Below are 56,816 nucleotides of genomic sequence, written 5' to 3'. Positions count from 1 at the left end.
GATCGACTGCGTCCTCCTCGAACGCGCCTCCCGCACCCACGTCCAGACCCGGGCCCGCGCCGGGTTCCTCGCCCCGAACACCGTACGGATCCTGGACCGCCACGGTCTCTCCGACGGCCTGCACCGTGACGGCCGCCGCCACGGCACGTGCGAGTTCCGTACGCAGGACGGCCGGTTCCGGCTCGACTACGGCGCCCTCGGCCAGGGCGGGCAGCACCACGTCTACCCGCAGCAGAACCTGGTCACGGACCTCCTGACGCACTACCTCGACCGCGGCGGACGCATCCGCTTCCACACCGAGGCGCTCGACGTGCGCGATGCCGACGCCACCGACGCCACCGACGGCACCCGGCCGTACGTCACGACGCGCGAGCCCGACGGCCGTCCCACGCGGTGGAGTGCCCGCTACGTCGCCGGCTGCGACGGGCGGCACGGGGCGGCCCGCCGCTCCCTGCCGCCGGGCGCCGTCCGCCGCCACCACCACGACCACGGCGTGACCTGGCTCGGCCTGCTCGCCGAGGCCCCGCCGAGCCTCGACGCCGTCGGTTACGCCGTCCACGACCGGGGCTTCGCCGGACACATGGCCCGCACCCCGGATGTCACCCGCTACTACCTCCAGTGGCAGCGCGGCACCCCCGCCGACGCCTGGCCCGAGCAGCGGATCTGGGACGAGCTGGACCTCCGGATGCGCGCCGCGGACCACGGGCCGCTCCACCGGGGCACGCTCCTGGAACGCGGGATCTTCGACCTGACCTGCGACGTGATCGAACCGCTGCGCCACGGCTCGCTGTTCCTGGCGGGCGACGCCGCGAGCCTGCTCGCCCCGGCCGCCGCGAAGGGCGCGAACCTCGCGGTCCTGGAGGCCGAGATCCTGGCCGCAGCCCTGACCGACGCCTTGACCCGGGGCGACACCGCGGGACTCGACGGGTACTCGGACCGGTGCCTGGCGCACATCTGGCGGGCGCAGGAGTTCACCGGGTGGATGACCCGGCTGCTGCACGCGGCTCCCGAAGGTGACCACCGGAGTGCCGGTTCGTTCTTCCACGCCGCCCTGCGGCGCTCCCGGCTCGATTCGCTGCGCACCTCGCGCACCCACCAGGACTGGTTCGCCGAGAACTACGTAGGCGTGTGACCGCCGCCCCACGCCACCCTGCTCCGCCATGCCCTGCCCTGCCCAGCCCAGCCCCGTACCGGCCCGAGGACACCCCCACGATGACGACGACGCTCCCCGACGAAACGATGCTGCTCCTGGACGACACGGCCCGCCTGCGCGCGGCGGCCGAGTTCGTCCGCGAGCACGACAGCGCCGCCCTGTTGCCCCTCCTCCTGCCCGGCCTCGACGGACCGGACCTGCGGGCGCTGGCCGGGCACTGCCGGTTCGCCCACGCGGGGCTGCTGCTCTTCCCGCCGGACGCGGACGGCCTGCGGGCCCAGCTCGCCGCATGCGGGCTGGCCGTGGACACCCCCTCCCACCCCAGCGTGGTGGTCCGCGAACGCCTCGCCCGGCGCCACCGGCGCGATCCGGCCGAGCTCGACGTCCGCATCCTGCGCCCGCACGTGCACGGCTGCGCCGGAGAGCGCCGCGCGGTCGAGGTGTTCGCCCTGACCGTGCCCCCGCACTCCGGCCTGGAGCGGATCGCCGCGTACGAACGCACCCGCCGGCACGAGGCGCACCTCGCCTTCGAGATCGAGCACTCGGACCCGCTCGCGCTGCGCGGCCTGTGCGCGATCCTCGTCCGCCACGGTGCACGCCCCGACGGCGGCGGCTACAACCCGCACGAGGACGGCACGGTCCTGTACTTCACCACCCCCGCCGATCCGGCCTGCGGCTACCGGCGGCTGGAACTCTACGTACGCGGCGACCACCGCGCCGCCCTCGCCGCCCACCTGGACCACTCCGACGAGCACCACCGCCCCCGCTACCCCCACTACCCCCACCACCCCCACGGCACCGCGCTGCAGCCCGCCGAAACGCTCCTTCACCTCCTCACCGGGGCCTGGACCACACAGGCACTCGCCGCCTTCGCCCGGCTGCGCCTGCCCGACGCCATGGACACCCGCACCGCGCACCGCACCGAGGACCTCGCCCGGCTGACCGCCACCCACCCCCGGAGCCTCGCCACGCTCCTGCGCTACCTGGCCATGCTCGGCGCGGTCGCCCAGGACCACGAGGAGGACGGCTTCCGCCTGACCGAACTCGGCGCCCTGCTGCGCTCGGAGACGCCCGGGTCGATGCGAGCGCTGGCCCTGATGTACGGCGGCCCGTTCTACCGCTCCTTCGGCGACCTCGACCACGCCGTGCGGACCGGACAGCCGGCCTTCGACCGCCTCTTCGGCGAGAACCACTTCGACCACTTCGCCCGCGACCCCGAGCTCGCCGCCCTCTTCGACCGGTCCATGGCCGCGAGTTCAAGGATGTTCGAGCCGCTCCCCGACCACCCGGTCATCACCGCCGCGGCCCGCAAGCCCGCGTCCGAGTCCGTGTCCGCGCCCGAGTCCGTGTCCGCGACCGTCGTCGACATCGCCGGCGGGAACGGGGAGCTCCTCGGCCGCATCCTCACCGCGCACCCGCGCCTGCACGGCGTCCTCCTCGAACGCCCGCACGCCGTCGAGGCCGCCCGCCGCCTGCTCGACGCCGCGGGCTGCGGCGCGCGCTGCGACTACCGCGCCGGCGACTTCGCCGACGTACCGCCCGGCGGCGACGTCTACGTCCTCTCCCGCGTCCTGCACGACTGGGACGACGACCGCTGCCGGGAGATCCTGCGCCACTGCGCCCGCGCCATGCCCGCCCACGCGGACCTGCTCGTCGTGGAACGGCTCCTGCCCGCCGACGGTTTCCCCTCGCTGGCCACCGCCTGGGACCTGCACATGCTGTGCAACGTGGGAGGCCGCGAACGCCGCGCCGACCACTACGCACGCCTGCTCGCCGACGCCGGCCTCCAGCTCGTCGGCCACAGCCCCCTGCCCCTGGACGCGCACGTACTGCACGCCCGCAGGGCGGCCGTCCCGGACCCCACCGCCCGGCGGAGCTGAGCCGGGACGACCCCTCGTACCCCGCGAACGACGGGACCCTGCCGTCTACGCCCGATCGTCCCGGCTGCGGCCCGACTCGGAGAATTCCGCCTCCCCGGGGAGAAGGGCGGCCGCCGCGGCCGCCGCGACCATCACGGCCGCGCCCACGTAGAACGCGGCCGACACGGCGGTGGTGACCGAAGCCTTGAGAGCCGGGATCAGGTCGGCGGGGATCCCGGCGGGCAACGGCGCCCCCTGCTGTATCGCCGCCACCGCCTTCCCGATGGATCGCTCGACCTCGTCGAAGCGGTCCGACGGGATACGGCCGTCCCGTACGAGGATCCGGCCCAGGTGCGCGCCCTCACGATGCGCCACGATCGCCCCCATGACCGCCAGACCCAGCGCCGCGCTGATCTCCCGGGCGGTCTGCAACAGCCCCGCCGCGCCACCGCGCATCCCCCTGGAGGTGGCGTTGAGCGCGGTGACCCAGGCCGGGCTGACGCAGAGCCCCATGCCGATGCCCATCACGCAGTAGAAGGGCACCAGCCAGCCGTAGTTCTGCCGGTGCAGCTCCACCGCCGAACAGAACAGAGCCCCCACGCACAGCACCATGCCGATTCCCAGGGGAACGCGCGGCCCCAGGCGGTCGTAGAGCCTTCCACCGAGCGGCGCGAACACCACCGTGGGGAGAGTGAGCGGCAGTACGGCGAGACCCGCCTCGAAGGGAGACATTCCCACGACGTCCTGAAGCCAGATGACTCCGAACACCGCGAATCCCACGAACGCGAAACGAACCGTCGAGATGACCGCCGCCCCCACCGTGAATTCCCTGTTCGCGAACAACCCGAAGGGCATGAGCGGATCCGAATGCCGCCGCTCGCGCACCACCAGGAGCGTCATCAGTACGGCTCCGGTGGCGAGCAAGGAGATGACGGCGGCCGAGGACCACCCCCAGTGGCGCGCCTGCATGAGCGGGAGAACCACGCACACCAGACCGCCCATCAACAGGGGTGCGCTCGACCAGTCGACGTGTTCGCGCCGCGGTGGCCTGCTCGTGAGCAGAAGATGCGCAAGGACCAGTGCGGCGATGCCCAGGGGCGGGTTGACGAAGAAGATCGCACGCCAGGAGAACGCCGTCGTCAACAGGCCCCCGATCAGCGGAGCCGTGCCGTACAGCACGGTGGAGACGCTGGACGAGATGCCCATCGCCCGGCCCCGCTCCCGGCGTCCGAATTCCTCGATGATGAGCACCTGGCAGGCGGGCCGGAGGATCGCCGCACCGGCTCCCTGGGCCGCGCGCGCGGCGATGAGCCAGGCCTCGGACTGGGCCAGGCCCGCCGCGGTCGAGGCCACGACGAACACGAGGGTTCCGAAGCGGAAGGCGCGTTCGTACCCGAAGACGTCACCGATGCGCCCGCCGAGCGGGCTCATACAGGCGAAACTGAGCAGATACGCATTGATGATCCACTGCACTCCGGTGGTCGAAGCGCCCAGACTCCGCTGGATGGTGGGAAGGGCGACCAAAACCACCAGGGCATCGATGGCGATCATCGACGAGGCGCAGGTCATCACGGACAGGACCCACCATCGGTGACGCTCGCCCGTAAACCGCTGTCGCCGCGTCACGAATTACTTCTTACACGGTTTTGCCGCCGCTCTTCCGTATTCGTGCAGGACACCCCGCAACGTGGTGCCGCAACGGACACGACGGCCGAGGAGTGGGCACGGGCACGGACCCGGCACGGGTGAGCGCGGCGCGACGAGCGGGACTGCGCCACCATGGACCGGCCGCTGGCGGGCGACCGGCCAGACCTCGGCACCCTCAAGGTGAGTTACGCGGTCGTACGCCACCGCGCCCCGGCCCGGCCCGGCGCCCGGCCAAGCGCACGGTCGCCGTCAACCCGGGCGGCCCCGGTCGATGGCGCTGTCGGGCGCCTACCCGCGGCGGCCAGCCCGCGCCGGCTGCGCTTCACAGAGGGCGAGCTCGCCAACCTCGCCGGCTTCCCCGTACGTGCCGCTATTGCGGCTTCGGGCCCTTCATCAGCTTGCTGAGCTGTTCCAGCTGGCCTTCCTTCATACCCCGGACGTAGTCCCAGCCGTTGTGGTCGCCGCCCTGGATCTCGTGGATCGAGACCTTGATCGGGCCCTTGCCGAACTGCTGCTGGAACTTCTCCATCCGGTCGCGGCCGCCCTCCTTGGTGCCGTACTGGAAGAGGACGTCCACCTCGGGGCCCTTGTTGTTGATCAGCTTCGGGGCGAGCTTCTCGGGGTTGTTCGCGTCCATTTCCGCCTGGTGGCCCTTCCAGAGCGGGGAGTCCGGGACGATCTCGCCGCCGTTGGCGATGACGGCCCGGAAGCGGTCCGGCTTCTGCAGGAGCTGCTTGAGGCCGACGAAGGCGCCGGAGGAGTTGCCCATGAAGGCCCATCCGTCGCGGGACTTGTAGGTACGGAAGTTGGCCTTCGCGAGATCGGGTACGTCCTCTCCGATCCAGGTGCCCATCTTGGCCTGGCCGGGGATGTCGGAGCCGTCGTAGTAGTACTTGTTGTCCGGGTTGAGGATCGGCATCACCAGGATGAACGGGAGGCTCTTGCCGGCCGCGGCGCCCTCGGCGACGGCCTTCTGGAGGCCCAGCTGCGGCATGGTCGCCCAGTAGTTGTCGGCGTTCCCGTTGCCCCCGGGCAGCGCGATCATGACCGGGAAGGCGCTCTTCGCGTACTCCGGGCGGTCGTACTCCTTGGGCGTCCACACCCAGACGCTGCCCTCGAAACCGGACTTGGCGCCCTTCACCCGGGCCTTGGATATGCGGGTGCCGTCGTCCAGCTTGACCGTCTGCTTGAAGTCGGTGAACGGACCGGCGGGCAGGGACACGTCCGGGTCCGCGCTCGGCGCCGAGGACTGCTTCCCGCCGCCGGCCCCCGCGTCCTTGCCGTTGTCCGCTCCGGCGGGGGGCTTCGCGTAGCTGACGGCCTCCCCGTTCCCGTCGAACCAGTCCGTCTTCCAGTAGATCAACCCGGCGCCCGCGCCGGCGAGCAGGGCCACCGCCACCGCGGAGCCGATCCACGCCTTCTTACGGGATCGCCTGGGCTGCTGCGGCTGCGGGTACTCGTGCACGAACTTCGCTCCGAACAGTGCGGCTGCCCTTGGCCGGGCAGAACGGGTGGGTCCTCCTTTTGGGATGCGTTCTCGACCGCCAAGGTTGCAAAAATATGCGAGAAATGTCGTTTAGGCTTCAAATAGGTGCGTCCGTACCGCTGTCCAGTGCGACGGGTCCGAGCGGGCGGCCGTGAACTCCTGACGCACTCAGAGGCGGACCGAGCGGTTCCGGACAGGTTTTGTGCACCGTGCGTGATGTTCCGGCCGACGATCGGAGTGTGCCGGGAGGTGTCACGGCCGGGTGTTGGCGGAATGCGGTCCACGGGATGCCTGGCTGGTAATCGCCCTATCTGCACCCTTCACGTCCTTTGCGGGAGGTGTGGACCGATCCCTACGCTACGGTAACTTCGCTGTCTGTAACGGGGATGTCCCATGGAGAACGTGAAGTAATGAGCACCAGCACCAGCATCAGCACACTGAATCGCCACAGCCGGTTAGAGGCCCTGGGGGCCCACGTCCCCGAGACCGTGATGACCACCCGGGAGCTGACCGAGGGGATAGCCGCCGTCCGTGACGCGGACCTCCAGCGGATCACCGGAGTCGCCGAGCGCCGGGTGTACGACCCCGATCCGGCAGCCGCCGAGAACTCCTTCTCGATGGCCCTGTCCGCCGCCCGGGACTGCCTGAACGCCTCCCGCTACGAGGCCGCCGACCTCGACGTCGTCATATCGGCCTCGATCACCCGGTTCACGGACGGCGGCCGCTTCACCTTCGAACCGTCCTTCGCCTCGCGGCTCGCCCGCGAGCTGGGTGCGCGACCGGCCGTCCAGTTCGACGTGTCCAACGCCTGCGCCGGCATGATGACCGGCGTGTACCTGCTCGACCGCCTGATCCGCTCCGGCGCGGTACGCAACGGCCTGGTCGTCAGCGGCGAGCAGGCCACCGCGGTCGCCGAGACGGCGGCCCGCGAGGTCACCGACTCCTACGACCCGCAGTTCGCCTCGCTCTCCGTCGGCGACTCGGCGGCCGCCGTCGTCCTGGACGCCTCCACCGACGAGGCCGACCGGATCCACTACGTGGAGCTGATGACCTGCTCGGAGTACTCGCACCTGTGCATGGGCATGCCGAGCGACCGAAGCCAGGGCATCGCCCTCTACACGGACAACAAGAAGATGCACAACCGCGACCGGCTCAAACTGTGGCCGCGGTTCCATCGGGACATCCTGGCCAAGCAGGGCCGGGAGTTCGCCGACGAGGAATTCGACTACGTCATCCAGCACCAGGTCGGCACCCGTTTCATCGACTACGTGAACCAGACGGCCGAGGCCGAGTTCGGGGCCCCCATGCCCACCTCCCTCGCGGTCGTCGAGCAGTACGGCAACACCGCCACCACCTCCCACTTCCTGACGCTGCGTGAGCACATGCGGGCCGGCACCGCCCGCCCAGGATCCCGGTTCCTCATGGTCCCCGCCGCCTCCGGCGTGGTGACCGGCGCCCTGTCGGCCACGATCACGAACATGGGGGTCTGAGCCATGGGAATGGTCATCGCCGCAGCCCACACCGCCGCACACAGCGGTACCGCACCGGCCTCCGCCGTCGAACTCGCGAGCCGCGCCGCCCGCGCCTGCCTGTCGCAGGCGCAGGTCTCCCCGTCGTCCGTCGGGGTCCTCATCAACGTCGGCGTCTACCGGGAGTCCAACACCTTCGAACCCGCCCTCGCGGCCCTGGTCCAGAAGGAGGTCGGCATCAACCTGGACTACATCGCCGACCCGGCCCCCGCCGCCGGCTTCTCCTTCGACCTCATGAACGGTGCCTGCGGTGTCCTCAACGCCGTACAGCTCGCCCAGAGCCTCCTCGACACCGGCAGCACCGAACGCGTCCTGATCACCGCCGCCGACGTGCACCCCGGCGGCGACGCCCGCCGCGACCCCGACTACCCGTACGCGGACCTGGCCGGCGCCTTCCTCCTCCAGCGCAGCGCCGACCCCGACGTCGGGTTCGGCCCCGTGTCCGTGTACCCGGGCGACGGGCCCACCGACACCGAGGGGTACCTCGACACCGCGGCCATGGGCAGCGACGGCCGCTCCCGGATCACGGTCCGCCGTACGGAGGGACACGCGGCGCGGCGCAGCGCACTCGCCGCCGCCTGCACCGTCCGGTACGCCCGCGAGCACGGCATCGACCTGGACCGCACCCTCGTCGTCGGCCCGCATGCCGGTGAGGACACGCGCGCCGGTGAGGACACGACTACCGGGGATGCCCCGAGCGCCGGGGATGCCCCGAGCGCCGGTGAGGACACGCGCGCCGGCGAGCCGCACACCGCCGCACCGATCCTCGGCTACCTCCAGGCCCTGGCCGCCCCGCGCCCCGAGGACTGCGACCGGCTCCTCGTGGTCGCCGCCGGCGCCGGCCCCAGCGCAGCCTGCGCCACCTACCGGCCCGAAGGCTGGTGAACGCGAAGCCATGACCATGACCACCGTTCCCCATTCCGCGACCGCCGCCGGCCTGGCCGACTGCCTGGAGCGCAACGCCGCCGCCTTCCCGCACAAGCCGGCCGTCATCCACCCCGACGGCCGCGAGCCCGGCGGCGGCCCGCGCTACCGCGAAGTCACCTACGGGGAGTTGCAGGACACGGTCGAGGAGATCGCCCACGGACTCGCCCGCGCCGGTATCACCCGCGGGACCAAGACCGTACTGATGGCACCGCCCGGCCCGGAACTCTTCGCCCTCGCCTTCGCGCTCTTCCGGCTCGGCGCCGTCCCCGTCGTCGTCGACCCGGGCATGGGCGTGCGCCGGATGCTCCACTGCTACCGCACCGTCGGCGCCGAGGCGTTCATCGGTCCACCGCTCGCCCACCTCGTACGGGTCCTGGGCCGGCGCACCTTCGGCCGCGTACGCATCCCCGTCACCCTGGGCCGCCACCGGCTGTGGGGCGGCCACACCCTCGCCGCGCTGCGGACCGCCGCGGGCCCGCGGACCCCCGCCGCCCCCGCCGCCGACGTCGGCGGCGACGACCTCCTGATGATCGGGTTCACCACCGGAAGCACCGGCCCCGCCAAGGGAGTCGAGTACACCCACCGCATGGCGCTCTCCATCGCCCGCCAGATCGAGGCCGCCCACGGGCGTACCCGCGACGACACCTCACTGGTGACCCTGCCCTTCTACGGCATCCTCGACCTCGTCTACGGCTCCACCACCGTCCTCGCCCCCCTCGCACCGGCCAAGGTCGCCCAGGCCGACCCCGCCCTGCTCGTGGACGCGCTGGAACGATTCGGCGCGACCACCATGTTCGCCTCGCCCGCCCTGCTGCGGAACCTCGCCGACCACCTCACCACCCTGGGCCGCCCCCCGCGGGACCTGCGCTGCGTCGTCTCCGGCGGCGCGCCCGTCCCCGACTCCGTCGTCGCCGCCCTGCGCACCGTCCTCGACGAGAAGGCGTCCGTCCACGTCACGTACGGGGCCACCGAGGTCCTGCCGATCACCTCGATCGAATCCGAGGAGATCCTCGGCGAGACCTCCGCCGGCAGCGCCGGCGGAGCCGGCACCTGCATCGGCCGCCCCGTCCCCGGCACCCGGGTCCGCATCATCCCCGTCACCGACGGCCCGCGCCCCCGCCTGTACCCGGGGACCGCCCTGCCCGCCGGCAGCGTCGGCGAGATACTCGTCGAGGGCGAGTCCGTCAGCCCCCGCTACCACGACGCGCCCCACTCCGACGCCCTGCACAAGGTGCACGAGACCCGGCCCGACGCCGCCGAACTCACCTGGCACCGCACCGGCGACCTCGGCTACCTCGACGACCTCGGCCGGCTCTGGTTCTGCGGCCGCACCTCCCAACGGGTGCGCGCCGCCGGCCGGGACCTGCACACCGTGCGCTGCGAGGGCGTCTTCAACGCCCACCCCCTGGTGCGCCGCAGCGCCCTGGTCGGCATCGGCCCGGCCGGCGCCCAGCGCCCCGTCGTCTGCGTGGAGACCGCCGTCCCGGCCGGCAGTCCCGCCTGGCGGGACCTGGTCGCCGACCTGCGCGCCCTCGCCGCCGAACACACCCCCACCCGGGGGCTGGAGGAGTTCCTGCACCACCCCGCCTTCCCGGTCGACATCCGCCACAACGCCAAGATCGGCCGCGAGCAGCTGGCCCGATGGGCGCAGCGGCGCCTAGCCCCGCCCCCGCCCCTCTTCTCCCGGACCCGCGCGGCCCGCCTCGTACCGCTCGCCGGCTGGGCGTACCTCCTCGGCGGCGCGATCTGGGCGGCCGTCGCGGACGTCCCCGACGTGCCCCTGCTGCGCGCGCTCTGGTGGGCCGACGCCTTCCTCAGCATCCCGGTGCACGCCGCGCAGATCCCCCTCGCACTGCCACGGGGCAGGGCCGCGGGCCACGGCCGTGCGGCCACCGCGGCACTGACCATGCTCTACGGCGCGACCTGGTGGCGGACCCTTTGAACATCCTGATCACCGGGGCCACCGGCTTCCTCGGCGGCCACCTCGCCGACGCCTGCCTGCGCGACGGCCACCGGGTCCGCGCCCTGGTCCGGCCGGGCAGCGACACCGCCCGCCTGAGCGCCCTCGGTCCCGGACTCGACCTCGTACCCGGCGACCTCGCCGACACCGCCTCGCTGGCCCGCGCGGCCATCGGCTGCGACACCGTGCTGCACAGCGCCGCCCGCGTCGTCGACCACGGCAGCCGCGCCCAGTTCGAGGAGGCCAACGTCACCGGGACGCAGCGGCTGCTGACGGCGGCCCGCGCGGCGGGCGCCACCCGCTTCGTCTTCGTCAGCAGCCCTAGCGCGCTGATGCACCTGCGCGAGGGAGACCGGCTCCGGATCGACGAGAGCACTCCGTACCCCACCCGGTTCTTCAACCACTACTGCGCGACGAAGGCCGCCGCCGAACAGTACGTACTGGCCGCGAACACACCGGACTTCACCACCTGCGCGCTGCGCCCGCGCGGCATCTGGGGCCCGCGCGACCACGCGGGCTTCCTGCCCCGCATGATCACCTCGATGCGGGCGGGCCGGCTGCCCGACCTGTCCGGCGGCAAACGGGTACGGGTCTCGCTGTGCCACGTCGACAACGCCGTGGACGCCTGCCTGCGCGCGAGCGCCGTCCCCGCCGAACGCGTGGGCGGCAAGGCGTACTTCGTGGCCGACCGCGAGGAGACCGACCTGTGGGCCTTCCTCACCCGCGTCGGCGCCCTCCTCGACTGCCCTCCGCCGCACCCCCGCGTCCCCGTAGCGGCCACCCGCATCCTCGCCGGGGCCGTCGAGGCGGCCTGGCGCCTGCGCCCGTCGGCCGGTACGGGCCCACCGCTGAGCCGCTACATGACGGCCCTTCTCACCCGCTCCACCACGTACGACACGGGCGCCGCCCGCCGCGACCTCGGCTACGACCCGCCGCGCGCGCAGGAGGACGGCGTGAGCGGGCTGCTCCGCTGGATCCACGGCATCGGCGGCATCGACGCCTGGGCACACCCGCACGCGTCCACGCGTACCGACGAAGGAACCACCCCGCGATGACACCGCCTCGGACTCCCGCCCCCACCTACCGGCGGGCGGTATCGCCCACCGAACACCTCTACCTGGCCGCCGGGCACGCGCGCGGCGCCATGGCCCTGCGGATCGTCGTCGAAGGGCACACCGCCCCCGAACCGGCGGCCCTCCGGGCGGCGGTCGCCCGGGCCGCCGAGACCTGCCCCGGCTCCCGCCTGGTACGACGCGGGCCGCTCTGGACCGCCGAGGGCCCGCTGCCCACGATCCGGTACGCCGCTCCCGCCGCCGGCGCCATCGACGTGTCGGACCCGGCCACGGCGGCGCTCCTCACCGGCCGCTCGCGCCGCGGCGACCCGCCGGGGTGCGAGGTCCTGGTGATCCCCGGTGGCACCCCCACGGGCGCCGCCACGCTCGTGTTCAGCGCCTCGCACGCCCTGATGGACGGTCACGGCGCGCTGATCTGGGTGCGCGAGGTCTTCCGCGCCCTGCGCGGGGAGCCCGGCCGCCCCGCCCTCGCCCCGGACACCGACCGCGGCCTGCTGCGCCGCCTCGGCGCCACCGCCCGCCGCCCGGCACTCGCCCCCGCCCACCCGTCCCCCCTGGGCCGCCCGGACTCGGGCCCGGAGCGGACCCTGTGGCTCCGCCGCACCCTCCCCGGCCACCATCCGGCCCTCACGGCCAGGCTGGCCCAGGCCCTGACGGACGGCGCCCCGACGGGCGGCACCCGGGTCATGATCCCGGTCGACCTGCGGCGCCACCGCCCCGGCATCGCCTCGACCGGCAACCTCACCCTGCCGGTGTTCCTGGACCTGAGTCCCGGCCAGGAGTGGACGGGGGCACAGGTCACCCTGCTCCGGGCCCTCGCCGAGAACCAGGAGCTCGCCGAGGGCTTCGAGTCGGCCCTCCTGCCACTGCCGCCGGCGGCCACTCGCCTCCTGCTGCGGGCCGCCCAGGCAGGCACCGTACGGACCGACCGCCACCTCGCCTCGGCCGTCGTCTCCCACCTGGGGCGTCTGGACCCGGCCGCGTTCTCCGGCGGGGGCTTCACCGCGACGACCCTGTACGCACTGCCCGTCCACGCCCCCCTGGTCCCCGTCTCGGTGGCCGCCACCGAGACGGACACCGCCACGGAGCTCACGATGGGCGTCCGCGGCGGCCCGGGTCTGGCCGGACGCGCCACCCGTCTCCTGGACGAAGTCCTGACCCACCTGCCGACTTCCGCCGCACCGGCGGCGGCACCGGCGGCGGCACCGGCACCGATGGCGGCACCGGCACCGGCACCCGCACCGGCACCGGCACCCGTATCCGTATCCGCACCCGCACCCGGGTCCGTACCGCCCCCCGCCACCGTCGTGGAACTCTTCCGCGCACAGGCCGCCCGTACCCCCGCCGCTCCCGCGCTCGACGGCCCCGACGGCGTGGTCACGTACGCGGAACTCGACCGCCGCTCCGACGCCGTGGCCGCGGAACTGCTCCACCGCGGCATCGGCCGCGAAGACCTCGTCGGTCTGGTCGTCGACCGCACCCCGGCCGGGGTCTGCGCCCTGTGGGGGATCCTCAAGGCGGGCGCCGCCTACGTGCCGCTGGACCCCGCCCATCCCGCCGCGCGGACCGCGGAGATCCTCCGCGCCTGCGGCGCCCGGCTCTGCCTGACCCAGCGTCACCTCGCCGAACCCCTCGGCGGGCTCGTCCCCTGCCCGCTCCTCCTCGCGGAGGACCTCCTCACCGGCCCGCCGCCCCACCCCGTACCCCCGGTCCCGGCCCCCGCGCCCGAGGACCTCGCGTACGTCATCCACACCTCCGGCTCCACCGGCCGCCCCAAGGGCGTGCAGATCGAACACCGCAGCCTCGCGGGCTTCGTCCGCTGGATGACGCAGGTCTGCCGCGTGGACGCCCGGACCCGCTTCGGCTTCATGTCCTCCTACGGCTTCGACATCTCCTGCTTCCCCCTCTTCCTGCCCCTCCTGGCAGGCGGCACGGTCGTCCTCGCGCCCGACGCGCCCTCGCGCGCCACCCTGCGCCGGCTCGTCACCGACCACCGGGCCGACACCCTCGCCCTCACCCCCTCCCACGTCGCCCTGCTGCCCGACCAGGGAGACGTACGCACCCTGCTGCTCGGCGGCGAACCGCTTAGCCCGGCCGCCGTACGCACCGCCCGTACCGCCTTCGGCCGCGACTGCCGCATCATCAACGGCTACGGCCCCACCGAGACGACCGTCGTCTGCCTCGCCCACGTGGTGGACGACGCGCGGCACACGACCGCCGCCACCCTTCCCATCGGCACCCCCGGCCCCTACGCCCACATCCACCTCGTCACCGAGGACGGCGACCGCATCGGCACCGGCCCCCAGGACACCGGCCGTACAGGGGAGATCGTCGTCAGCGGCCCCCAGGTGGCCCGCGGCTACCTCGGCCCGACGGACGGCCGGACCTCCCCGTTCACCGAGCACGAGGACGGCACCCGCACCTACCGCACGGGCGACCTCGGCCGGCGACTGCCCGGCGGGGCGGTCGAGTTCGCCGGGCGCATCGACGGCCAGCTCAAGATCGCCGGGCACCGCATCGAGCCCGCGGAGATCGTCGCCGCGCTCGAAGCCCGGCCCGAGGTGAGCCGCGCCGTCGTGGCCGTCCGGCGCCGCCCGCACACCACGACGCCGGTCCTGTGCGCGTACGTGGTCCCGCACGGTCCGGACCACCTCCCCGCCACCACCACCCTGCGCTCCGCGCTCACCGCCCTGCTGCCCGCCGCCATGGTCCCGGCCCACATCATCACGGTGGACGCCATCCCCAGCACGGTCGCCGGCAAGACCGACCTGGACGCCCTGCCCGACCCCTTCGCCGCCTCCGACGGCCCTCCAGCCCCCGCCCACGACACGGCGGAGCCGCCCACCACCCTCCAGGCACGGGTGGCCGCCCACTGGTCCGCGATCCTCGCCGTGGACTCCACACGACTGACCGCGGAATCCGACTTCCAGACCCTGGGCGGAGACTCCCTCGCCCTGGTGGAAATGCTCACCGCCGTCTCCGAAGACCTGCTGGCACCCGCCCAGGCCCGCCGCTTCATGGCCGGCCTCGACTGCCTGGTACGGAACCTGACGCTCGCTCAGGTCTGCGCCCACCTCACCGCCGCCCGAGAGGAGCTCCCCGCATGATCTTCGTCGGAGACGGCGCACTGCTGCGCCGGGCCGTCGCACACGCCGCCGCGCAGGGCCACCCCGTGGACCTCGTCTGCTCGGAGGACCCGCAGGACGCGCCGGGCGGCGGCGCCCCACACCTCCACCTCCCCACCCCCGCCGACATCAACACCCACGCAGACGCCCTCGCGCACGCCTGCACCGACGGCGTCGTCTGGTCCCTCAACAACCGCCGGATCTTCCGCGCACCACTCCTCTCCCGGGGCCTGCGCATCCTCAACATCCACAACGGCCTGCTGCCCCGCCACCGCGGACTGCCCTCCGTGGCCGTCCTCTTCGCCCTGCTGAACGGCGAGCACGAGTACGGCGCCACCCTCCACGAGGTCGACGCGGGCATCGACACCGGCCGCGTCCTGGCCGTACGCCGCTTCCCGATCGCCCCCGACGCCCGCCACTTCCAGGTCATGCTCCGCGGCGTGCGCGCCTGCCAGAGCCTGTTCGAGGAAACCCTGCCGGCGATCGCCGCGGGCGCCCCCCTCCCGCCCCCGCCCACCCCCGCGGGCCCGTCGGCGTACTACGGAACCCGCGCCCTGGCCCGCCTGTCGGCCCACCGCAACCACCCGGCCTACCCCCGCGCCACGGACCTGGGCCCCTTCGCCCCCCACGCCCCCGAACTCGCCGCGGCGATAGTCCGACCGGGCGCGCTCACGCCCGCGGTGGACCTACGCCCACTGCGCCGACCGGAGGCCCGCCTCGGAGCCTCGGACGCTGATCCCCTGTAGAGGCCGCGGCCGAGGAGGCCGCCGCGCCCGGGCGTCCGTCAGCCGGCGAACGTCTCGCGGTAGACACTGGGCGGCACTCCGACGTGCGTCTTGAACAGCGCCCGGAAGTTGGCCGGGGTGCCCAGGCCGCAGTGGCGTGCGACGGCTTCGACGGTGAGGTCGCCGGATTCGAGGAGTTCGCGTGCGCGGGCCAGCCGGGCGTCGAGCAGCCACCGCATGGGCGGCAGGCCGGTGTCGGTGTGGAAGCGGCGGATCAGGGTGCGGCGGGACATGCCGGCCTGGCGCGCCAACTGGTCGACGGTAAGCGGCTGGTGAAGGTTGCGCAGGGCCCAGTCGTACAGCGCAGCACCGCCGGACGGCTCCGGTCGCACCGGCAGGTCGATGAACGGGCTCTGGCCGCCGGTACGGTGCGGTGCGGCCACCAGCAGGCGGGCCTGCTGGTTCGCCGGGCGGGGGCCGTGGTCGCGGCGGATGAGGTGGAGGCACAGGTCCAGGCCGGAGGACACGCCGCCCGAGGTGAGCACCTGGCCCTCGTCGACGTACAGATCCTCGGGCACGACCGTCACCCGGGGGTACCGCCTGGCCAGCGCCTGCGCGTACAGCCAGTGCGTGGTGGCCCGGCGGCCGTCGAGCAGACCGGCGGCGGCGAGGGCGAACGCACCGGTGCAGATGGACACCATGCGGGCGCCACGGGCTGCCGCCCCCGCCAGCGCGGCGGTCACCTCGGCGCCGGGCGCGTCCGGCTCCAGGTAGCCCGGGACGATCACGGTGTCGGCGGACGCCAGGGCGTCCAGACCGTGCGCGACGGACAGCGCAGGGCCGCCGTGCATCGGGACGGGGCCGGGCCGCTCCGCGCAGACCGTGAGCGCGTACGGGCCGTCCCGCCAGCTCCCGAAGACCTGCATCGGGATCCCGATGTCCAGCGCGAGGACGTTTTCGAGGGCCACCACGACCACGCGGTGTGCCCCGCCTGATGTCCGACCCGTCATGGCACGATTCTATCGCCTCATGGCATGGGTGACACTGACGGTTGGGTCCCATACACGCCTACGGTCGCCTCATGGACACTGAACCCCGCCTCCTGCCGGCGCTCCTGGACACACCCGTCGCCCGTGCCGCCGTCGAGCTCGTCCGGTCGAGCGAGAGCGAGCCGGTCGCGAACCACAGCATCCGCAGCTACGTGTTCGCCGCGCTGCTGGCCGAAGACGAAGGGCTGAGGCCCGGCATCGACTTCGACGCCGAACTCCTCTTCCACGCCTGCGTCCTGCACGACCTCGGGGCCTCGCCGTCGGCCCCGGGCCAGGCGCGCTTCGAGGTCGAAGGAGCCGACATGGCCGCCCGGTTCCTCACCGAGCACGGCTACGGCGCCGACAAGACCGACCCGGTGTGGGAGGCGATCGCCCTGCACACCTCGGACGGCATCGCGGAGCGCCGTGGCGTGCTGACCTACCTCACCCGCCGGGGCATCGGCGCCGACATCGGCTTCGGCACCGAGTTCGTCACCGACGCCCAGGGCGAGGCGCTCCACGGCCGCTACCCGCGGCTGGACATGGCCACCGTGCTGGTCGACGACATCGTGCGGCAGGCCGCCCGCTCCCCGCAGGCCGGCGCCCGCTACACCGTCCCCGGAGAATTCCTCCGCGAACGCGGCGAACCCGGCGCCGTGACCGCCCTCGAACTCGCGGCGCGTGCCTCCCGCTGGGGCTCCTGACGCCGCCCCCGCGCCGCAGGGCGGCCGGTCGCCCCCGGACACTCCCGACGCGCCGCCGCACACCAGATCCACGCACTGCCGGGGCGCCCGCCTGGCTGATGACCTGGGCGCGGTCCCACGGGTGCAGGCCGGCGACACCGTCCACGGACGAATACGGCGGCGGTCAGTGGTGAGGAGTCGGCCGGCCCGACCGATGCGGTCCCGCCGCGCAGACGCCGGCGCGGCACGGGCAGCGGCAATCCACATGATCCTGCTCCCTGGCGGCGCGCATGCGGCTCATGAGACCGAGCCGATCGTCGGCCGGCCGGCCGCGCACGACGGCCGGGTATGGATCCAGACCCGGCGCGGCGCCTTGGTCCAGGACCGCTTCCCCGATCTCGTCACGGCCGCCGCCGCCGCGCTCGTCATCGCGGGCCACCCGGCCGCAATTGGGGCTTCGGCAGCCGGCCTGCTCGGCCGGCGGTTGCCCGATGGCCCGAGGTCGCTGTCAGAGTGCACTCCGTCGCGGCCCCGTGCGTCCGGCCGGGACGGGCAACGGTCGCGCCCTAGTGTGGGTTCGGAACGATCCGGGCATACCGCCAGGATCCCGGTCTTTCGGAGGCGTCTCACCATGACCGTCGCAATCCCCGAACTCACCGGGGACTACGTCCTCGACCCCGCCCACACCCGGATCGGCTTCGTCGCCCGCCACGCCATGGTGACCAAGGTCCGCGGCGCGTTTCACCAGTTCGAGGGCACCGCCCACCTGGACGGCGCCGATCCGGCCCGATCCACCGCCCAAGTGGTGATCAAGACCGAGAGCATCGACACCGGCGTCGAGCAGCGCGACCAGCACCTGCGCACCAACGACTTCCTGGACGCTCCCAGCTTCCCCGACATCACCTTCCGCAGCACCTCGGTCGAGCCTCGCTCGGATTCCGAATACCGCGTCACCGGCGACCTGACCATCAAGGACACCACCCGCCCGGTCACCGTCGACTTCGAGTACACCGGCAATGCCGTCGACCCCTACGGCAACCTGCGGGTCGGCCTGGAAGGATCGGTGACCGTCTCCCGCAAGGATTTCGGCATCACCTGGAACGCGGCCCTGGAAGGCGGCGGAGTCCTGGTCGGCGACAAGGTCGTCCTGGAGTTCGACATCTCCGCGATCAAGCAGGGCTAGCAGCGCCTGACCGGCCGGCGCACCAGGTCGGCGGCGCCACCACACGGGGAAGTGACCATGCGCCGCGCGCGGATCCGTACCCGCGCGCGGCGCCCAGCTCCCGCAGTGAGACCCGCCCGTCAGCTCCAGCCGTCAGCTCCGGCCGGTGGCGAGGGCCTTGGCCGCCTTGAGGCGGCCAGGGGCCGGCGCATCGGTGGCGCCCGCACCCACGCCCCGGGGTGGCGTCCCGGCCCCGGATCTTCGACGCGACCTGCCTCCGCCGGGAGTCGCCAGGGCGGACCGCGATCCCGAAATGGGACTCCTTGGCGGGCGTGGAGTCCCCGCCCCACTGAACCACGCCCTCCAAGTCGGCCAGGATGTCCCTCACCACCACCGGCTCGTGCGGAGGAGCCCGTCCTGGGCGCCGAGCGGGTAGCGCAGCGGGCGGATCGCGATCGCGGTGCCCGAGAGGTGGTTGCTCTCGTACGGGGCTGTCACCTCGCGGTGCGACGTGTGCCCGGTGACCTCGCCGTCGCGCAGCGCGTCGATTTCGTAGTGGAAGCGGCGCACCACATGGGTGAGCACGGTCGCCACGTCCCCGGCGACCGCCGAGAAGTGCACCCCGCCCGTGCCTTCGACCCGGTGGACCGGAGCCGAGGCGAGCACCTGCCAGCCGTTGGCGCCGGTCTTCCCCTTCCATGTCTTCGCGGCGGGGCCCGCCGCGGCGCGCCCGCTTGAGGGCCTTGGTGGTGGCGGGGCCGAACCGGCCGTCCTCTTCGAGGTAGGTCACGCCGTCGAAGTGGCACCCGTTCAGGGTCTTCTGGAGTTCGCGGACGCCGTTGCCGGTGTTGCCCGAGCGCGGGCTGCAGTAGTTGCTGCCGGAATCGCTGACCGGGACCCCGGTGGCGTAACCGGCCGCGTCGACGTAACCGAAGCCCTGCGTGCAGACCGGCGACGCGGCGGACGCCGTGGTCACGCTGGTGGTGAGTGCGCTCAAGTGCGCTTCATGAGTGGGATCCCCTTGTGGAGCATGGCCGGATCGAGCGGCCGGATCGTGCGGCTGGAGGGCGGCGAGCCGAAAACTAACACCCCGCTTCCGGCCTCCGCCGCCCCCTCCGCAGGGCCTTCCCGGCCTTCTCAACGGGGCGGGAAGGGCTGGTGACGTGTCGCACCCGGCCTTCCGGGCCCTGTGAAGGCCGCTTCCCACGCTGTCCCAGAGACGCCCCGAGCCCTGTCCCGTCCTGCCCACCGGGCGGATCAGGGCTCGCGGACGAGGGCTGGACCTCACCGAGCGGCGAGCATCCGGGCATACGTGTCGTGCTCCATCCGGATCGTCGCCGGACCTTGTTCACGCCCGTCTGTGGCAGGGTCGATCCTCATGGATTGCACTTTCTGCCGGCTCATCGGCGAAGAGACTGCCCGGTGGGTTGCGCGCGGATCCGTGGCCTGCGCATTCACTCCGTTGGACCCTCTGGCACCGGGCCACACTCTCGTCGTGCCGACGCTCCACTACGCGGACGTCTTCGACACTCCGCCCGATGTTCTCGCCGCGACGATGGCGCTGGTCCAGCGGGTGGCCGGGGCCATGCGGACCGCCTTGAACGCCTCCGGGGTGAACATCCTGAGCGCCAGCGGCCCGGGGTCGGAGCAGTCGGTGCTCCACCTTCACTTCCACGTCGTTCCGCGGTGGGCGGACGACGGCATCTCAACCTGGCCGTCCGGGCGATCTGCCCGCCACGTCACCGGCGACCCGGGGCAGCGACTTGCCGACGTCTTGGCTCCCTGGCACGAGCACAGAAGCTGAGCCACAACCCGAGTTCCGACGGCAGCGGCTTGTCCTCGTGGGCCGGGTGTGACAGCAGCCTGCCGTCGAGAACGACGTCTTTCCCGCCACCGTTCGGCTGGGGAGGTGTCCCCGCAGGGCGGGCCCCGGCATACCACCGGGGCACTGCCGAAGGGCTACCGCGGCTCCGCGGGACCCGAGTTCAACAGGTCCGTCATGTGCTCCTGCAGCTCCTGCCAGTGCTCCCGGCGCCCCGCGAATTCGGACGTCACCGCCGGGCGCCAGATGTTCGGCCGCGCCGAACTCCCGCTCCTCCGCAAACGGGTACTCCTCACCGCCGCCCTCTGACGGCCCTGCTCAGGCAGGACGAAGAAGCCGTCGGAGTACGTACTCCGACGGCCGGCAGAGGGCTCGAACGACGACGTTGGTGACGAGGAAGTACCCCGGGCTCACCCAACCGTCTTCTTTGCCCGCGAGACCCGGACCGTCCTCGCGGTAGTAACGAAGCAACATGCGGCGGCGCGGCGGCGCAAAGGAGCCCCGGCCACGAGCAGGACCGGAGCGGCAACGACTGCACCGACCGTCGCGGCGAGCCGGCCGGCCCGGACCCTGACGACGTTCTCCATCCGCATCGCTCCAGTCTGCCGATCAGAAGAGACTCGTCCACTGCGTCCACTGCCCTCACGGAATGTGTGCACCACCCGCCGCGAAGCCGACGTCCACCCCATCGAGAGCGCCCGCACCCGGTAGTCGCCGCGGCCGTACGTCTCCTGCACCCCGGTCAGGCCGACGAACCCGCCCGCGCTCGCCGCGCCGACGCCAACTGACGGCTGGGCGCGCGCCCGCGCCCGCGCGCCCTACGTGATCCCGCTCGACTGCTCGGTGGAGCGCGAGCGCCGATGGGATGCGACTCGTTCCCGGGTTGCGCATCGCCGGGAGCAGTAGCGGCGCTCCGGGCCGCTGCCCTGCGTGATGAAGACGTTCTGGCAGCTGGGTGAGGCGCAGATCCTGCCGGGCGGGCGCTGGCGGTCCCAGACGAGGACGGTCAGGGCCATGCAGGACGAGGCCAGGAGCCACTCGTCCCAGGGCGCGTCGTCGTCGTGGTCGAGGTGGGGATGCCAGGGGGCGCTGCCGTCGTGTGAGGTCAGGCGCAGCGGTCCGGTGTGTTCCTGCAGGAGACGGTTGAGGCCGGCCGCGGCGCCATCGGCGTGCTCGGCGGCGAAGACCTGCCGGAGCAAGGCGGCGGCTGCGCGCATCCCGGCGACATCGCGGGCGGTGAGGTCGATGGGGTCTGGCTCACCGTATGCGCGCAGCACGGCGGCGACTTCCGCCGGGTCGGGGCAGTCGCCGGCGAGGGCGTTGATCAGGGCTGCGGTCCGCTGAGCCGTGGTCAGCACAGAGTGCCGGGTGGACCAGTCGTCGCTGTTGGTGGACACAGACGGAATGTAACGCACCTTGCTGAGTTTTGAGTTACCTCCGTAACGTCTCGGCAATGGAAAACCGTTACTCACTCCGCCTGTATCTCGCCGGAGCAGTGCTGGCTCGTGCCGGGGACGAGATGTCAGGACCGGCGCTGATGCTGGCAGGATTCGCCCTGGCCGGATCGACCATCGAGGCGTCGTCGCTGCTCGCGGGCATCACGATCTCCGCAGCCGTAGGGGGGCCGGTGCTCGGGACGCTCCTCGACAGAGCAGCACGGCCGGGACGCCTGCTGGCCGGGGCCCTCGTCATGTATGCGGCGGGGCTGGGGACCATTCTCGTGGGCCTCAGTTCGTTGCCGTTCACCGTCACCATCCTGATCGCCATGGTGACGGGGCTGCTGGGGCCCGCCCTGTCGGGCGGATGGACGGCCCAACTGCCCCGCCTGGTAGACGGCGACCATCTGCCCCGGGCGAACGCGCTCGACTCCATGACGTTCAGCGTGGCGAGTCTGGCCGGTCCGGCTCTCGCCGGCGCAGTGGCGGAGGCGCTGGGAGCACCGACGGCCGTGGTGGTCTCCATGATGCTCATCGCCCCGGCACTGCCCGCCGCGTGGATGCTGCCCGCCCGTCCCGATCGAGCGCGGGGCGCTCGGACAACCTTGGTGATCAGCGACCTTGCTGCCGGACTGCGGGTCATCGTCGGAAGGCCGTCCCTGGCCCGAGCGACCCTCACCTCGGTCGTCTCCTGTGTCGCTCAGGGCATGCTGACGGCGTGCGTCCCGCTCCTGGGCGAGCGTGTCCTGGGCGGAGCCGGCCGCGGCGCGGTGCTGCTCTCCTGTACGGCGGTCTCCGCACTGCTGGCCAACGCCGTACTCGCCCAGTTCCCGCGTTCGGTCGCCCCCGACACGATCATCTGGGCCAGCGCCCTCGTCCAGGCTGTCGCGCTGGCCTTGGCCACGTGGAGTCAACCCGTCGTGCTCATCGTGGCCGTACTCATGGCGGGGATCGGTGAAGGCCCCCAACTGGCCGCCTTGTTCGCCATCCGTCACCGGGAGGCCCCAGAACACCTGCGCGGCCAGATCTTCACCACCGGCGCCAGCCTGAAGATCACCGGATTCGCCTCGGGGGCGGCGATCGCCGGATCGGTCGTGATCTGGTCCCTCCCAGGTGCCTTGGCACTCGCAGCCAGTGTGGCGGCCCTCGCGGCCCTGGCTTTCTCCGCGATCCCGTCGGCTACCACGGCCGGCCCTGAACGATCGGTCAACCTTCGATGACCCGCTCTACCTTCGCTGCTCCCGCTCACTGGCCAACTGTCGAACGAGATGGCTCGTCTGCGGCGGGATCCGCTGCGTGGCCCTGGCCGGAATGAGGACGCAAGAGGCAGTGGCTGCGCGCCGCTGACGGAACGATTATGCGGCTGGTGGGCTCACAGGGTGGCACCAGCGGCAGCTGGTGGATGAGTGTCCATCGTTCGACTGGCATACGCACACTTCCGGACGCGCGTGCGCATGATCTGGCCGCCCCTCGGTGAAGCTCGTGGCGTCCGGCAGTCGCCGTTGTCACAAAGGGAAAGGCAGCAAACGTCCATGTTGATCGTCCAGCTCGCCCTCGTGTCAGAGACTCGAACCAACCAGATCAGCCCCTCGCAGCTCACCCGGGTGGCCGCTGCCCTGCAGAAGCAGGCGACCCGCGATTTCGGGCCCCTCTGGGACGTCAACGCGACCGTGGACGCCTTCGACAGACTTGAGGACGTTCCCGTCGGGTACTGGCCGCTGATCGTGGTCGACGACGTCCCCGACGCGGCCGGGTACCACACGGATGAGAACGGACAGCCGTTCTCCCTGATCGAGTTCGGCGCGAGCTGGTCGCTGACGGCGAGCCACGAAATGCTGGAGATGTGCGCCGACCCGTTCGGGAATCGTCTGGTGGCCGGCAAGTCTCCCCACCCGGACCAGGGCATGGTGGAGTTTCTGGTGGAGGTCTCCGACCCTTCGGAGGCCGAGGAGTTCGGCTACACCATCAACGGCATGCTCGTCTCGGATTTCTTCACGCCGAGATTCTATGATCCGGTCCCTGTCGAGGGTGCCCGCTACAGCTTCGGCGGTCACATCAAGAAGCCCAGGCAGGTGCTGCGCGGCGGATACATCAGCTGGCGCGAGCCGGTCTTGGACGAGTGGTGGCAGCAGACCTGGTTCAAGGGTAACGAACCGACGTTCCGCAGCCTGGGAAGCCTGACCGGCAGCGGCAGCCTCCGCGCGGCCATCGATGCCAAGACCAAGACCGTCAGCCGCCTCGCCGCCAGCGGTCCGGCCTCCAAGTCGTACAGCGCCGCGAAGGCACTTACGGCGCGGGCCAAGGAGTCCACCAACGCCCGGGCCGAAGCGTGGCGCGTCCAGATCGAGAGCCTGAAGGCCTCGAACCCCGCCGCAAAGGCCTGGAAGGGGAAGGGCAAAGGGAAGGGGACGGGGAAGTGAGGGTGGCCGAACCCGCACACCGCCGTCGGCCGCTCCGTCAGGGAGGTCGTCGTGAGCGATGACGCTCAGCAGCGCAAGGCCCGCGCGGACAAACTGCGTCAGAAGATCCGTCGGCCCGAGCCCGGTTCGTCGGGTCCGGACCCGGCGGACGAAGAGCCGTCGGAGGGGGAGAGCCTGAAAGAAGGCGTCGAGCGCCGCATGCGAGAACTGGACGAAGCCGATCGCGAGGACCACCCACCGCCCTCGGACGACGACAGGTGATCCGGCGCCGGCCCGAGCAGCAGAGCGAGCAGGGGGTCGGCACACCGAGCACAGGGCCTGGCCGTCGGCGAACTGCGCGCCGCCGGCCGTGAAGTGGACGCCGAAGTGCGGCGCCGCCCCATGGGGAGAGGGTGGCACCGGGGCCGACGGTCAGCGCGCTCGACAGGTCGCAATCGGCCTCGGCCAGCCCGGTCAGCAGGCCGGTCTGCCAGCCGATCCCGGCGGCGCGTCCGCCGCCCGGAACGACAGCCGTCCCGCCCATCCTCACGCCGCCTCGGTGGTCATCCGGCGATGGCCCGGACGACCTGTCGCCGGGTGGCCAGGCGGCGGGCGAGGACGGCCGTCACCCGGTTCATGCGTCCGGCGATGACGCTGGGCGGCGGGTTCCTTCGGCCCAGGGCGGCCAGTGCGGTGCGGACCACGTCGGCAGGTGCGGCGAGCTAGCTTCCTGTCCTCTGACAACGGACCTGGACTATTTGTCATTGAAGTTGGACCGGTGACGCAGGCGGCACGGGCACCATAACTGTCATGGACCTTTCCGGCGTTGCCGCAGCGTTTGCTCTGCTCAGCATCCCCGCAAGTGTGCTGATCGCTCGTTGGCAGATGCGCACTGCGCTGACGCAGTCGGAGGCGAACCATCGAGCTGCAATGGAGGTGGCGGAGGCCAGCCACCGGGCCGCGTTGGAGATCGTTGACGCCAACCACCAGAAGGCCAATGAGGCCGCAGAGGCGAACCACAGGAGGGCTCTGGAGCTCGCGGTTGAGAGCCATCGCAGCGCCATCGAGGTGGCCGGTCAACAAGGAAACGCCGAGCACCGACGGTGGATGGTGGAGACGAGGAGCGCTGAGTACAGGAACTTTGAGAACACCTTGGCAGAGTTCCGCCGAGCCTTCCTGGCCCGTCAAGCTGGTAGCGAGCACCTCGTTGACGTCCTTGCAGAGCTTCATCGAAGTCGGTACTACATCGGTCATCTGGGGTCTGACGACGTCATCAGCATCGTTGAACGCATCGACCTGCTGTGCCAAACGCTCGCGGTGCATGTCGAGCTGGGCGAGCGTGCCGAGTGGTGGCGAACGAGGGTTAGGCCGCTGAGGGCGGAACTGAGCGAGGCGGTCAAGAGATCACTCATTGGTTCCTAAGAGCCCACCGCTCCCAGGTCAGGAGCATGTAGTCCATCTTCGCTGGCAAACGGTCCGGGCTCAGTGTCAGAGGACACTTCCGCCGGCGGCCCGGTCGGTGCCCACGACGTCGAAGAACTCGGTTCTCTGTTCGATGAAGGCGCGGCTGATGTCGGCGACCGCGGTCACGTCGACGGCGATCTCCTGGCGCAGCCGTACCGGATCCGCCTGGTGGAAGGGGCCGAAGCCGGCGAACCCGGCGTTGTTGATCACGCTGGTGGCCTGCAGGCCGAGCTGGTCCAGTTGCCGGGCCAGCGCCTGCCCGGGGCCGGCGATGGCCAGATCCATCGCCGGCACGTGCACCTGGACCCGGTGGTGCGCGCTCAGCTCGGCGGCCGGCTCCTCCAGGCGTTCTCGGCGACGGGCGACCAGCACGAGGTCCGAGCCGCCGCCGCCGCCGCCGAGTTGGCCCGGCACCTGTTCAGTCATCTTCATGCACGTGGCCGCGTTCGCCCCCGTCGGTCGCCGGTCTGCCCTCCGGGGCCTACAGCTCGGTCCCTGAGAATCAGGGCGAGCTGACGCCCCGCCTCCTGAGGGCCGACCCGGCCACCGTCGGAGCGGTGCGCATCGACCCCGGCGACCGCAACGGCCACGCGGCAATCCGCGAGACCTTCTACGGCGACGTGGACGAGGCCACGGCGACGGCGGCGATCAGCCTGCTCAACACCGACAGTCCTCTCGGCATACCCGCCGAGGCCTTCACCGTGACTGCCGACCGGTACGGCACCGCGCCGCACACCTGCGTGGTCTGTCCGAGCGACAACCCGATCCCGGCAGCCCTGCAACGTCGCTTCGTACGCGAGATCGGCGCCGTCTCCATCGCGCCGACCACCGTCCTCGAACTCGACAGCTCGCACTCGCCGTTCCTGGTACAGCCGGCCGCCCTCGCAACCGCAATCGCAATCGCAACCGCACTCGCCGGACTCTGCAGGCGCGTCTGACACTTGATCAGACTCTCGCGTCGATGCTCGCCGTCGACCGTTGCGCCGACCGAGGGAGGCAGCATGACGTGGCTTGGGTGCATATCCGCAGTGTGGGTGCCGCTTCTGCTGATCGGCGCCGTGTTCGATGTACGGACCCAGCGAAGACTGCGGAAGGAGGGAATTCGAGTCCGGGGGACGGTCGTACGTGTGTCATCGGCACGCGGTCGCAACGCTGGTCGAGGGCCGCTTTGCTCGTGCTGCTCGCCGGGCTCTTCGCCGCCGTATGCGCGGTGCTCCTCCTGGGTCGTGTTTTTGGTGTTCTGATTTGCGCGAGCGAATGGGGAACCGTTCACGCACGGATGCGTGTCTCCAAGCGCACAGCAAGACGTGTCCGGGCGATCCCGGCTCGATCCGGAGTCGGCCTCCGCCGCCGCGCCGCGCCGCGACAACGGGTACCCGAGCGTCGTCCTGCCCGGCCGTGCCACGGAGCCGGCGCGGGTGGCCGCCGCCAAGCCGCGGCACGACGTCGACGGCGACGGCATCAGCGACATGCTCGTCATGGAGTACGACCAGAGCACGGGCGTCTACCTGTCGTCGAACTCGTCCTGGAGCGACTACGCGATCTACAAGACCGACCCCGAGGCCTCGTTCAAGGACCTGCTGCCGGTCGGCGACGTCGGCGGCACGACCAAGGCCGAGCTGCTCTCCCTCTCCTTCGACGGCGTTCTCACGCTCTACGAGACCGGCCTGCAAGGCACCTCCGCACCCCTGTGGTCCGGCAGTGGCTGGCAGAAGTACGACCGCCTCGTGGCCACCGGTGACGTGACCGGGGACCACCACCCCGATCTGCTGGCCCGCGACCACGCCGGCGACCTGTGGCTGTACACCGGCACCGGAAGCGTCAGCAAGCCCTTCAACACGCGGGTCAAGGTCGGCTCCGGCTGGGGGATGTACGACCAGATCGTCGGCGCAAGCGACGTCGACGGCGACGGCCTCGGCGACGTCCTCACCCGTACGCTGAGCGGCGAGCTGTGGTTCCACAAGGGGGCCGGCAGCGCCACCGCCCCGCTCAAGCCCCGCGTCAAGGTCGGCACCGGCTGGAACACCTACAACGTGATCAGCGGACCGGACGACGTCGACGGCGACGGCCTCAGCGACCTGCTCGCCCGCAACCGCGACGGCTTGCAGTACTTCTACAAGTCGATCGGCGGCGGCAAGTTCGCCGCCCCCACCTACTACGGCAGCGGGTGGGAACGGAACAAGTTCATAGTCGGTGCCGGCACCACGCAGCTCTACGGCAAGTCACAGAACCTCATGACCGAGGCCGACAACACCCTGGCCAAGTATTACGCCCTGGCCAACGGCGGCTACCTGACGCCGCCGACCGCGGTCGGCACCGAGACGCCCGGCTCCCGCAACACCTACGCCACGGGTCTCAACAGCCACAACCACGCCAGTTACGTGCAGAACATCGGCAGCGACCTGTACATCCGCGGTCAGAAGGTCAGCACGACGTGGAACTACACCCTCATGGTCGGCCCCGGTGACCTCACCGGCGACGGCAAGGGCGACCTGCTCAGCCGCGACTCCGCCGGCGTGCTGTGGCTGCACCCCGGCGACGGCGCGGTGGACACCAAGCTCGGCGCGCGCATCAAGGTCGGCACCGGCTGGAACGCCTACGACGCGCTCGTCGGCGCCGGCGACTACTCCGGCGACGGGCGGCCCGACGTGCTCGCCCGGGACACCAGCGGCCGGCTGTTCCTCTACAAGGGCACGGGGACGTCCACCGCGCCGTTCGCCGCCCGGGAGCAGGTCGCCACCGGCTGGAACGTGTACGACATGCTGGTCGTGCCGGGTGACATCGACGGCGACAGCAAGGGCGATGTGCTCGGCCGTCTCCCGAACGGCGACATGTACCTGTACACCTCAACGGGCAACGCCGGCACCGCGACCTTCACCGCCCGGGTGAAGTTCGGCATCGGCTGGAACATCTACAAGAACATGATCTGAGCTTGTTCTTTGTCTTCGGCGGTCTGCGGCTGGATCGGGCGGGCCCATGAAGGCGTCGAGCTCTTCGACGATCTCGCGGAGCTCGTGGGCTCCGCGAGGCGACATTGCTCGGATCACGCCGTCGAGTAGGGAACGGCCGTCGAGGGGGTTGCCGCAGCAGTACCAGTGCACGTTGCCGAACTCGGCGTCGTGCCAGAGCTCGCGCGTGGGCCGGTGGACGTAGTCCTTCCACAGGCGCAGTGCCGACCGGTCCGGGGTTCCGCCCTCCCCCTCGCTGACGGAGATGGTCTCCACGGACGACCGCGCGCGCTTCGACTACACGGACTGCCGGATGGGCCGCCCGGCGGCGATGGGGACGACCTGTTGGTCGTCCCCATCTTCGGTCGGTCCGACCGGTCGGGCAGCCGCGGGCAGGTGTTCTCGTTCCTGCTGCTCGACGGGCAGGGCGCGGCGCGGGGGAGGCTGGAAGGGATGCACCGCTACGAGAACAGTCCGTTCACCGGGCTCTGCTACACCGTGGTGGGCGACGCGTACCGGCTCGGGCCTTCCACCTCAACCGCCACGGCCTGTACGCGTGGGACGCCGAGGGGCGGATGCGGGCCCGGATCCCCACCGGGGACGCGCCCTTCACGGCGTCAGCCACTTCGCCCTGATGGGGTCTCGCGGGTACCGTCCGCCCGCTCCCTCCACGCGGGCTTGCCGTCGATGGTCCAGCCCTGCCTCGTGGTACGCCCCAGGGGATCGGTCACGGCGGTGACGCGCCCGTGGGGGCCGCGGCGGACGGACGTGGTGTGGCCGAGCGGATCTGTGACCGCCATGGGAAGACCGGCATCGTTGGTGGCGATGGCGGTGGTGTGGCCCAGCTCGTCCGTGACGCGGTTCAGGTGGCCGTGGACGTCGTACGCGTACTCGGTCCGGGCGCCCGCCGGGTCGACGGTCGACGTACGGTTGCCGCGAGCGTCGTAGGTATGACGCCACAGCGCACCGTCGGGCTCCCGTACTTCCACAGGCAGACCCAGCTCGTTGTACGCGGCTGCTCCGGTTGTGCCGTCCGGGCGCTGCACACTCAACAGGCGTCCGCAGTCGTCGTACGTGTAGCGGGTGACGTGGCCGAGGGGGTCCGTCACGGCGAGCCGAAGCCGGTTGGTCTCGTCCCACTCGGTGCGCGTCGTATTGCCCAGGGGGTCCGTCTCGGCGACGACCTTGTACGCCTCGTTGTAGACGTAGGTGCTCCGGTTGCCGAGGGAGTCGGTGTAGACCGTGGTGCGGGCCGCGTCGTCGTAGTGGAGGCGGCCGGTCATCATGCCGTCCGAGCCGACGGTCCGCAGCACACGCCCGTGCCGGTCGTAGACGTAGCCGAACTTCGTGCCGTTGCGGTCGGTCCAAGAGGTAATGCGGTGGCCGGCGCCGTACGCGTAGCGCAGCGACTGGCCAGTGGAGTTGACGACCTCGGTGAGGTCACCGGCCGCGCTGTAGCCGAAGGAGGCCAGGGTCACGCCGCGCTCGTCCGTGCCGGGGCTGAGCAGGCGCAGGGAGGTGACGCGCAGCTCGGCCGGGTCGGTGTCCACGGCGATGCGGTAGCCGCCGGAGTGGACGATGTGCTCAGGGTGGCCCTCCGCGGTGTACGCGATGGTGATGCGATGGTTGCAGCCCAGCGGGCGTTGTCCGTGCCGGAGCCCAGCTGCCTCCCACGAGCCCGCTAGCCGGATTTGGTCTGAACCCGGTCTTGGTGGGTCAGCGGGCGAGGGAGACGGCGAAGGGCTTGAAGCCGTGTCGGCGCAGGATGTGGGGCACGATCAGGATCATGGCCTCGGTGGCGCGGGCTGTGGTGATGCCGCCGAGGTCCTCGATCCGTTCGGGCTGCCAACCCAGGTCACCGAGCAGCCCGGTGACGGTCTTCTTCGCGTGTTCGTCGTCGCCCGAGAGATAGGCGGTCGGCGGGGTGGCCAGGGCTTCGGGAGCGGTCATGACCATGAACAGCATGGTGTTGAGGGTCTTGACCACATGGGTGTCGGGGAGCGCGGCCTGGAGCTTCTCGGCGAGGCTGCTGCCGGGATAGCACAGGTCGCCCGGCAGGCCGTCAGCGCCGTCTTGGGCGGGGTTGGAGACATCGATGAGGATCTTGCCGGCGAGTTCGGTGTTCAGGTCGGTGAGGCGGTCCAGGGAGCTGTCGCCGGGCGTTGCGTTGATCACGATGTCCGTGGTGCGGGCCGTGGTGCGCTGGTCGGCGAAGGCGATCCGCGGGGCGAGTCCGGTGGTACGGGCGGCGGTGTTTTCGGGGTTCCGGGTGCCGAGGGTGACGTGGTGTCCGGCTGCGGAGAGCTTTCGGGCGAGGTTGGTGCCGACGCGGCCGGCGCCCAGGATGCCGATGTTGGTCATGCGGTGATGCTCCTTGCGGTATCGGGTGGGAAGGGCGGAGACGTCCGGTCAGGCGATGGTCGAGAGGACCTTGAGGGCGGCGGCGTGGAGGCCGGGGGCGGCGGCCAGGAAGTCGCGGCTGCCGGTGCTCCAGGGTTCGCCCGCCAGGTCGGTGACGGTGCCTCCGGCCTCGGAAACCAGCAGGGCGCCGGCGACCAGGCCGGAGCGGACGTCGGAGAACTGCCAGAACGCGTCCATGCGTCCGGCGGCGACGTGGATGAGCTGCATCGTGGCGGGAACGGACACGCGCACGACCAGGCCGTTGATGAGCATGGCGGTCACTGAGTCACCGATCCGCCGGAAGGTGCGCTCGTCCTCGCCGGGCTTGGCCTGACCGGTGCCGATGAGGGCGGCGCCCAGGTCGGTCTTGGCGGACACCTTCAGGGGCCGGTCGTTGAGGCGGGCACCGCCGCCGGCGACCGCGGTGTAGGTGTCGCCGGTCAGTGGCAGGTGGACGACGGTGAGTACCGGCAGGTTGTCGCGGACCAGGGTGGCGGTTACGGCCCAGTCGTCCATGCCGTGGACGTGGTTGATGTTGCCCTCGGCGGGGTCGACGACCCACCACTCCCCGGGCGGGAGCGCGCCGCCGGCCAGCTCGTCCTCGGCCCACTGCGACCCCTGCCGGGCCCGCAACAGGGGTTCCCGCAGCACGTCCAGCACCGCGTCGTCGTTGGCGTGGATCTCGCCGACGACCTCGTCCAGGCTCACGCCCCGGGCGTGCGAGGTATAGCGGTCGCGCAGCGTGACGCCGGAGGCCTTCACTGCGGCGATCACGTCGGACAGGAGCGTCGCGTCGGCGTCGAAAGGCATGGCTGTGCTCATGGTGGGCTCCCTGGGGAATCGGTAGAAGCGGGGCGGTTGTCTCGCCCCGCACTTCGAAGGTAGGCCGCCCGATCATTAACAACAAGTGCATGCTTGTCACTTGTAGAGTTACTGCCATGCAACTGGATCTGAACCTGCTCACAGCCCTGGACGCCCTGCTGGAAGAGGGCAGCGTCGCCGGCGCGGCAGCACGCCTCCACGTCACCGCACCGGCGATGAGCCGCTCCCTGGGCCGCATCCGCAAGGCCACCGGTGACCAGATCCTGGTCCGCACCGGCCGCACCATGGTCCCCACCACCCGGGCCCTGGCCATGCGCGCCCAGGTGCACGCCCTCGTGCAGCAGGCCCACCAACTCCTCTCCGCGCAGCAGGAACTCGACCTGGCGGCACTCGACCGGGTGTTCACCGTGCGCTGGCACGACGCCCTGACCGCGGCCTCCGGCACCGCCCTGATCACAGCCGTCCACCGCCAGGCCCCCGGTGTCCGGCTGCGCCTGTCCGCCGAACCCGGCACGGACGACGCCGAGCTGCGCCGGGGCGAGGTCGACCTCGAATCGAGCTCCAGCGCTCCGACGCTCCCCGACATCCGCCACCGCCTCGTCGGCAAGGACCGGCTCGTCGTCGCCGTCCGACCGGGCCACCCGCTCACCGAAGGCCCGCTGAGCGTCGAACGCTACGCAGCCGCCGAACACCTCACCGTTTCGCGCCGCGGAAGCCTGCGCGACCCGATCGACGACGCCCTGAGCACACGCGGCCTCGAACGACGCGTCGTCGCCGCCGGGCCCGCCGCCGCCTTCGCCCTGCAACTCGCGCTCGACACCGACCTGGTCGTCACCCTCCCCGACGCGGTCACCCGCACGGCCCGGGAACAACTCGGCCTGGCCACGCTCCCGCCACCACTCCCGCTGCCCGACGTCCCCCTGTACCTGCTGTGGCACCAGCGCTACGACAACGACCGCGCCCACACCTGGCTGCGAGACCTGGCCACCGAAACCGTCCGGGCACTATTCCCACCACCGACCGCCTCCCAACAGCCCCTCACCAACCGGACCGGGAAGTGACGGATACACCCGGGGAAAGGCCTGCGCCAGCTGACTCCCGCTCTCGGGTTCAGCACGTCTTCCGGTAGGGGACGTCGGGGATGTGGGCCTTCCATTGCTCTTCGGTGAGACCGCCCGACCTGGCGCAGAGGTCCCGGATCAGCTGTGCGGGGGCGATGGCGTGGGTGTAGAACCTGCCGTGCTTGTCCACGCTGGTCAGTGCCGAGCCGTCAGGGGCGAACGCGAGCGCGACGATCTCGTCCACCAGTCCCGTGATCGGGACGCCTAGCTGGGAACGGGTGCGGCTGTCCCACAGCTTGATCTGGTACCCGGGCTCGGACTCGTGCACGGTGGCGAAGAGCCGGCCGTCGGGCGAGGCAGTGGCGCCCCTGTCCTGCGCGAGGGTGGGCGCTGACACCGAGCCCGTACGCAGATCCTCCCCCGCCGGCTGGAGCGTCCGGGCGTCCCAGAGCCGTACGTAGGGCCGGTCGCCGCGGGGGTGGGTGTAGAGCATCGTGCCGTCGTCGCTGATGGAGTCCACGTCCATGCTCGCGGCGCCCTTGGTGAGGACTTCCCCCGAAGGGAACGCGACCCTACCGAAGTGGGGTGCGGCTATCACGGACTTGCCGTCGGGGGCGAAGAGGACGGCCCCTTCGCTGCGCGGGGGGCCGAGGCCGGCACGCACCTCGCGTATGAGGTGCATGGTGGTCAGGTCCCAGAACGAGAGGATGTTGGTCTCGTCCTTCAAGATGACCTGCACGGCGAGCGCGGTGCCGTCCGGTGAGAACGCGAACCCGATCGTGGCTCTGTCGGTCCGGTCCGCCTCGATGACGGGCATGCTGCCGAGCATCGAGGCCTTCTCCTTCGTCGTGTCCCAGATCTCGACCTTGGTGCCGTGGAGGGCGGCGAGCCGCTGCCCGTCACGGCTGAGCTGGACGTACCGCAGGCTGTCGCTCGAGCCCGACGTCACGGTGGAGCGCCTGGTCCGCGACAGGGGCGACCAGATCTCGGCTTCGGAACCGCCGACGAGTGCGAGGGTGCGCCGGTCGGAGCTCACCGCCCCTTCGTCGTAGTACTGCCCCGTCCCCGCGGGAGGCTGGACGAAGGCCCTGATGTTGAGTGAACGGACGATGCCGTCGGTTCCCACGCACCGGAGTGTGGAGCCGTCGGGAGTGAAGCGCAGCGCGGTCGTGGGATAGCACTCGCTCAGGGTGGTCTCGTAGCGCAGGACCGGGGTCTGCGTGTACGAGTTCTCCCAGACGACCGCGTTCTGCACGAGGTACCGGCCGTCGTGGCTGAAGTGGACCGGGTAGTCCGAGTTCTCGTCGGCGCCTGCGAGCTCGATGCCGGAGCGTCCCTTGACGCGGTCGAAAACGCGGATCTTGCCTCCCTTCACCTTCAGGGCGGCGGACTTCCCGTCCGGGCTGAACACCACCGGCCCCTGGGTGTCGCCGGCCTTGATGTCGACCTCCGGGAGGGGCAACTCCTTCATGGTGCCCGTGTCGTACCAGGTGAACGGAAGGCCCTTGTCCCCGCCGGGCAGGGAGAGGACCGCATCGTCCGGTGAGAAGGAGGAACCGGCCAGGAGGAAGACCGGTCCGACGGCGCTCGTCGAGAACTTCTTGTCCCCGGTGCGGGTGTCCCAGGCCGTCAGGGTGGACTTCAGGTTCTCGTCCAGGGAATCGACCATGAGGTAGGTGCCCCGCGGGCTGATCGCCGTACCCGGCCAGTAGCCGCCGGCCTGCTTGGCCGTGGGATAGGCGTGGGCGTCGCGGGGGCGGCCGGTGGCGGCGTCGATCAGGCGGGTGTACCCGTCGTCCGTGCTCACCGACGCCGTCCTGCCGTCGTCGGACAGGTCGACCGTGTGGACCCTGGCCGGGGCGGTGTAGGAACCGTTCTTCACGCGGGTCTGGACGTTCCAGAACTCGACGCGGGTGTCCAGGGCGCTCACCAGGGTCTGCCCGCTGGCGTCCAGGTCCGAGGCCGTCGCCACGAAGCCCGGGAGCCTGAGCGCGTCGTCCTCCCATTGGTTGCGCAGGGCGAACAGAGCCGACCAGGACTCGGGAGTGTCGGCGAGGCGCGCCGCGGCGACCGCCATCCGCCGGGCCAGCTCGGGATCGGTTCGGCGTAGGGACTGGGCGGCGCCGGCCACCTGGGCGGAGGTGGCACGATCGCGCTGGCCGACGACGGTCTGGCGCTCAGCGAGGACGGACTGCCGCTGGTCGAACGCGACGGCGCCGGCGCCGACCGTGATGATCAGCAGGACGGCCAGGACAGCGCTGAGCAGCACGCGCTGCCGGCCACGGCGCCGGGCCAGCCCGGACCCGGCGTCCAGGAAGTCGCGTTCGGTACGGTTGAGCGTGAGCAGGCGGCGGCCGGTAGCGGCCCAGTCCCTGGCGTGCTCCAGAGCAGTGCCCTGCAGCAGGTCGCTGTTCTTGCGGCCGTGGTCGTCCCAGACCCGGGACGAGCCGGACAGCCGCTGGTGGACGGCCAGACCGGGGCGTTCGGCCTCCACCCAGTCGCGCAGCCGGGGCCAGGCCCGGATCAGGGCGGCACTCGACAGCGTGACGGCCCCGTCCTCCCAGACCAGCAGCCCCGCTTCGGTGAAGGCGCGCAGGACCTGGTCCAGTACCTCCTCCGGGGTCTGACCGTCGGAGAAGTCGGCCCGGCGCGCCGAGCGGAGCGTGTCCTCGGCCCGTTCACCGGGGGCGACCAGGCGCAGGAGCAGGCTGGATACGGCCTCCTGCGCGCTGGTGCCCAGGGCTTCGAACACCGCTTCCGCCACCTCTGAACGGGAGGGGTCGGAAGGGTCGAGCGGGTTTCCGGGGACGACCCCCTCCACGGCGGCGGCGAGGTCCGCGCGACCGACGAGGGACAGCAGCAACTGCTCCGAAGTCGGCCTGCTCGAAGGTTCTTTGGACAGCGCCGCCGACACCAGCGAACGGAGTGGTTCCTCCAGCACCGAGGTGTCGGGGTCGTGCGTGGCGACCTGGTACGCCAGCACGGCCGCGTTCTCACCGTCGAAGGCGTGGCGGCCGGTCGCGGCGAAGAGGACGACGGCGCCCCAGCCCCACACGTCGACCTTGCTGTCGCCGTGCTCGCCCCGGTAGCGCTCGGGCGGCATGTAGCGGAGGGTACCCATGGGCAGGCCGGCGGTGGCGGTCCCCTCGACGATCCGGGCGATGCCGAAATCGATCACGCGCGGGCCGCCGGGGCCGAGGAGGATGTTCTCGGGCTTGAGGTCCCGGTGCACCACACCCGCCCGGTGGATGGCCACCAGTGCCGTGGCCACGCCGATCGCCAGGCGGCGCAACTCCTCCGGGCCGTAGGGTTCGCCGGTGGTGACCGCACGCCGCAGGTCCGAGCCCGCCACATACTCGCTGACGACGAACGGGACGGGTCCGTCGAGGTCGTCGTGGAGCATCCGGGTCGTGCAGAAGGGCGCCACCCGGCGCCAGGCCTGGACCTCCTTGCGGAGCATGTCCCGGTCCCTGTCGCTCACCCGGTGCAGCGCCTTGACGGCCACGCGCTCGCCGTCCGGGCCGTAGCCCTCGTACACCACGCCCTGGCCGCCCGCGCCGAGCCGGCCGTCGAGGTAGTAGGCGCCCAACTGCCGTGGGTCGCTGGGAAGTAACGGTGCTGACAAGACGGAGCCTCCCGGTGTGCCGAACGTGCCTCGTGGTCCATCAGGCGGGTAAGACGCCTTCGCACGCAAGATGGTTCGCCGGACCGGGGCGTACTGCCGCGGCGCCCCTGACCACTCCGCAGTCCGCTACACTCCAGCCGCCCAACCAAACCCGCAGGTCAGACAGCAGAATCATGCTGGAGTATTAGAGCCCTCGAGTATGCAAGTCATGTTGGTGACGTCCCCTTGCTGTGATCGCGGATCATCTGACGGAGGCTGGTGCAGGCTGCGGTGAGCTCATCTTCGACCTCGGTAACGCGGCGTGCGAGGCCATGGGCCTCGACGGTCTTGGCCCTGAGGAGTGCTTCCACCTCGGCGTTGTCTGTCGTGAGTTCACGGATTCGTGCGGTGAGGTCACCGGTGCCAACCAGGTGGAGTCGCGCATTGCGCTGCAGTTGGTCGCGCTCGGCACGGAGCCTGCAGATCTCCTCGCGGGCCAGTTCGGGCATCATCGACGACGGCGACTTTCCCCGCGTCCTGTCGGAGGTGCGCAGCGCTGTCCCGGAGGCTGACCTCGCGGCGAGGGTCTCCCAGCCGTGGTGCCACGCACCGTCCAGGTGGAAGGCCCCGTTGATGCCGAAGTCGGCGAGCTTGTAGAAGCCGCCCTTGCCGGTCTTGGTGGCGATCTTCTCCAACAGGCCCTTGCCCGGGACGCGTCGGTCCGCGGCGTAGTGGGTGCCGAAGGAGATGGCGAGCGCGGCCGCGGCGGCGGCAGGGTGGACCCGGATGCCGAGCGCGCGGGCCCCGGCCCCGGCAACGATCGCCTGCGTGGCCACGTAGGTCAGGCAGTGATGCAGGCACGCCGCACGGGCACTGTCCGTGCCGTGGGTGGTCTCCGCCCCGGTAGCCGGGTCCCTGAAGGTGACCGGGTGCTCGTCGGAGGCTCCCTTCACGCGGGCACAGAAGTCCGACTGGACCCAAAATCTCCGATCTCGCTTCCGGCACGGGTCAGTCCGAGCAGGGCGGCGAAGACGGCGGGACGGTGCGTCATGCTGGGGTTCTCCTGATCTCGAAGAGGGTGAGGGAGCGGGCGGCCGGCCTCTGCCGGTGCTGCGGCCGCCCGGTTGTGCGGCCCCGTCCCGGCCTGTGTGGCCGGGACGGGGTTCGGCTCACGCGGCAAGCCGGTGAACGGCGAGGGCCGGGGCCGTCATGCAGCTGCTGGGGTCCACGGGGGTGCCGTCGTGGCACTCCAGGCAGCACCCGAGCTTCTTGGAGAGGCAGATGTAGAACCGCCTCCCGCATTCGCTGCAGGTCTGCCGGACTGCCATCGCCTGGTCCAGGGCCCGCTCCTGCGCAAGCGTCGGAATGCGCTTGGGCATCGCCAGGTCGACGCGGAGCAGAAAGCCGCGGGTGGGATGGATGCAGGACCACTGGGGCCGGTAGGAGCACCACTTGCAGCGCAGGATCGCGACCGGGCCGTCGTTGCCACCCGGGCTCAGGCCCATGTCCCGAAACTGGCGCCAGGTGACCCTCGGGGGCGGCGCCACGGTCGAACTCGGAAACCAGCGGGTTCGCAGAATCTGGTGGTAGCCGTGGCAGGAACTCGCTGGTGGGTTGTGGGTTCTGTAGTGAGAGGCACGCGGGTTCGTGCCCGACGCGTCAGGCAAGATGAGGGCTCCAATCGGTTGGGGAGGGGCCTGGGGTGGGTTACGTGCTGCAGGCGGTAATCGCAGGGGACGAGCTGCTGAGTGCCGCGGCACGGGACGTTCCGGGAGCCCGAGTAGCGCCCCTTCGGCAGGGCCTGTCGCTGATGCCGATGACGGATGAGGTCTTCGACGGCGTCACGGACGGCAGCGCCGCAGGGGATCTGGGTTTTGGGCGGCTGCCAGGTGGCTTCGAGAGACTGCTCGCTCAGTGGTCGGTCTCAGGGCCGGTTGCCTATGTGGAGGCCGAGTACTTTGGTGGCGTCGGCGAGCAACGAGCCGCCGTCTGGGCTGACGGGGCACTGGTGCTGGGGCCGCTGGATGTGCCAACGAAGAAGCGGTTCTCCCGAACAGTCAGCCCGATCTCCCAGTCCCTGGGGCGGCTGGGCGCGCGAAGGGGCCTGGGTGAGGACGAGTTCGAGGCCGTGGGGCTGGACCGCCACCGTGACAACGAAGGCTGGTTCTCGTCCAGCGCCGGCTAGGCCGTCTCTTTCGGATCACCGACCGGCATACTGGGCGTCATCCAACGGTTGGAAGCAGACAGCGTGCAATTCGACATATTTCGCATCGGCGCAAGCCTTGCGACTGCCACCGCGATGGCAGTCGCCCCGTCCGCTTGCGGGACAGACAAACCCGCCCCCACTCCGAAGGCCGTCACTCATGCCGAATTGGTCGGCCGGTGGGACGGGGAGGGGGAATGCGGATCGCCGATCGTCAGGCTACGCGACGACTACACCTTCTCCAGCAAGGACTTTCCAGTCCAGTGGGACGGCCCCGGGCCGGACTCGCAGGTGACACGCCGTTCAAGCGACGGGAAATGGCATGGGGTCAACAACGACCCCGGCCTGACGCCTTATCTGGTGCTTAGTTTCAAGAATCACAACGACCACCAGTTTCTGCCGTTCCATCTGGAGCACGGAAAGCTGTGGATGGACGGGACTGTCCACGCGGACGGCGGGGACCCCTATCCCTACACATGCCACTACAAACGCACTTCCGCCGACCCTGAGGCCTAGGCCTGTGTGGGGTCGACAGTGAAGCGCTCGGGATAGGCCGCGCGGACGTAGTAGATCGCGGTGTGCGAGGTAATTCCGAACAGACGCATCAGCCGGATCGGATCCGCGGTCTCGCGGGCCTCGTCGAGGAATCGGTCTTGCCGGAGCTGTGTGGCGTTGATCCCGATCCGGTCCCGCAGTGTCTGGAAGTTGGAGGCGGTGACTGCGGGCTGGTCGACATGCATGGCGGTGATGGCCCTCACCTCCCCACTTGCACTGATCCCCGTACAAGGAGCGGTGACGAACCCGCGTGAACTCCAGTTGGCAGCAGCGCGTCGCTGCGTGGCACCCGGTTCACCTCGCGGCGGCGGCGCTTCTTCCTCGGGCGGGGCATCACCTGCTCCAGGCGCCGGGCAGCCGGTCGGCGTGGTGCGGGTAGCGGGGGCCGGGGCGCTGCGGGCGGGGCCGGCCGATCCGGCGGCGCGGGCGGGGGATGAGCACGAGTGATCTCCTCCAGTCGTCGGTGACAGCGCTGCGCCCCGCCGATGGCGTGCGGGTGTCGGCGGGGCGTGGCGGGTTGTGCGTTCGGCCAGGCGGCCTGTCCGGTCCTCGTCCGGCCCCGGGGTACGGGGCGAGGCGAGGGCCAGGCAGGGCGTCTGGTCTCAGCGGGTACTGCGGGTCCGGAGCAGTCGGGCGGCCCGCTGCCGCAGCTGGTCCCAGAGGGTGGGGTGCGTGTGCCGCCAGGCGGTGCGGTCCAGGCCGTCCTGTGTGGGGAAGCTGCGGGAGGCCCCGCAGGTGCACGTCCAGGCGTAGGGCTCGGTCGCGGTTGGCTTCGGCGGTGGCGCGAGCCGCTTCGGCGGCGGCCCGCTCGGTTTCGGCAGCGACCCGGTTCGTTTCGGCAGCGGCTCGCCGGTTCTCGGCGATGGTCCAGGTCTCGACCGCCTGCGCCTCGGCCGCGGCCACCCGGTCGGCCTCGGCCGCTTCCTTCCGCTTCTCCGCCGCCTGGAGCTCAAGTGCCGCCGTGCGGAGGTCCGCTTCGGCCTCCGCCTCGCGGCCAGGGGCAGGGTCACTTCGGCTTTGTACAAGTCGGCGATGTCGTAGACGAAGGCGTGTTGCTTTGCCCTCAACGACTCGGCCAACCCGGAGCAGGACGCCCGCCGCAAGCTCCGGGAAAACCTTCGCCTCGTGCAACTACTGCCCAGGATTGTCCGAGACGTACAAGCCCTGCTAAACCCCGGCCTCGACACTGACACCGAGCAGGCACGAACGGACCGCCACAGTGTCGACATGGTGCACCTTTGGGATCCCAAAGCGGGCGTCCTGCCAGCAGGCGTCAACTACGCGCGAGAGGCGCACGGCTGACATGCCCTCCATGGTTGTCCTCGCCACCACTGCCGTACCAGACCACCTCCGTGGCGCCCTCAGCCGATGGACCACGGAGGTAGTTCCAGGAATTTTCGTAGGCAGCGTCTCAGCAAGAGTGCGGGACGAACTGTGGAAACAGGTCACGGCCGTCGTGGGAGACGGACAAGCAGTCCTCATCCACCCGGCCCCCACCGAACAGGGCTACGCCCTGCGAACAGCTGGCACCCGACGGCGCATTCCGGTCGACTTCGACGGCCTGACCTTGATCAAGATGACAGGAGCAATCCAATCCACGATGGCAAAGAAGGTGCAAAGGGCCTAGAAAGGTGCAGGTCGGAAAGTGTGCTCCCCGCCAACGCGGGGGTGGACCGCGCTACGCCTTCACCGCGAGGTCTCACATCTGCTCCAGCGGGACGTCCCTGACGAAGACAGCAACCTGGTCATCCAGCTCACTGCGGACTGCGCCCAGCTCGGCCGTCAGTAACGGGAGCGGGGTCGGTACCTCCGGCGCGGGCCAGAGTCTGGTCCCGGCACTGAGCTGACGCCGCCCGAAACCCCCGTCCTCGGGCGGCGTCAGCTCAGTGCCGGGACCGCGCGAGGCTCCCGGTCGCCGGCGGGGGCTCCGGTTTCCCGTCCCCTCACCGACCCTCCGGCGCCCACTCTGCCAAGCCCCGGAGCACCGCGCATTGGCCTGGCGTGCACAGTGTCTTGACGGAGAGTCGCCCCGCCGCCCGCGCCCCGGGGCCCCGGCTGTTGTTGCGCGGACCGCCACGGCCGGTGTAAACCCGTGATCATGCTGCCCGAGAGAACGTTCCGCAGCGCGGAACTAGCGCCCGCCGACCGTTTCGAGAGCTGGCGGGCCCTGATGTCGGAGACGCATGCGCCCATGGAGATGCGCAGTGAGCACGCCGCCGACTTCTGGGTGAACCAGCGCGTCATCTCGCTCGGCGGGATCGCGGTCTATCCGATGGAATGCCGTCCCCTGACCTTCCAGCGCACACCGAAGCTGATAGCGAGGTCGGACCCCGAGGCGTTCCACCTCTCGCTGATCAAACGCGGGGCGGGAGCGGTAACGCTGGGCAAGGACACCGTGGTGCACGGTGTGTTCGACATCCACACCAGTGACACGTCACGGCCGTTCGAGATCAGTTCCGGCCCGCATTCCGTCGAGATCATCGGGGTCGAGGTACCCAAGGCGCTGCTGCCGCTGCCCCCGCACACCGCTGGCCGGGTCATCGGCAAGCGCATCTCGGCCCGGGAGGGAATGGGGGCCCTGCTGGCCACCTTCCTCGACCAGGTGACCAAGGACAGCCGGTCCTACCGGCCGGCCGAGGGCCCGCGCCTGAGCGGCGTACTGGCCGATCTCGTCGCCTCGCTCTTCGCCGGCGTCCTCGAAGCGGACCGGTCCTTGACCCCGGAGACGCACCGGCGCGCCCTGGCGCTCCGCGTGATGGCCTTCATCCGGGACAACGCCGACGATCCGCTGCTGGACGTCCCCGCGATCGCCGCCGCCCACCACATCTCCGTCAGCTATCTCCACCGGGTGTTCCAGCAGGAGGGGGACGGTGCGACGGTCGCGGCCTTCCTTCAGGGCCAGCGGCTCGCGCGGGCACGCCAGGACCTGGCGGACCCGCTGCACCAGGAGGTGCCCGTGCACGTCATCGGCGCCCGGCGGGGCTTCCGGCACGCGTCCGCGTTCAGCCGGGCGTTCCGCGAGGCCTACGGCCTGCCGCCCGCGGCCTTCCGCGGGCAGGCCCGGGCGGAAGACCTGGCCGGGGCGGACGCCTCCTAGTGACCTGAGTCAGAGATTCGGTGGCAGTAGGCGGCGACTTTGTCGAGGATCTCGTCGGCAGTCTTCGTCCAGACGAAGGGCCTGGGCTGGTCGTTCCAGTCGGTCAGCCAGGCCCGGATGTCACGCTCGAGTGCCTGGACGGAGCGGTGGACTCCGCGCTTGAGTTTCTTCTGGGTGAGTTCGGCGAACCACCGTTCCACCAGGTTCAGCCACGACGCACTGGTCGGTGTGAAGTGCAGATGGAACCGCGGGTGGGCCAGCAGCCACTTCTTGATGTCCGGCGTGTTGTGGGTCGCGTAGTTGTCCAGGATCAGGTGGACCTGGAGATCCGCCGGTACTTCTTTGTCGAGCTTGGCCAGGAACTTCTTGAATTCGGCGGCCCGGTGGCGGCGGTGCAGGGATCCGATGACTTTGCCGGTCGCGACTTCCAGGGCGGCGAAGAGGGTGGTGGTGCCGGCGCGGATGTAGTCGTGACTGCGTCGCTCTGGAACACCGGGCATCATCGGGAGAACCGGATGCGACCGGTCCAGGGCCTGGATCTGCGACTTCTCGTCCACGCAGAGGACCAGAGCCTTCTCCGGCGGGTCCAGGTAGAGGCCGACGACGTCACGGACCTTGTCGATGAACAGCGGATCCGTCGACAGCTTGAACGTCTGCGAGCGGTGCGGGGCCAGCGCGAACGCCCGCCAGATCCTCGAGACCGTCGACTGCGACATCCCCGTCGCCGCGGCCATCGACCTCGTCGACCAGTGCGTCGCGTTCTTCGGCGTCTCTTCCAGGGTTTTGACGATCACCCGCTCGACATCCGCGTCGGTGATCTTCCGCGGGACACCCGGCCGCGGCTCGTCGCCCAAACCGTCCAGACCGTGCTCCAGGAAACGCCGCCGCCAGGTGCGGACCGTGTCCGGCGCGATCCGCAGCCGCCGCGACACTTCCATGACCGAGTGGCCCTCCGCGCACTCCAGCACGATCCGTGACCGCTGAGCCAAGGCCTGGGCCGTCGTACGACGACGTAACCAGCCCTCCAACACCGCCCGCTGGGCATCAGTGACCGACAACGGCGGAATCTTCGGACCCGGACGACTCATACCGAACTAACGACAAACCTCCGACTCAGGTCACTAGGCCCTGGTCCGCAGTGGGGGTCAGGCTGGACCGCCACCGACCGGCAGCTGCACGAGACGCTGACCGCCCAGGCTTCGATTCGTGAGCACCGGTGGGCGCAGGTCCGCGAGCAGCAGGCCGCGGCAGCCCAGGCCCGTGCCGAAGCCGCAGTGGCGCAGCCGGACTTCGATGTACCGGCCGCGCCGGTGCCCCCGGTCGTGGTACCCGCACCGCGCCCGGCCGCCGACACCCCGACCCCGGTCCCGGAGCATGCAGGCGTCGACGAGGACCAGGAGCTGGTCCTCGAGGACCTCACCCGGGAGCAGGTCCTGGACTGGCGCTACCGCGGCCGCTAACCACCAGATCGTCCACGACCACATCACCCCGTACGGCGAGACGTCGGCGCAGCGCCTGTTCACCCAGGCGTTCATCGCGACCGTGCAGCGCCTTTACGGCCTGGGGCACCTGGACCTCGGCTACACGCCGTGGGTGCAGGCATGAGCGGCAGCGAGGTGGTGCCTGCGGGCGACTTCCAAGATCCATCGGCTTCGCCGATGAACACAGACGCGCGTCGCGCGGCGACCCACAAGGGCAGGGCGGCGCGACTCTGGGTGGCTCTGTGCGGGTCGCGGATCTTCGTAGGCACTCCCCGGCCCGAGACGGAGATCGGCTCTCCCTCCCCCTTCACAGGGGTGCGACCTTGTCCTTCAGATGCCGGGAAACGGCCGCGTAGAGGCGGTCGCCTCCGCTTTGGAAGTCAGTGGGCTCGGATGAAGGCGCCGATCTCGGCTGTCCCTGGCTGGTAGCCGTCGGAGGTGTCCACGAGCAGGGTGGGCGCGTCGAGGGAGATGTCGACGAACTCCTCGGGGCTGGAGGTGCCGACGGCGATGTCGGTGAGGAGCTGGCGGTCGCCGTGTGCGGCGCGATGCCTGTCCGAGTCGGCGCGTTCGGTCATGCGCTCGATAATGGTCGGTGTTGGGGTGGTGCACCGGATGATCCGGAGGTCGGCGATCTTCGTGAGGGGTTCGAGGCCGGTGCGCCAGAGCTGGTCCTGGTAGGCGGCCTCGGCGACGAGGGTGACGCCAGCCGCAAGGAGCACACTGAGGGTGTCGAAGAGGCGTGCATGGCTGGGATGTTGAGGGGGTCGTCCCCGCCAGGCTCATAGGCCGCGGTGCTCATGACCATGCCCTGCTTGATCTCGTCGCGGATGATTGCGGGGCATCCGAGTTCGTGGGCGAGGGTGGTTTCTCCGGTGGCGGGTGGACCGCTGACGACCACGAGGGTCGGCCGTGTTGGCATTCGCTGAGCTCCCGAGGGGTGAGCCGGTACGTCGGCGCGCCTGGTCAGGCGAGGGGTCGGGCCTGGGTCTTGATGAGCTGGAAGGCGATGAATCCGGGCTGTCGGCTCAGTTTCTCGTACGTGGCGGGGTGCTGGCGGGGCATTGAGGCGGCGGGCGTGTGTTCGACGAGGCGCGGTCGATGGCGAGGCCGGCTGCGGAGAAATCGGACCCCCATGCCTGGAGGGGCTGGCGCCAGTAGCGGTGGGTCATGCCGTTGGACCAGGCTTCCTCTGCTCGGCGGGCGTCGAAGTAGCTGCCGCCGTTGGTGAGCCAGTCGGCCGTGGGATGGCTGGTGGAAACGATGATCCGGCCAGCAGGGTGCAGCACACGAGAGAGTTCGGCCAGGGTGCGGACGCGGTCCTCGACGTAGTGGAGGACGAGCGCGAGCAGGACGATGTCGAAGCGGGAGTCGGCGGCCCAGGCAAGGGGTTCGTTGAGGTCGTGCTGCCGGACTTCGACGTGCGGCCCGAGGCGGGTGCGGGTGTGACGGACCATGTCGGCGCTCTGGTCGATTCCCGCCACATTGGCACCGCGGGCCGTGAGCTCGGCGAGGTAGAGGCCGGGGCCGCAGCCGGCGTCGAGTATCCGCTTCCCCTGTACGTCGCCGAGGAGTTCGAGGACGGTGGGTCGGTCGTAGTGGGCGTTGTAGGGGCTGTCGGCGGCCTCCCGGGCGAAGGTGTCCGCGAACCCGTCGTACGGGGCCTCACCTCGTGGCATGGGTGCCTCCGGACAGCGTCGGGACAGCCGGCGGGGGAGGGCTCTCCCCGCTCCACTGCCCCAACGACGGGAGTAGCCGGTCGAGGAGCGTGCGGTCCGGTTCACGCCCGGCGCTGAACGTGGCGTGGAGGCCGCGGACGGCGTGCTCGAACAGGTGCGGGGCGACAGGTAGGCCGCTGGCGACGTGTGCGTCGAGGCGGTGGTCGAACTCCCGGAACCACTCCCGGTACGCCTCCGTAAGCGGGTCCGGGGCGGGCCACCGCTGGTAGACGGTGGCCCGGGCGCGGGTGAAGGGGGTGAGGCTGGTCTGGTAGGCGGTGGTGACGGCGCCGGGGCGGGGCAGCTGGTGGTAGATGCAGGTCAGGGTGTTGAGGCGGGTGAAGTGGTAGCCGGCGGTGTGGTGGAGGGCGAGGAGGAAGTCCCAGTCCTCGCAGTGGGTCATGATCTCGTCGAAGCGGACTGGGGTGGAGGCGGGGTTGCGGATCACGAGGGAGCCGGTGTGGATGGTGTTGGCCGCGGCGAGGAAGGCGGCGTCGAAGGGGTAGTCCTTGCGGGGCAGGCTGCGGGGGGTGCGCGGGAGGGCCTCGGTCCACGTGGGGCTGATGAGGGCCTGGCCGTAGACGGCATCTGCCTGACCGTCGTGGAGGGCGTCGGTGGCGTCCGCGAGGTGGTGGGGCAGGAAGACGTCATCGTCGTCGAGGAGCGCGACGTGCTCGCCCTGGGCGTGGACGAGGGCCCCGTTGCGGGCGTGGGAGACGCCGCGCGGTTGGGCGGTGTCGATGAGGGCGATGGGCAGCTCGTGCTGTCAGTGGGCGACGACCTGGTCGACGGGGGTTCCGCCGTCGCGGGCGACGATGACCTCGAAGTGGCGGTAGGTCTGGCGGGCGAGGCTACGCAGGGCGCGGTGGAGCGGGCCAGGCCGGTCGCGGGTCGGGATGATCACGCTGATCACCAGGCGCTCCGTAGGGGGTGCCAAGTCGGAAGGAAACTTTCGCCTCGGCCAGGGTGGGGGCGCGGAGGTCGCCCGCGCCCAGGCGGGCCGTGGCGGAGGGGTGGAGGGTGGCGAGGCGGTAGAACTCGGCGCGCGAGCGGCCTCGGCCGTGGCCTTGGTTGCCACCTGCACGCTCCACTGCTCCTGGCCCCGGTGGTTGATGATCAGGCCTCGGCCGGCCTGGGCGTCGCTGATGAGGATGGTGCCGTCCGACAGGTGCTCGCTGCCGCCGGCCATCTCGCAGAACAAGCCCAGGTCGTGCCGCCACAGGACGGTCTGGGTGAGCGGCTCGACCTGCAGGATGCGGGAGCGGCCGTGGGCGCGGCCGTTGTCGAAGACGAGGATGGTGGCATCCGACTGGACGGAGGGCTGGTGCTGCCCGGACAGCACGCCGGGCCCCCACCACCATCGCACCGTTCGAGTGGTCAGGTCGAGGACGGCGACCAAGCGTGGCGAGCATCAATTACTCGTTTGAGCCGAAGCGCGACAGCTGACACAGAATCGGGCTTGTTGTCACCCGGCAAGCGGCTGTTGTGGGCAGGGCTGCATTTTCGGGGCGGTGCCCGGGTCGGCTGCCGACCCGGGCACCCGGTTCACGCCTCTACTCCATGAACTGGAAGGTCCACGCCTGGCGTCGGTTGCTGATGTCGAGTGGCCTCAGGGCGATACGGGGCGGGAAGATCCGCAGCAGGCTGAGGTCCAGGGCCAGCTCCCCACCGTCGACGGGGCCTCCGGGGACGACGACGTGGAAAGTGTGCGGCTGGTCGCTCTGGTAGAGCGCCCACTCGCGGGGCTCGGGGTATCCGACGACCGGCTTGTTCATCTCCGGGTCGCCGTCGTAGGAGAGATAGGTTTCGCCGCGGAGATTGCGGATCGTGTAGTTGCCGTTGCTGAGTTTCTCCAGCTGCCATTCCTGCTCGCCGGGGTTGCCGGTGGGCGGCAGCAGGACAACGGGTGTCTTGGGTTCCGACGCCCCGTCCAGCAGCGTGAGCAGTTGCTCGGGAGGGCGGGTGATCGTGTAGGTGCCGTTCGGTACGGCTGCCATGGCGCGACTCCATTTCTGACGTGCGGCGCCCGCGCGGGTCGCCGCTGATCTTTCGGGCCAGGCGAATCCCTTCCCTGCCAACGCGCGACAGAGGGTCGGAAAGGCTCTGCGTCACCCTTCAGGAGTACAGCGGATGCGTCCCGGTGTTCGATCACCTCGGTGAAGGTGTCCCTCCGGTGCCTTCCGTGGTGTGTCCGGTGGCAGTTGCTCTGCGGATCCCATGGCCGGTGACAGGTAGCGTGCCGATCCGGAGACAACTACGGCGCCTCACCAACACGAAAACGCAGGTCGACAGCCGCCGCTGGTGAGACCTACGGTGCGTCGGCACACCGTTCCCGAATCCGAAGACCGAGGCCGAGTACGAAGCGAACCGCCGGGCCGCCGACGACTACCAGCTCCAGGAGCAGGGCGAGTTCCACGTCCCGGACGAGGTGATGGAGCCGTGAGCGCCGAACCCCTCTCCCAGCACCCCGGCGGCGGCTACCGTGGCGGTACGACCTGCATGGAGGAGCCCGTGAGCGCGCAGCCTGAGGAAGCCCCCGCCCCGCCAGCCCGGGCCGCCCAACTGCTCGCTCAGCTGCGCGCCGACACCTGGGCGCCGGCCTTCGAGCGGGACTGGGCCAAGGCCCTGGAGGACTCCGCCACAGCTACAGCCTCACCCCGCTGCACGACGTCGTGCGCGGCTGGCAGCTGCGCGTCGCCGCGGCTCCGGCCGTCGACGCGTACGTGGACTCCGGCCGTGACGAGACCGGCTTCGTGGACCTGGACGACATCCTCGGTACCAGCCGGTGACCGGTAAGCCGTGGGCGGTGCGCCTGTCCCCGCAGGCCGCGAAGGTGCTCACCGAGCTCCCCGAACACGCGAAGGAGACGGTCCGCGATGTCCTGGACATCGCGGTGCGCTCCCCGTGGGGCTGGCCCCAGTGGAACACCGGCGACCCGGAGGGCGGAGACATCCGCGCCGCGTCCGTCGGGCAGCTCTCCGTCGTCTACATGATCAACCGGCTCACCCGGCACCTGTCCATCCTGGACATCGTCTGGCTCGGATAGCCACCCGTTACAACGCACCCTCCGGTGGCAACCCGGCGCTCCTCGAGAGAACCCTCCTGCTGTCCTGACCTGCCCCCACAGTCAATGGAACCGTGGATGGCGCTGATCTCGTTCCGTGCCGTTGGCCCCATTCAGCTGCGGACGCTTACCCCGTGCATCGATGAGGAACATCGCCCAGGTTGTGTCCCGGCGGAACTTGTAGTCGGAGACAAGCCGGTCCGCATTGACCAGGTTCCCGAGGACGCCGCCGAAGCCGGGCAATAGGTGGTTGCCGAGGGCGTTGAGCGACATACTGCCGATTGCCCGCAGCAACGCGGGCCGGTGGTCCCGCTGCAGCGCTTCAAACGCGACTTCCTCCACCCGCCGTTCCAGCTCGGCGACGAGGGTTGCAGCGTCGGCGCCGGATGACTGCCCGCCGGCAAGAACCTTCCGCAGCCCATGGATACGCTTGTCCTGGCGAAGATCGAGGACGTACTCGTGGAAGGCCCCTTTAGACGTCATCTCATTTGGTGCTGGGTAGGGTTCCTTGACACGAGCACAGCGAGCTGGTGCAACCGCTGGCAGTACTGGCCTCCTACAGGGTCATTGATCTCAGGGATGACTCGGTCCAGGTCCTCGATGCGGCTCTGCAGGAGGACGCTGTTCTTCGAGTCAAGAGTGCCGCTGTTGTCGAGCCAACGAAGAACGCAGCCAGCGATGTCCAATTCGAGGAGCCACACGTCTGTGCCCCCGAACGTGGCACGTCGCAGGCTGTCGGGGAAAGGACCCTGGCGGAATTCCTGCCAGAGACGATCTACGGTCTGTACCTGCTCAGTCGATTCGCTCACTTGAGCCATCTTGCCGTAGCCGTTGAGCCGTTTTGGCGTTCATCTTCAAGCGGCGGTAGCGGATGAGGGCTGCGGCGATGCCTGCGAACGCCAGGAAGTGTTCGGCCTTGCGCTCATAGTGCCGGTGTAAGCGACGGCAGCCTGAGAGCCAGGACACCGTCCGCTCCACGACCCGTCGATGCCGGCCGAGCCGGTTCGACGGCTCGATTCCCTTGCGGGCGATGCGGTGACGAATGCCGCATTGGCGCAGCCATCTCCGTAGGTGGGCGTAGTCGTAGCCCTTGTCACCGTGGAGCTTGCCGGGGCGGCGGCGACGAGGTCCGCGGCGGGATCGGATCGACGGGATGCCGCGGACGAGAGGCTGGAACGCCTGGCTGTCGTGGAGGTTCGCCCCGGAGATTCCGACGGACAGGGGCAAACCGGTCCGCTCGGTGATCAAGTGGATCTTCGACCCGAACTTGCCCCTGTCAACAGGATTCGGACCCGTCAGATCCCCCTTTTCAGGGCCCGCATGTTGACGGAGTCGATTGCACAGCGGGACCAATCCAGCTCGCCGCGGGCGCCAAGTTCGTCGAGGACCAGGCGATGGAGTTTGGCCCACACCCGGGCCTTCGCCCACTCGGAGAACCGCCGGTGGGCTGTCGCCCCCGACGGCCCGAACGATGCTGTAGGCAGCTGCTGCCAAGTACAGCCCGACGTAGCCACGAACAGAATCGCCGCCAGCACCTCCCGGTCACCATGCCGACGTCGGCCACCACCTTGAGGCCGCGATGGAGCCTCCGGCACCACCCGCTGGAACAGCTCCCACAACTCATCCGGCACCAACCGCTCAACAATCCCCGCCACGACCGGCAGCCTACCCAAGCCGCCCAAATGAGATGACTTCTAAGGCGTGTGTCGGAAGTGCTTTAGGTTGGCTGATGTGAGTGCGCGGGGGTGGAGTTACCGATATGTCGGACCGGTCGAGCTGAGGGCTGCGGTCCGGCCTGGCAGCGGTGGGTACCGGATCAGCTCGGCGGCTGACTTCGACGACTGGATCGCTGGGCGCTCGGCGGCGGAGCTGGCCGAACCGTTCACCTTCGTCATCGGCGCGGACGGTGTGCTTCGGCTGGCGGAGCGGCGGAGCGAGCACGTGGCCTGTGCCGGCGGAGACATGGTTCTGAGTGCCGGCGAGATCGGTTTCGTGTGCGAGGCGACCGGTGGGCCGTGAGAGAGGTCAGCAACCAGTCCACCGGGTACTGCCCCGAGATCGGCTCCTGGTCGGAAGTCGCTCGTGGTCTGGACGACGTAGGGCTCGGGCGGCCCTCCGGCTTCACCCACGAGGTGGTGTTCCGGCGGTGTCCTGGCTGCCAGGAGCACAACATCGTGCGCGAGGACGACTTCGTCTGCGTCTTCTGCGGCAGCGATCTGCCGGAGACGTGGAACGTGGATCCCACCGTGTGAGGACCGAGGTTCACAGCCACTCGTTGATGGCCGCGACGAGGACGGTTGCCTCGTAGCGGACGGCGAGCTTGTCGTATCGCGTAGCGACAGCGCGGTTCCTCTTGAGACGGTTGATCCTGCACTCAACCGCATGACGCTCGCGGTAGTCGACCGGGTCGAAGTGCGGTGGCCGGCCGCCGCGGGAGCCGAGCTTCTGGCGGTTGCGCGCCTGGTCGGCCTTGTCGGGGATGGTGCAGCTGGCTGCATAGGCGAAAACGAAGAGCACCTGTCGGACGATTCTGAGAGCACTGGTCACCCGTTCGTGCGTGGAATGTCCGTGAGAACTGGTAGCACCGGCTGGTGTCGAAACTGCAGTGACGGCGATGGGCGGCTCTCGTCCCGTCATGCGGCACTAGCCTTGGTGCGCCGCAGTGATGTTCCAGGGGGGAGCTACCTACCGTGCAGTCTTTGCAAGAGCAGGACCCCGAGCGGGTCGCGGACTACCGGCTTCTTGGCCGGCTGGGGGAGGGCGGGATGGGGGTGGTCTATCTCGCCCGGTCCCCGCGGGGTCGGATGGTGGCGGTGAAGACGATCCGCGCCGAGTTAGCGGCGGCCCCGGATTTCCGGCGCCGCTTCGCCAAAGAGACCGCTGTGGCCCGGCAGGTCGGCGGGGAGTGGACGGCTGCCGTGCTGGCCGCCGACCCCGACGCGGCACTGCCCTGGGTTGCGACGGCCTACGTCGCCGGGCCGACCCTGCAGCAGGTGGTGGTGGAGCAGCACGGCCCGCTGCCGGAGCATTCGGTGCGTGGTCTGGCCTCCGGGTTGTGCCGGGCGCTTGGTGACATCCACGCCGCCGGGCTGGTCCACCGTGATCTGAAGCCGTCGAACGTCATGGTGACCATCGAGGGCCCGAAAGTGATCGACTTCGGTATCGCCCGCGCCCTGGATTCCACCACCGGTGGCCTGACCAGTACCGGGGTGGTGGTCGGCTCGCCAGGTTTCATGTCACCGGAGCAGATCCGCGGCGAGAGCCTGACGGAGGCGAGCGACATCTTCTCGCTTGGCGCGGTGCTCGCCTTCGCTGCCTCCGGGCGGCTCCCGTTCGAGGTGGCGGGAGGGCAGGTGCACGCTCTGATGTACAAGGTGGTGCACGAGCCGCCGGATCTCACTGGCGTTCCCGGGCCGCTGCGGGAACTGATCGAGACCTGCCTCGCAAAGGACCCGGCAGACCGGCCTACTCTGGCCGAACTGCGGGAACGGCAGGACACCCAGTACCGATCGCTGGGCCCCTGGCTGCCGTTGGAGGTGCTGACCCGGCTCGGCCAGGAAGCCATCCACCTCCTCGACCAGGAGGACCCGCACACCCGGATGACTCCGGTCGACGCGGATTCAGCCGGCGAGGCGATAGACGTAGGCCCGGCCACACCGCTGTACGTGCCCACGGCCGTCGACCAGGCGCCCCGGGCATCCCCGCGTGACCAGGCCGGGCAGACGCAGGAGCCGCCGTCCCGTCTGGCCGACGAACGCCGCCGCGCACGCGGCCAGACTGGCCCGGCCGACGGGTACCGGGCCGCTGTCTACTGGTTCCTCGCCCTCTCCGCCCTCGTCTCCGCACTTACGGCCATCCACCAGATCATCGCCGCTACCGAACAAGGGCATGTGTATGACGACGGTTTCAATCCGACCTGGGGTGATGCCTGGAAGTACATCGCGGATCCATGGGCCTGGGGCAGCCCAGTCGGCATCCTGTGGACCGCCCAGCTCCTCTTCGGCGCAGGGCTGGTAGTGAGCTGGCTGATGTGGTCCGCCCGCGTGCGTTCCGTCGCCGAGCAGTTTGCTCCCGGCCGGCTGCGATACCGCCCGTCCATGGCGATCGTGGGATGGCTTATACCGGTCGGAAATCTGTTCCTCCCCAAGCAGATCGCCAACGACGTCTGGCATGCTTCCAGCCCGCCCGGCCAGGGGGACGGCACAGACCCAGCCCGTCTGCTGCAGACCTGGTGGGCCGCCTGCCTGGTCACCCTCATGACCTGGCCGCTCTTCCTGACTCCCTGGACCACGTTCCGCAAGGAGGTGAGCATCACAAAGAAGGTATACATCGCGAGCCAGAACGAGTGGATTTGCTGCGGCTATGACTACCGGTATGAGTTCCAGCTGGAAACCTGGTTCGTTTTCGCTCTGTATGTGCTGGTTGTGCCGGCAGCGATCGTCACCGCTCGCTACGTCCACCGGGTGACCGACATGCAAGCGGCCAAGGTCCAGGGCTGACCGGTAGCCTCGAAGTCACGGTCCGTCGGTGCATCTGGCGGGCCGTTTCGGTTTGTCGGGCTGATGGTGGGCAGGCCCGTGGCCTCGCTGTCGCGCCGGGTGCCACGTTTCCAGAGGTGGCGATGCCGGTCATTGGGGCGGTACTCACGCAAAGCCAGGACCCGACAGGCCAACTATCCCGCCCATTCCACGCCCAGCTCCGCGAGTGTGGCGCGTTGGTCGGGGGTGAGTTTGTCACGGCGGGTCTTGGTGTTGGTGGTCCCCACGCCCAGCTTCACGACCGCCGGGGTGTCCTCGCCTTCGACCGTGACTGTTCTGCGTGGCTGCGGAGGACGCGGTGGTGGCCTTCGCGGCCGATGTACTGCGCGAGGTGTCGGCGTACACACGAACGTGGCTCTGGCAAGGTTTTCGTAGCCGGAGATCGTCCCGATGCGGGCAGTCGCCTGGTTTGCGGGGTGGGCAGCCTTTGGGCGTGTTCTGTTGAACTGTCAGAGTATTTTCGCACTTGGCCGGGTTACTCGTGTTCTCAGCTGATACTTCCGGTCCTGTCGTGGTGATCGAGGCTCGTACCCGCTCCCGTGTTCCTGTGGGATGCAGCGGGTGCGGTGTCCTGAGCGACTGGACTCACAGCCGCTATGTCCGGCATCTCGCCGATGCGGCGCTCGGCGGCCGGCCGGTACGGATCGACTTGTCCGTGCGCCGTCTGTATTGCGAGAACCCGTCCTGCCCGAAGGTGACCTTCGCCGAACAGGTGCCTGGGCTGAGCGTCCGCTACCAGCGGCGAACGCCGCTGCTGCAGCACTTGGTCGAGTCGGTCGGTGTTGTGCTGGCGGGCCGGGGCTGGTCCCGGATGTTGCGGGTCCTGAACGTCAGACTCTCCTGGTGCACCGTGCTCGCCCAGCTGATGCGGATGCCGCTGCCGCCGCTGGTCACACCCCGGGTGCTGGGGGTGGACGACTTCGCGCTCTACGGCGACACCTACGGCACCCTTCTGGTCGAGGCCACCACCCGCCTCCCGCTCACGCTCTGGGAGGGCCGGGACGCCGAACAGCTCAGCCGATAGCTCCGCGCGCATCCCGGAGTCGAGATCGCCTGCCGCGACGGCTCACTCACATACCGGCAGGGCATAGCCGACGGCCGCCCGACGCCGTCCAGGTCAGAGACCGTTTCACCTGTGGCAGGGCATGTCCCGGCGCGCTCAGGAAGTCGCCGCCGCCACCGCAGCTGCCTGCCGGCCACTTCCCTGCCCCCGAACCGGCCGGTCCGGAGGGTCTGCTTCGCGAAGTCGGTGTCTGTTCTGCGCCGGTCGTGGACGGCCTCCGGCCGGATACCCGCGGCCAGGGCCGCCTGCCGGAGCACGCCATGGGCGGCGAGGTACTCGTCCAATGCGCTTCGGTGGCGGCGCTGGCGGGTTCTGGGGTGCTGCGGTGGCGGTGGCTTGGTCCATGGCAGCTGTGAAGCCTGGGCTTGCTTCGCTTTGACCATCTGAGATCGGAGGCGTCGCGGCGTTCGCCGTCTCCCACGGCCGGTTCACCGTTGACGCCGACGCCACCGTGCAGTCGCGGCAACCTGGCGGACGTGGATCGCTTCCAGAGCGCCGATCCTGTGCCCTTCCGCATCGACGGTGACACAACGGCCCCGGCACATTCACACGCCGGGGCCGCCCTTCCGGGTCGCTGCACGTGAGAGTGCAATGACCCACTTGCCATGGTATGCCCTGGCGCATCCGCGGCATCATGGGCTTTTCGCGCGATACGAGCCGGGCGGTCGGCATGGTCCATGCGTGCCTCGACCGACAGGACCGGGACAGTTCTCTCGGCAAGGGCAGACTGCCCAAAGGCGGGTCTGGGGGAGACTCCTCCGATCAGGCATATTGCGCAGAGCATAATCCGTCATTCGCGTGGACAGAAAAGCAGCATAAGGATATTTAGATTCTAGTTATTCGAACCATAAAATATGGCCAGTCGGGTGAGAATTAATACAACCCGAGGCCGCCATTCGACCGGCGATAATCGTCGTGCGCGACACGTCGCCAAAGCGGATCCAGCCGACCCGGTCGTGGCAATCTGCTCGCCTGTGCAAGGTCTTCGAGCGGAGGTGCGCGTCCTGTGAGCGCCACTGTCAATCCCACCGTCAGCAGGCGCCGACTGGGGTCGGAGCTACGCCGGCTCCGTGAGATCAGCGGTATGACGACACAGCAGGTGACGGAGCGCCTGCTGATTTCCCAGCCCAAGATCAGCCTGCTGGAGAACGGCCGCCGCGTCATCAAGCCGCGCGATGTGCGCGATCTCTGCGGGCTGTACGGAGTTCAGGATCAGCAGAGGGTTGACCATCTGATGCAGCTGGCCAGGGAATCGGGTCAGCAGGGATGGTGGAACTCCTACGGCGACATCCCGTACGGCGACTACATCGGTCTGGAGGCCGAAGCGGCCGCGATCCGGCTCTACGAGCCGCTGGTGATCCCCGGCCTGCTGCAGACCCCGGCTTATGCGCGGGCGGTCATCGCAGGAACGATCCCTCATGGCACACCCGAACAGGCCGCCGCACGCCTCCAGGTGCGGCTGCGGCGCCAGGACCGGCTGGGAGCCCCGCGGAACCCGCTGCGCTTATGGGCCGTACTGGACGAATCGGCACTGCGGCGCGTCGTGGGCAGCCGCGAGGTCATGCGCAAGCAGCTGGACCATCTGACCCACCTCGGTGCCCAGCCGCACATCACCATGCAGGTTCTCCCTCACGGCGCGGGTGCGCACCCGGGTGTCTCGGGACAGTTCTCGCTGCTCGAGTTCGCCGACGCCACCGATGCAAGCGTGGTGTATCTGGAAAGGTTCACCAGCGACCTCTATCTGGAGAAACGTTCCGACGTGCGGCTCTACGGCGATATGTATGCGCACTTGCAGGGTCAGGCGCTGAGCCCGGACAGTACCCGGCCTTTTATCGACGAAGCCATGAAGGCGTACGCCGGCCCGGGATGACGTGAGGGCCGTTCTCGGAGCTGATCAGTCGCGGGCACTACTGAGCCCCTGGACGATGTGTCCAGGGGCTCAGCCGCCGAGCGGCGGACGGGACGTCCTACGTGCTTGACCGGGCTTCAGCCCCTGTCGCCGACCCGTACGCAGCAGTCGGTGACGGGAGGGCGGAGCGTGGGCCGATCCGGCCGAGTGCTCGAGACCGAAGGGGCAGGGGCGTGACGCGGTCAAGTCCGCGTTGGGCTAGTCCTGTCGCGTACCTCGCCGGATTCTCTTCATCGTGAAGAGGACCGAGCCTCCGACGAATGCCAGCACTGCCGCAGAGGCGGCCATGATGCCGGTGCCGCTGCTTGAGCCGGCCCCCGCCGACTGCTGGCCGGTGGCAGCGCTCACATGGGCGAAGTTGACGCTCCTGGCCGCGTGGCCGGGACCTTCGTGGCCGGGATCAGCGGCTTGGCTGTTCGGCAGGAAGTCGGCCCACGGCGGCTTGCCCTCGTCGTGGTCGTCCTGACCGTTCCCGTTCTCGCCCTCGTCGTGGTCGCCGTCCTCGTCCTTGTCGTGGTGGCCGTTCTCGCCCTTGCCTTTGTCCTTGTCGTGGCCGTGCTGTCCCTTCCCGCCCTTGTCACCGCGAGGCCCCTTGGGGCCTACGGGTCCGGCGGGCCCGGTGGGTCCGACAGGTCCTGCGGGTCCGGTCGGGCCGGGAGCACCGGGAGCACCGGGAGCACCGGGAGCACCGGGGGCGCCGGGGCTGCCGGTCGGGCCGGGAGCACCGGGAGCACCGGGGCTGCCGGTCGGGCCGGGAGCACCGGGAGCGCCAGGGGCGCCGGGGGCGCCGGGGCTGCCGGTCGGGCCGGGAGCACCGGGAGCACCGGGGCTGCCGGTCGGGCCGGGAGCACCGGGAGCGCCAGGGGCGCCGGGAG

The 56,816-nt window shown here is 70.4% G+C and carries 48 protein-coding genes and 6 pseudogenes (1 of these 54 only partly in view); 29 read left to right on the top strand and 25 right to left on the bottom strand.

Annotated elements, in window-relative coordinates; translation table 11 throughout:
* Together ACIQU4_RS40435 and ACIQU4_RS40430 are read left to right on the top strand one after the other, a co-directional pair.
* Positions 1 to 1,132, top strand: the 3' portion of a protein-coding gene (locus ACIQU4_RS40435; RefSeq protein ID WP_403742311.1) for a 4-hydroxybenzoate 3-monooxygenase. It extends 107 nt beyond the left edge of the window; the window shows 1,132 of its 1,239 coding nt (coding positions 108-1,239); its start codon lies beyond the left edge, outside the window; the stop codon is at positions 1,130 to 1,132.
* An 80-nt stretch (positions 1,133 to 1,212) separates the two neighbouring features.
* Entirely contained in the window at positions 1,213 to 3,033 is a 1,821-nt protein-coding gene (locus tag ACIQU4_RS40430; RefSeq protein ID WP_403742308.1) for a methyltransferase, read from the top strand.
* Between the two features lie 45 nt (positions 3,034 to 3,078).
* On the opposite strand, the gene ACIQU4_RS40425 is transcribed toward ACIQU4_RS40430, so the two are convergent.
* The gene (locus ACIQU4_RS40425) at positions 3,079 to 4,581 is read right to left on the bottom strand and encodes an MFS transporter (RefSeq protein WP_403742305.1); all 1,503 of its coding nucleotides are present in this window, start codon (positions 4,579 to 4,581) and stop codon (positions 3,079 to 3,081) included.
* A 448-nt stretch (positions 4,582 to 5,029) separates the two neighbouring features.
* Positions 5,030 to 6,124, bottom strand: a complete 1,095-nt coding sequence (locus tag ACIQU4_RS40420) for an alpha/beta hydrolase (protein ID WP_403742302.1) — start codon at positions 6,122 to 6,124, stop codon at positions 5,030 to 5,032.
* A gap of 431 nt (positions 6,125 to 6,555) precedes the next feature.
* Here ACIQU4_RS40420 and ACIQU4_RS40415 point away from each other — a divergent pair, with 431 nt between their 5' ends.
* From ACIQU4_RS40415 to ACIQU4_RS40390, 6 genes are read left to right on the top strand one after another with little or no spacing between them, the layout of a single operon-like run.
* Positions 6,556 to 7,635, top strand: coding sequence for a 3-oxoacyl-ACP synthase III family protein (locus tag ACIQU4_RS40415; RefSeq protein ID WP_403742300.1), 1,080 nt, complete (start codon positions 6,556 to 6,558; stop codon positions 7,633 to 7,635).
* Positions 7,636 to 7,638: 3 nt separating this feature from the next.
* A complete protein-coding gene (locus tag ACIQU4_RS40410; RefSeq protein ID WP_403742297.1) occupies positions 7,639 to 8,559 on the top strand; it encodes a hypothetical protein in 921 nt (306 codons plus the stop codon).
* Positions 8,560 to 8,569: 10 nt separating this feature from the next.
* Positions 8,570 to 10,543 (top strand): fatty acid CoA ligase family protein, encoded by a 1,974-nt coding sequence (locus tag ACIQU4_RS40405; RefSeq protein WP_403742295.1) that lies wholly within the window; start codon positions 8,570 to 8,572, stop codon positions 10,541 to 10,543.
* Entirely contained in the window at positions 10,528 to 11,616 is a 1,089-nt protein-coding gene (locus ACIQU4_RS40400) for an NAD-dependent epimerase/dehydratase family protein (protein ID WP_403742292.1), read from the top strand. Before ACIQU4_RS40405 ends, ACIQU4_RS40400 begins: the two co-directional genes overlap by 16 nt.
* Positions 11,613 to 14,741, top strand: a complete 3,129-nt coding sequence (locus tag ACIQU4_RS40395) for an amino acid adenylation domain-containing protein (protein WP_403742288.1) — start codon at positions 11,613 to 11,615, stop codon at positions 14,739 to 14,741. The genes ACIQU4_RS40400 and ACIQU4_RS40395 overlap by 4 nt, the downstream gene beginning before the upstream one ends.
* On the top strand, positions 14,738 to 15,505 hold the full coding sequence (locus tag ACIQU4_RS40390; protein WP_403742285.1) for a formyltransferase family protein: 768 nt from the start codon (positions 14,738 to 14,740) through the stop codon (positions 15,503 to 15,505). The genes ACIQU4_RS40395 and ACIQU4_RS40390 overlap by 4 nt, the downstream gene beginning before the upstream one ends.
* A 38-nt stretch (positions 15,506 to 15,543) precedes the next feature.
* Here ACIQU4_RS40390 and ACIQU4_RS40385 read toward each other — a convergent pair whose 3' ends face one another.
* Positions 15,544 to 16,494: a GlxA family transcriptional regulator gene (locus ACIQU4_RS40385; protein WP_403742282.1), complete on the bottom strand. Its 951-nt coding sequence runs from the start codon at positions 16,492 to 16,494 to the stop codon at positions 15,544 to 15,546.
* A 71-nt stretch (positions 16,495 to 16,565) separates the two neighbouring features.
* On the opposite strand from ACIQU4_RS40385, the gene ACIQU4_RS40380 reads away from it, so the two are divergent.
* Both ACIQU4_RS40380 and ACIQU4_RS40375 read left to right on the top strand, forming a co-directional pair.
* On the top strand, positions 16,566 to 17,216 hold the full coding sequence (locus tag ACIQU4_RS40380) for an HD domain-containing protein (RefSeq protein WP_403742279.1): 651 nt from the start codon (positions 16,566 to 16,568) through the stop codon (positions 17,214 to 17,216).
* A 610-nt stretch (positions 17,217 to 17,826) separates the two neighbouring features.
* Positions 17,827 to 18,378 carry a YceI family protein gene (locus ACIQU4_RS40375; RefSeq protein ID WP_403742276.1) on the top strand — a complete coding sequence of 184 codons (552 nt, stop codon included), beginning with the start codon at positions 17,827 to 17,829 and terminating at the stop codon, positions 18,376 to 18,378.
* Between the two features lie 363 nt (positions 18,379 to 18,741).
* Here the strand turns inward: ACIQU4_RS40375 and ACIQU4_RS40370 are convergent, their stop codons facing one another.
* Together ACIQU4_RS40370 and ACIQU4_RS40365 are read right to left on the bottom strand one after the other, a co-directional pair.
* Positions 18,742 to 19,023, bottom strand: a complete 282-nt coding sequence (locus ACIQU4_RS40370; RefSeq protein WP_403742333.1) for a hypothetical protein — start codon at positions 19,021 to 19,023, stop codon at positions 18,742 to 18,744.
* Positions 19,024 to 19,138: 115 nt separating this feature from the next.
* Positions 19,139 to 19,333 (bottom strand): annotated as a pseudogene (locus ACIQU4_RS40365) (hypothetical protein); the annotation flags it as partial.
* A 402-nt stretch (positions 19,334 to 19,735) separates the two neighbouring features.
* Between ACIQU4_RS40365 and ACIQU4_RS40360 the strand changes: the two are divergent.
* On the top strand, positions 19,736 to 20,161 hold the full coding sequence (locus ACIQU4_RS40360; protein ID WP_403742273.1) for an HIT family protein: 426 nt from the start codon (positions 19,736 to 19,738) through the stop codon (positions 20,159 to 20,161).
* Positions 20,162 to 20,997: 836 nt separating this feature from the next.
* Here the strand turns inward: ACIQU4_RS40360 and ACIQU4_RS40355 are convergent.
* Positions 20,998 to 21,576, bottom strand: coding sequence for a CGNR zinc finger domain-containing protein (locus ACIQU4_RS40355; protein WP_403742270.1), 579 nt, complete (start codon positions 21,574 to 21,576; stop codon positions 20,998 to 21,000).
* A 56-nt stretch (positions 21,577 to 21,632) separates the two neighbouring features.
* Between ACIQU4_RS40355 and ACIQU4_RS40350 the strand changes: the two genes are divergently transcribed.
* The 3 genes from ACIQU4_RS40350 (at position 21,633) to ACIQU4_RS40340 (ending at position 24,296) form a co-directional block, all read left to right on the top strand.
* Positions 21,633 to 22,835 (top strand): MFS transporter, encoded by a 1,203-nt coding sequence (locus tag ACIQU4_RS40350; protein ID WP_403742267.1) that lies wholly within the window; start codon positions 21,633 to 21,635, stop codon positions 22,833 to 22,835.
* Positions 22,836 to 23,021: 186 nt separating this feature from the next.
* Positions 23,022 to 24,035, top strand: coding sequence for a hypothetical protein (locus tag ACIQU4_RS40345; protein WP_403742264.1), 1,014 nt, complete (start codon positions 23,022 to 23,024; stop codon positions 24,033 to 24,035).
* Positions 24,036 to 24,086: 51 nt separating this feature from the next.
* Positions 24,087 to 24,296, top strand: coding sequence for a hypothetical protein (locus ACIQU4_RS40340; protein WP_403742262.1), 210 nt, complete (start codon positions 24,087 to 24,089; stop codon positions 24,294 to 24,296).
* A 281-nt stretch (positions 24,297 to 24,577) separates the two neighbouring features.
* Here ACIQU4_RS40340 and ACIQU4_RS40335 read toward each other — a convergent pair whose 3' ends face one another.
* Positions 24,578 to 24,718: a hypothetical protein gene (locus ACIQU4_RS40335; protein WP_403742259.1), complete on the bottom strand. Its 141-nt coding sequence runs from the start codon at positions 24,716 to 24,718 to the stop codon at positions 24,578 to 24,580.
* Between the two features lie 106 nt (positions 24,719 to 24,824).
* On the opposite strand from ACIQU4_RS40335, the gene ACIQU4_RS40330 reads away from it, so the two are divergent.
* On the top strand, positions 24,825 to 25,436 hold the full coding sequence (locus tag ACIQU4_RS40330; protein WP_403742255.1) for a hypothetical protein: 612 nt from the start codon (positions 24,825 to 24,827) through the stop codon (positions 25,434 to 25,436).
* A gap of 66 nt (positions 25,437 to 25,502) precedes the next feature.
* On the opposite strand, the gene ACIQU4_RS40325 is transcribed toward ACIQU4_RS40330, so the two are convergent.
* Positions 25,503 to 25,910: an SDR family NAD(P)-dependent oxidoreductase gene (locus tag ACIQU4_RS40325; RefSeq protein WP_403742253.1), complete on the bottom strand. Its 408-nt coding sequence runs from the start codon at positions 25,908 to 25,910 to the stop codon at positions 25,503 to 25,505.
* A 125-nt stretch (positions 25,911 to 26,035) separates the two neighbouring features.
* Here ACIQU4_RS40325 and ACIQU4_RS40320 point away from each other — a divergent pair, with 125 nt between their 5' ends.
* Both ACIQU4_RS40320 and ACIQU4_RS40315 read left to right on the top strand, forming a co-directional pair.
* Positions 26,036 to 26,416, top strand: a complete 381-nt coding sequence (locus ACIQU4_RS40320) for a hypothetical protein (protein ID WP_403742250.1) — start codon at positions 26,036 to 26,038, stop codon at positions 26,414 to 26,416.
* Positions 26,417 to 26,785: 369 nt separating this feature from the next.
* Positions 26,786 to 28,408, top strand: coding sequence for an FG-GAP repeat domain-containing protein (locus ACIQU4_RS40315; RefSeq protein ID WP_403742247.1), 1,623 nt, complete (start codon positions 26,786 to 26,788; stop codon positions 28,406 to 28,408).
* Positions 28,409 to 29,043: 635 nt separating this feature from the next.
* Here ACIQU4_RS40315 and ACIQU4_RS40310 read toward each other — a convergent pair.
* The 3 genes and pseudogenes from ACIQU4_RS40310 to ACIQU4_RS40300 form a co-directional block, all read right to left on the bottom strand.
* Positions 29,044 to 29,976 carry a hypothetical protein gene (locus ACIQU4_RS40310; protein ID WP_403742245.1) on the bottom strand — a complete coding sequence of 311 codons (933 nt, stop codon included), beginning with the start codon at positions 29,974 to 29,976 and terminating at the stop codon, positions 29,044 to 29,046.
* Positions 29,977 to 30,142: 166 nt separating this feature from the next.
* Positions 30,143 to 30,790 (bottom strand): annotated as a pseudogene (locus ACIQU4_RS40305) (NADPH-dependent F420 reductase); the annotation flags it as partial.
* A 45-nt stretch (positions 30,791 to 30,835) separates the two neighbouring features.
* On the bottom strand, positions 30,836 to 31,648 hold the full coding sequence (locus ACIQU4_RS40300) for an inositol monophosphatase family protein (protein WP_403742242.1): 813 nt from the start codon (positions 31,646 to 31,648) through the stop codon (positions 30,836 to 30,838).
* A gap of 116 nt (positions 31,649 to 31,764) precedes the next feature.
* Between ACIQU4_RS40300 and ACIQU4_RS40295 the strand changes: the two genes are divergently transcribed.
* Complete coding sequence (locus ACIQU4_RS40295) at positions 31,765 to 32,709, top strand: LysR family transcriptional regulator (protein WP_403742240.1); 945 nt, start codon at positions 31,765 to 31,767, stop codon at positions 32,707 to 32,709.
* A gap of 49 nt (positions 32,710 to 32,758) precedes the next feature.
* Here ACIQU4_RS40295 and ACIQU4_RS40290 read toward each other — a convergent pair whose 3' ends face one another.
* The 3 genes from ACIQU4_RS40290 to ACIQU4_RS40280 all read right to left on the bottom strand — a co-directional run bounded on the left by ACIQU4_RS40290 (position 32,759) and on the right by ACIQU4_RS40280 (position 37,818).
* Positions 32,759 to 36,334: a protein kinase gene (locus ACIQU4_RS40290; protein WP_403742238.1), complete on the bottom strand. Its 3,576-nt coding sequence runs from the start codon at positions 36,332 to 36,334 to the stop codon at positions 32,759 to 32,761.
* Between the two features lie 206 nt (positions 36,335 to 36,540).
* The gene (locus ACIQU4_RS40285) at positions 36,541 to 37,266 is read right to left on the bottom strand and encodes a hypothetical protein (protein WP_403742235.1); all 726 of its coding nucleotides are present in this window, start codon (positions 37,264 to 37,266) and stop codon (positions 36,541 to 36,543) included.
* A gap of 216 nt (positions 37,267 to 37,482) precedes the next feature.
* On the bottom strand, positions 37,483 to 37,818 hold the full coding sequence (locus tag ACIQU4_RS40280; RefSeq protein WP_403742232.1) for an RRQRL motif-containing zinc-binding protein: 336 nt from the start codon (positions 37,816 to 37,818) through the stop codon (positions 37,483 to 37,485).
* Positions 37,819 to 38,015: 197 nt separating this feature from the next.
* Here ACIQU4_RS40280 and ACIQU4_RS40275 point away from each other — a divergent pair, with 197 nt between their 5' ends.
* Both ACIQU4_RS40275 and ACIQU4_RS40270 read left to right on the top strand, forming a co-directional pair.
* The gene (locus tag ACIQU4_RS40275; protein ID WP_403742229.1) at positions 38,016 to 38,498 is read left to right on the top strand and encodes a hypothetical protein; all 483 of its coding nucleotides are present in this window, start codon (positions 38,016 to 38,018) and stop codon (positions 38,496 to 38,498) included.
* A gap of 63 nt (positions 38,499 to 38,561) precedes the next feature.
* The gene (locus ACIQU4_RS40270) at positions 38,562 to 39,032 is read left to right on the top strand and encodes a hypothetical protein (protein WP_403742227.1); all 471 of its coding nucleotides are present in this window, start codon (positions 38,562 to 38,564) and stop codon (positions 39,030 to 39,032) included.
* Here the strand turns inward: ACIQU4_RS40270 and ACIQU4_RS40265 are convergent.
* The gene (locus ACIQU4_RS40265) at positions 39,029 to 39,256 is read right to left on the bottom strand and encodes a hypothetical protein (protein WP_403742224.1); all 228 of its coding nucleotides are present in this window, start codon (positions 39,254 to 39,256) and stop codon (positions 39,029 to 39,031) included. The two genes, ACIQU4_RS40270 and ACIQU4_RS40265, sit on opposite strands and share 4 nt — an antisense overlap.
* A gap of 1,118 nt (positions 39,257 to 40,374) precedes the next feature.
* Here ACIQU4_RS40265 and cas2e point away from each other — a divergent pair.
* Both cas2e and ACIQU4_RS40255 read left to right on the top strand, forming a co-directional pair.
* Positions 40,375 to 40,698 (top strand): type I-E CRISPR-associated endoribonuclease Cas2e, encoded by a 324-nt coding sequence (cas2e, locus tag ACIQU4_RS40260; protein ID WP_403742222.1) that lies wholly within the window; start codon positions 40,375 to 40,377, stop codon positions 40,696 to 40,698.
* Between the two features lie 471 nt (positions 40,699 to 41,169).
* Entirely contained in the window at positions 41,170 to 42,168 is a 999-nt protein-coding gene (locus tag ACIQU4_RS40255; RefSeq protein ID WP_403742219.1) for an AraC family transcriptional regulator, read from the top strand.
* On the opposite strand, the gene ACIQU4_RS40250 is transcribed toward ACIQU4_RS40255, so the two are convergent.
* Positions 42,165 to 43,256: an IS630 family transposase gene (locus ACIQU4_RS40250; protein ID WP_403742216.1), complete on the bottom strand. Its 1,092-nt coding sequence runs from the start codon at positions 43,254 to 43,256 to the stop codon at positions 42,165 to 42,167. The genes ACIQU4_RS40255 and ACIQU4_RS40250 overlap by 4 nt on opposite strands.
* 186 nt (positions 43,257 to 43,442) lie before the next feature.
* Here ACIQU4_RS40250 and ACIQU4_RS40245 point away from each other — a divergent pair, with 186 nt between their 5' ends.
* The gene (locus tag ACIQU4_RS40245; RefSeq protein WP_403742214.1) at positions 43,443 to 43,628 is read left to right on the top strand and encodes a hypothetical protein; all 186 of its coding nucleotides are present in this window, start codon (positions 43,443 to 43,445) and stop codon (positions 43,626 to 43,628) included.
* A 401-nt stretch (positions 43,629 to 44,029) separates the two neighbouring features.
* Here ACIQU4_RS40245 and ACIQU4_RS40240 read toward each other — a convergent pair whose 3' ends face one another.
* From ACIQU4_RS40240 to ACIQU4_RS40220, 5 genes and pseudogenes are all read right to left on the bottom strand, one after another.
* Positions 44,030 to 44,371, bottom strand: coding sequence for a hypothetical protein (locus ACIQU4_RS40240; RefSeq protein WP_403742211.1), 342 nt, complete (start codon positions 44,369 to 44,371; stop codon positions 44,030 to 44,032).
* Between the two features lie 306 nt (positions 44,372 to 44,677).
* Positions 44,678 to 45,328: a class I SAM-dependent methyltransferase gene (locus tag ACIQU4_RS40235; RefSeq protein ID WP_403742209.1), complete on the bottom strand. Its 651-nt coding sequence runs from the start codon at positions 45,326 to 45,328 to the stop codon at positions 44,678 to 44,680.
* Positions 45,315 to 45,815: a hypothetical protein gene (locus ACIQU4_RS40230; protein WP_403742330.1), complete on the bottom strand. Its 501-nt coding sequence runs from the start codon at positions 45,813 to 45,815 to the stop codon at positions 45,315 to 45,317. Before ACIQU4_RS40230 ends, ACIQU4_RS40235 begins: the two co-directional genes overlap by 14 nt.
* A 93-nt stretch (positions 45,816 to 45,908) precedes the next feature.
* A pseudogene (locus ACIQU4_RS40225) lies at positions 45,909 to 46,556 on the bottom strand (glycosyltransferase family 2 protein); the annotation flags it as partial.
* 364 nt (positions 46,557 to 46,920) lie between these two features.
* Positions 46,921 to 47,364, bottom strand: a complete 444-nt coding sequence (locus ACIQU4_RS40220) for a hypothetical protein (RefSeq protein WP_403742206.1) — start codon at positions 47,362 to 47,364, stop codon at positions 46,921 to 46,923.
* A gap of 788 nt (positions 47,365 to 48,152) precedes the next feature.
* Between ACIQU4_RS40220 and ACIQU4_RS40215 the strand changes: the two genes are divergently transcribed.
* Positions 48,153 to 48,413 carry a hypothetical protein gene (locus ACIQU4_RS40215; protein WP_403742204.1) on the top strand — a complete coding sequence of 87 codons (261 nt, stop codon included), beginning with the start codon at positions 48,153 to 48,155 and terminating at the stop codon, positions 48,411 to 48,413.
* 81 nt (positions 48,414 to 48,494) lie between these two features.
* Here ACIQU4_RS40215 and ACIQU4_RS40210 read toward each other — a convergent pair whose 3' ends face one another.
* A complete protein-coding gene (locus tag ACIQU4_RS40210; RefSeq protein WP_403742201.1) occupies positions 48,495 to 48,914 on the bottom strand; it encodes a hypothetical protein in 420 nt (139 codons plus the stop codon).
* Positions 48,915 to 49,223: 309 nt separating this feature from the next.
* Positions 49,224 to 50,077 (bottom strand): IS5 family transposase gene (locus ACIQU4_RS40205; RefSeq protein ID WP_403742325.1). Its coding sequence is split into 2 segments (ribosomal slippage): positions 49,224 to 49,738 and positions 49,738 to 50,077, totalling 855 coding nucleotides; the frame shifts between segments, so codons are not numbered across the junction.
* Between the two features lie 85 nt (positions 50,078 to 50,162).
* Between ACIQU4_RS40205 and ACIQU4_RS40200 the strand changes: the two are divergent.
* Positions 50,163 to 50,683: pseudogene (locus ACIQU4_RS40200) on the top strand (hypothetical protein).
* A 10-nt stretch (positions 50,684 to 50,693) separates the two neighbouring features.
* On the opposite strand, the gene ACIQU4_RS40195 reads toward ACIQU4_RS40200, so the two are convergent.
* The gene (locus ACIQU4_RS40195) at positions 50,694 to 50,948 is read right to left on the bottom strand and encodes a hypothetical protein (RefSeq protein WP_403742198.1); all 255 of its coding nucleotides are present in this window, start codon (positions 50,946 to 50,948) and stop codon (positions 50,694 to 50,696) included.
* Positions 50,949 to 51,130: 182 nt separating this feature from the next.
* Here ACIQU4_RS40195 and ACIQU4_RS40190 point away from each other — a divergent pair, with 182 nt between their 5' ends.
* The 4 genes and pseudogenes from ACIQU4_RS40190 to ACIQU4_RS40175 all read left to right on the top strand — a co-directional run bounded on the left by ACIQU4_RS40190 (position 51,131) and on the right by ACIQU4_RS40175 (position 55,902).
* A complete protein-coding gene (locus tag ACIQU4_RS40190) occupies positions 51,131 to 52,930 on the top strand; it encodes a protein kinase (RefSeq protein WP_403742195.1) in 1,800 nt (599 codons plus the stop codon).
* 520 nt (positions 52,931 to 53,450) lie between these two features.
* A pseudogene (locus ACIQU4_RS40185) lies at positions 53,451 to 53,588 on the top strand (hypothetical protein); the annotation flags it as partial.
* Positions 53,589 to 53,624: 36 nt separating this feature from the next.
* Positions 53,625 to 53,993, top strand: coding sequence for a hypothetical protein (locus ACIQU4_RS40180; protein WP_403742327.1), 369 nt, complete (start codon positions 53,625 to 53,627; stop codon positions 53,991 to 53,993).
* Positions 53,994 to 55,038: 1,045 nt separating this feature from the next.
* Positions 55,039 to 55,902 (top strand): helix-turn-helix domain-containing protein, encoded by an 864-nt coding sequence (locus ACIQU4_RS40175; protein ID WP_403742192.1) that lies wholly within the window; start codon positions 55,039 to 55,041, stop codon positions 55,900 to 55,902.
* A gap of 237 nt (positions 55,903 to 56,139) precedes the next feature.
* Here ACIQU4_RS40175 and ACIQU4_RS40170 read toward each other — a convergent pair.
* Positions 56,140 to 56,816, bottom strand: a pseudogene (locus tag ACIQU4_RS40170) (hypothetical protein); the annotation flags it as partial.

The organism is Streptomyces sp. NPDC090741, from assembly GCF_044769045.1.
In the GTDB taxonomy this organism is placed as follows: domain Bacteria; phylum Actinomycetota; class Actinomycetes; order Streptomycetales; family Streptomycetaceae; genus Streptomyces.
Note: the sequence above shows the minus strand (reverse complement) of the source record. Positions and strands in the feature narration are given on the sequence as shown.

What these genes read in the sequence shown, in the direction of transcription:
- ACIQU4_RS40330 (WP_403742255.1), top strand. Translation starts at nt 24,825, where the DNA reads ATGGACCTTTCCGGCGTTGCCGCAGCGTTTGCTCTGCTCAGCATCCCC.
- ACIQU4_RS40395 (WP_403742288.1), top strand. Translation starts at nt 11,613, where the DNA reads ATGACACCGCCTCGGACTCCCGCCCCCACCTACCGGCGGGCGGTATCG.
- ACIQU4_RS40350 (WP_403742267.1), top strand. Translation starts at nt 21,633, where the DNA reads ATGGAAAACCGTTACTCACTCCGCCTGTATCTCGCCGGAGCAGTGCTG.
- ACIQU4_RS40375 (WP_403742276.1), top strand. Translation starts at nt 17,827, where the DNA reads ATGACCGTCGCAATCCCCGAACTCACCGGGGACTACGTCCTCGACCCC.
- ACIQU4_RS40250 (WP_403742216.1), bottom strand. Translation starts at nt 43,256, where the DNA reads ATGAGTCGTCCGGGTCCGAAGATTCCGCCGTTGTCGGTCACTGATGCC.
- ACIQU4_RS40360 (WP_403742273.1), top strand. Translation starts at nt 19,736, where the DNA reads ATGGATTGCACTTTCTGCCGGCTCATCGGCGAAGAGACTGCCCGGTGG.
- ACIQU4_RS40325 (WP_403742253.1), bottom strand. Translation starts at nt 25,910, where the DNA reads ATGAAGATGACTGAACAGGTGCCGGGCCAACTCGGCGGCGGCGGCGGC.
- ACIQU4_RS40415 (WP_403742300.1), top strand. Translation starts at nt 6,556, where the DNA reads ATGAGCACCAGCACCAGCATCAGCACACTGAATCGCCACAGCCGGTTA.
- ACIQU4_RS40255 (WP_403742219.1), top strand. Translation starts at nt 41,170, where the DNA reads ATGCTGCCCGAGAGAACGTTCCGCAGCGCGGAACTAGCGCCCGCCGAC.
- ACIQU4_RS40265 (WP_403742224.1), bottom strand. Translation starts at nt 39,256, where the DNA reads ATGCATGTCGACCAGCCCGCAGTCACCGCCTCCAACTTCCAGACACTG.
- ACIQU4_RS40390 (WP_403742285.1), top strand. Translation starts at nt 14,738, where the DNA reads ATGATCTTCGTCGGAGACGGCGCACTGCTGCGCCGGGCCGTCGCACAC.
- ACIQU4_RS40430 (WP_403742308.1), top strand. Translation starts at nt 1,213, where the DNA reads ATGACGACGACGCTCCCCGACGAAACGATGCTGCTCCTGGACGACACG.
- ACIQU4_RS40425 (WP_403742305.1), bottom strand. Translation starts at nt 4,581, where the DNA reads ATGACCTGCGCCTCGTCGATGATCGCCATCGATGCCCTGGTGGTTTTG.
- ACIQU4_RS40405 (WP_403742295.1), top strand. Translation starts at nt 8,570, where the DNA reads ATGACCATGACCACCGTTCCCCATTCCGCGACCGCCGCCGGCCTGGCC.
- ACIQU4_RS40410 (WP_403742297.1), top strand. Translation starts at nt 7,639, where the DNA reads ATGGGAATGGTCATCGCCGCAGCCCACACCGCCGCACACAGCGGTACC.
- ACIQU4_RS40235 (WP_403742209.1), bottom strand. Translation starts at nt 45,328, where the DNA reads ATGCCACGAGGTGAGGCCCCGTACGACGGGTTCGCGGACACCTTCGCC.
- ACIQU4_RS40300 (WP_403742242.1), bottom strand. Translation starts at nt 31,648, where the DNA reads ATGAGCACAGCCATGCCTTTCGACGCCGACGCGACGCTCCTGTCCGAC.
- ACIQU4_RS40380 (WP_403742279.1), top strand. Translation starts at nt 16,566, where the DNA reads ATGGACACTGAACCCCGCCTCCTGCCGGCGCTCCTGGACACACCCGTC.
- cas2e (WP_403742222.1), top strand. Translation starts at nt 40,375, where the DNA reads ATGCCCTCCATGGTTGTCCTCGCCACCACTGCCGTACCAGACCACCTC.
- ACIQU4_RS40220 (WP_403742206.1), bottom strand. Translation starts at nt 47,364, where the DNA reads ATGGCAGCCGTACCGAACGGCACCTACACGATCACCCGCCCTCCCGAG.
- ACIQU4_RS40385 (WP_403742282.1), bottom strand. Translation starts at nt 16,494, where the DNA reads ATGACGGGTCGGACATCAGGCGGGGCACACCGCGTGGTCGTGGTGGCC.
- ACIQU4_RS40295 (WP_403742240.1), top strand. Translation starts at nt 31,765, where the DNA reads ATGCAACTGGATCTGAACCTGCTCACAGCCCTGGACGCCCTGCTGGAA.
- ACIQU4_RS40210 (WP_403742201.1), bottom strand. Translation starts at nt 48,914, where the DNA reads ATGACGTCTAAAGGGGCCTTCCACGAGTACGTCCTCGATCTTCGCCAG.
- ACIQU4_RS40280 (WP_403742232.1), bottom strand. Translation starts at nt 37,818, where the DNA reads ATGGGCCTGAGCCCGGGTGGCAACGACGGCCCGGTCGCGATCCTGCGC.